Origin of the sequence: Gracilimonas tropica DSM 19535, assembly GCF_000375425.1 — a bacterium.
Lineage (GTDB): Bacteria > Bacteroidota > Rhodothermia > Balneolales > Balneolaceae > Gracilimonas > Gracilimonas tropica.
The window spans coordinates 173,014-230,684 of the sequence record NZ_AQXG01000004.1 but is presented as its reverse complement, the minus strand read 5'-3'; the positions used below and the strand labels follow the sequence as shown (position 1 = coordinate 230,684).

48 protein-coding genes (2 of these 48 only partly in view) are annotated in these 57,671 nt (G+C 43.3%); 21 read left to right on the top strand and 27 right to left on the bottom strand.

The genetic code is table 11. The features are described from left to right. The 6 genes from ilvA to B151_RS0109235 all read right to left on the bottom strand — a co-directional run. Positions 1-245 carry the beginning of a threonine ammonia-lyase gene (ilvA, locus tag B151_RS0109260; RefSeq protein WP_020403344.1) on the bottom strand. 1,021 nt of this gene lie to the left of the window's left edge, so 245 of the gene's 1,266 nt are visible here — the first part of the coding sequence; the start codon lies at positions 243-245; its stop codon lies beyond the left edge, outside the window. A gap of 421 nt (positions 246-666) precedes the next feature. Next, a complete protein-coding gene (gene ilvC, locus B151_RS0109255; protein WP_020403343.1) occupies positions 667-1,737 on the bottom strand; it encodes a ketol-acid reductoisomerase in 1,071 nt (356 codons plus the stop codon). A gap of 93 nt (positions 1,738-1,830) precedes the next feature. After that, positions 1,831-2,373, bottom strand: coding sequence for an acetolactate synthase small subunit (gene ilvN / locus B151_RS0109250; RefSeq protein WP_020403342.1), 543 nt, complete (start codon positions 2,371-2,373; stop codon positions 1,831-1,833). A 4-nt stretch (positions 2,374-2,377) separates the two neighbouring features. Then, positions 2,378-4,117 carry a biosynthetic-type acetolactate synthase large subunit gene (gene ilvB / locus B151_RS0109245; protein WP_020403341.1) on the bottom strand — a complete coding sequence of 580 codons (1,740 nt, stop codon included), beginning with the start codon at positions 4,115-4,117 and terminating at the stop codon, positions 2,378-2,380. Positions 4,118-4,141: 24 nt separating this feature from the next. Beyond that, a complete protein-coding gene (ilvD, locus tag B151_RS0109240; RefSeq protein ID WP_026166592.1) occupies positions 4,142-5,821 on the bottom strand; it encodes a dihydroxy-acid dehydratase in 1,680 nt (559 codons plus the stop codon). A 324-nt stretch (positions 5,822-6,145) separates the two neighbouring features. Next, positions 6,146-7,687: a hypothetical protein gene (locus B151_RS0109235; RefSeq protein WP_026166591.1), complete on the bottom strand. Its 1,542-nt coding sequence runs from the start codon at positions 7,685-7,687 to the stop codon at positions 6,146-6,148. A 199-nt stretch (positions 7,688-7,886) separates the two neighbouring features. Here B151_RS0109235 and B151_RS18370 point away from each other — a divergent pair, with 199 nt between their 5' ends. The 4 genes from B151_RS18370 (at position 7,887) to leuB (ending at position 12,278) form a co-directional block, all read left to right on the top strand. Beyond that, entirely contained in the window at positions 7,887-9,044 is a 1,158-nt protein-coding gene (locus B151_RS18370) for a 2-isopropylmalate synthase (protein WP_020403338.1), read from the top strand. A 116-nt stretch (positions 9,045-9,160) separates the two neighbouring features. Continuing rightward, positions 9,161-10,570: a 3-isopropylmalate dehydratase large subunit gene (leuC, locus tag B151_RS0109225; protein WP_020403337.1), complete on the top strand. Its 1,410-nt coding sequence runs from the start codon at positions 9,161-9,163 to the stop codon at positions 10,568-10,570. 2 nt (positions 10,571-10,572) lie between these two features. Next, positions 10,573-11,163 (top strand): 3-isopropylmalate dehydratase small subunit, encoded by a 591-nt coding sequence (leuD, locus tag B151_RS0109220; protein ID WP_020403336.1) that lies wholly within the window; start codon positions 10,573-10,575, stop codon positions 11,161-11,163. Between the two features lie 2 nt (positions 11,164-11,165). Next, on the top strand, positions 11,166-12,278 hold the full coding sequence (gene leuB, locus B151_RS0109215; protein ID WP_020403335.1) for a 3-isopropylmalate dehydrogenase: 1,113 nt from the start codon (positions 11,166-11,168) through the stop codon (positions 12,276-12,278). Positions 12,279-12,443: 165 nt separating this feature from the next. On the opposite strand, the gene B151_RS0109210 is transcribed toward leuB, so the two are convergent. After that, positions 12,444-13,406, bottom strand: a complete 963-nt coding sequence (locus tag B151_RS0109210) for an endo alpha-1,4 polygalactosaminidase (RefSeq protein WP_020403334.1) — start codon at positions 13,404-13,406, stop codon at positions 12,444-12,446. Positions 13,407-13,453: 47 nt separating this feature from the next. On the opposite strand from B151_RS0109210, the gene B151_RS0109205 reads away from it, so the two are divergent. Beyond that, on the top strand, positions 13,454-15,382 hold the full coding sequence (locus B151_RS0109205) for a RecQ family ATP-dependent DNA helicase (protein ID WP_020403333.1): 1,929 nt from the start codon (positions 13,454-13,456) through the stop codon (positions 15,380-15,382). A gap of 34 nt (positions 15,383-15,416) precedes the next feature. On the opposite strand, the gene B151_RS0109200 is transcribed toward B151_RS0109205, so the two are convergent. The 9 genes from B151_RS0109200 to B151_RS0109160 form a co-directional block, all read right to left on the bottom strand. Continuing rightward, complete coding sequence (locus B151_RS0109200) at positions 15,417-17,873, bottom strand: SLBB domain-containing protein (RefSeq protein ID WP_020403332.1); 2,457 nt, start codon at positions 17,871-17,873, stop codon at positions 15,417-15,419. A gap of 130 nt (positions 17,874-18,003) precedes the next feature. Beyond that, positions 18,004-19,278 carry an adenylosuccinate synthase gene (locus tag B151_RS0109195; RefSeq protein WP_020403331.1) on the bottom strand — a complete coding sequence of 425 codons (1,275 nt, stop codon included), beginning with the start codon at positions 19,276-19,278 and terminating at the stop codon, positions 18,004-18,006. A 65-nt stretch (positions 19,279-19,343) separates the two neighbouring features. Next, complete coding sequence (locus B151_RS0109190) at positions 19,344-19,685, bottom strand: STAS domain-containing protein (protein ID WP_020403330.1); 342 nt, start codon at positions 19,683-19,685, stop codon at positions 19,344-19,346. A gap of 18 nt (positions 19,686-19,703) precedes the next feature. Then, a complete protein-coding gene (secF, locus tag B151_RS0109185; RefSeq protein WP_020403329.1) occupies positions 19,704-20,618 on the bottom strand; it encodes a protein translocase subunit SecF in 915 nt (304 codons plus the stop codon). Between the two features lie 44 nt (positions 20,619-20,662). Then, positions 20,663-22,468, bottom strand: a complete 1,806-nt coding sequence (gene secD, locus B151_RS0109180) for a protein translocase subunit SecD (RefSeq protein ID WP_020403328.1) — start codon at positions 22,466-22,468, stop codon at positions 20,663-20,665. 125 nt (positions 22,469-22,593) lie between these two features. After that, a complete protein-coding gene (locus B151_RS0109175) occupies positions 22,594-23,151 on the bottom strand; it encodes a hypothetical protein (protein WP_211207843.1) in 558 nt (185 codons plus the stop codon). A 67-nt stretch (positions 23,152-23,218) separates the two neighbouring features. Further along, positions 23,219-24,811, bottom strand: a complete 1,593-nt coding sequence (locus B151_RS0109170) for a tetratricopeptide repeat-containing sensor histidine kinase (protein ID WP_211207842.1) — start codon at positions 24,809-24,811, stop codon at positions 23,219-23,221. 380 nt (positions 24,812-25,191) lie between these two features. Next, on the bottom strand, positions 25,192-28,032 hold the full coding sequence (gene uvrA, locus B151_RS0109165; protein WP_020403325.1) for an excinuclease ABC subunit UvrA: 2,841 nt from the start codon (positions 28,030-28,032) through the stop codon (positions 25,192-25,194). A 97-nt stretch (positions 28,033-28,129) separates the two neighbouring features. After that, positions 28,130-29,431, bottom strand: a complete 1,302-nt coding sequence (locus B151_RS0109160) for an adenylate/guanylate cyclase domain-containing response regulator (RefSeq protein WP_020403324.1) — start codon at positions 29,429-29,431, stop codon at positions 28,130-28,132. A 117-nt stretch (positions 29,432-29,548) separates the two neighbouring features. On the opposite strand from B151_RS0109160, the gene B151_RS0109155 reads away from it, so the two are divergent. After that, positions 29,549-30,907 carry a class II 3-deoxy-7-phosphoheptulonate synthase gene (locus tag B151_RS0109155; RefSeq protein ID WP_020403323.1) on the top strand — a complete coding sequence of 453 codons (1,359 nt, stop codon included), beginning with the start codon at positions 29,549-29,551 and terminating at the stop codon, positions 30,905-30,907. Positions 30,908-30,976: 69 nt separating this feature from the next. Here B151_RS0109155 and B151_RS20095 read toward each other — a convergent pair whose 3' ends face one another. Further along, the gene (locus B151_RS20095; RefSeq protein ID WP_157470852.1) at positions 30,977-31,147 is read right to left on the bottom strand and encodes a hypothetical protein; all 171 of its coding nucleotides are present in this window, start codon (positions 31,145-31,147) and stop codon (positions 30,977-30,979) included. Between the two features lie 61 nt (positions 31,148-31,208). Here B151_RS20095 and B151_RS0109150 point away from each other — a divergent pair, with 61 nt between their 5' ends. Both B151_RS0109150 and B151_RS0109145 read left to right on the top strand, forming a co-directional pair. After that, positions 31,209-31,637 carry an Hsp20/alpha crystallin family protein gene (locus B151_RS0109150; protein WP_020403322.1) on the top strand — a complete coding sequence of 143 codons (429 nt, stop codon included), beginning with the start codon at positions 31,209-31,211 and terminating at the stop codon, positions 31,635-31,637. Between the two features lie 146 nt (positions 31,638-31,783). Beyond that, positions 31,784-33,244: a Do family serine endopeptidase gene (locus B151_RS0109145; RefSeq protein WP_020403321.1), complete on the top strand. Its 1,461-nt coding sequence runs from the start codon at positions 31,784-31,786 to the stop codon at positions 33,242-33,244. Between the two features lie 233 nt (positions 33,245-33,477). Here the strand turns inward: B151_RS0109145 and B151_RS0109140 are convergent, their stop codons facing one another. Further along, complete coding sequence (locus B151_RS0109140; RefSeq protein WP_157470849.1) at positions 33,478-33,927, bottom strand: hypothetical protein; 450 nt, start codon at positions 33,925-33,927, stop codon at positions 33,478-33,480. A 169-nt stretch (positions 33,928-34,096) separates the two neighbouring features. Between B151_RS0109140 and clpB the strand changes: the two genes are divergently transcribed. Continuing rightward, positions 34,097-36,736 (top strand): ATP-dependent chaperone ClpB, encoded by a 2,640-nt coding sequence (gene clpB, locus B151_RS0109135; RefSeq protein ID WP_020403319.1) that lies wholly within the window; start codon positions 34,097-34,099, stop codon positions 36,734-36,736. 96 nt (positions 36,737-36,832) lie between these two features. Here the strand turns inward: clpB and B151_RS0109125 are convergent, their stop codons facing one another. Further along, a complete protein-coding gene (locus B151_RS0109125) occupies positions 36,833-37,255 on the bottom strand; it encodes a VOC family protein (protein ID WP_020403318.1) in 423 nt (140 codons plus the stop codon). 314 nt (positions 37,256-37,569) lie between these two features. On the opposite strand from B151_RS0109125, the gene pckA reads away from it, so the two are divergent. After that, positions 37,570-39,174 carry a phosphoenolpyruvate carboxykinase (ATP) gene (gene pckA, locus B151_RS0109120; protein WP_020403317.1) on the top strand — a complete coding sequence of 535 codons (1,605 nt, stop codon included), beginning with the start codon at positions 37,570-37,572 and terminating at the stop codon, positions 39,172-39,174. 250 nt (positions 39,175-39,424) lie between these two features. Here the strand turns inward: pckA and B151_RS0109115 are convergent, their stop codons facing one another. Then, positions 39,425-40,525, bottom strand: coding sequence for an aminopeptidase (locus tag B151_RS0109115; protein ID WP_020403316.1), 1,101 nt, complete (start codon positions 40,523-40,525; stop codon positions 39,425-39,427). A 145-nt stretch (positions 40,526-40,670) separates the two neighbouring features. Next, the gene (locus B151_RS0109110) at positions 40,671-41,288 is read right to left on the bottom strand and encodes an ABC transporter ATP-binding protein (RefSeq protein WP_026166589.1); all 618 of its coding nucleotides are present in this window, start codon (positions 41,286-41,288) and stop codon (positions 40,671-40,673) included. Positions 41,289-41,471: 183 nt separating this feature from the next. Between B151_RS0109110 and B151_RS0109105 the strand changes: the two genes are divergently transcribed. Both B151_RS0109105 and B151_RS0109100 read left to right on the top strand, forming a co-directional pair. Beyond that, positions 41,472-43,124: a hypothetical protein gene (locus B151_RS0109105; protein ID WP_157470846.1), complete on the top strand. Its 1,653-nt coding sequence runs from the start codon at positions 41,472-41,474 to the stop codon at positions 43,122-43,124. Between the two features lie 14 nt (positions 43,125-43,138). Further along, entirely contained in the window at positions 43,139-44,689 is a 1,551-nt protein-coding gene (locus B151_RS0109100; protein ID WP_020403313.1) for an acyl-CoA carboxylase subunit beta, read from the top strand. A 124-nt stretch (positions 44,690-44,813) separates the two neighbouring features. On the opposite strand, the gene cyoE is transcribed toward B151_RS0109100, so the two are convergent. Further along, complete coding sequence (gene cyoE / locus B151_RS0109095; RefSeq protein ID WP_245550387.1) at positions 44,814-45,722, bottom strand: heme o synthase; 909 nt, start codon at positions 45,720-45,722, stop codon at positions 44,814-44,816. Between the two features lie 79 nt (positions 45,723-45,801). On the opposite strand from cyoE, the gene B151_RS0109090 reads away from it, so the two are divergent. Then, entirely contained in the window at positions 45,802-46,737 is a 936-nt protein-coding gene (locus B151_RS0109090) for a COX15/CtaA family protein (RefSeq protein ID WP_020403311.1), read from the top strand. 12 nt (positions 46,738-46,749) lie between these two features. Here B151_RS0109090 and B151_RS0109085 read toward each other — a convergent pair whose 3' ends face one another. Further along, positions 46,750-47,070 (bottom strand): MerR family transcriptional regulator, encoded by a 321-nt coding sequence (locus tag B151_RS0109085; RefSeq protein ID WP_020403310.1) that lies wholly within the window; start codon positions 47,068-47,070, stop codon positions 46,750-46,752. 99 nt (positions 47,071-47,169) lie between these two features. Here B151_RS0109085 and B151_RS0109080 point away from each other — a divergent pair, with 99 nt between their 5' ends. From B151_RS0109080 to B151_RS0109070, 3 genes are all read left to right on the top strand, one after another. Further along, positions 47,170-48,099 (top strand): glycosyltransferase family 2 protein, encoded by a 930-nt coding sequence (locus B151_RS0109080; protein ID WP_026166588.1) that lies wholly within the window; start codon positions 47,170-47,172, stop codon positions 48,097-48,099. A 124-nt stretch (positions 48,100-48,223) separates the two neighbouring features. Continuing rightward, entirely contained in the window at positions 48,224-48,775 is a 552-nt protein-coding gene (locus B151_RS0109075) for a DUF2267 domain-containing protein (RefSeq protein ID WP_020403308.1), read from the top strand. 3 nt (positions 48,776-48,778) lie between these two features. Then, complete coding sequence (locus B151_RS0109070) at positions 48,779-49,120, top strand: sll1863 family stress response protein (RefSeq protein WP_020403307.1); 342 nt, start codon at positions 48,779-48,781, stop codon at positions 49,118-49,120. A 157-nt stretch (positions 49,121-49,277) separates the two neighbouring features. On the opposite strand, the gene B151_RS0109065 is transcribed toward B151_RS0109070, so the two are convergent. The 4 genes from B151_RS0109065 to B151_RS18360 form a co-directional block, all read right to left on the bottom strand. Beyond that, positions 49,278-49,538 (bottom strand): hypothetical protein, encoded by a 261-nt coding sequence (locus B151_RS0109065; RefSeq protein ID WP_157470843.1) that lies wholly within the window; start codon positions 49,536-49,538, stop codon positions 49,278-49,280. Positions 49,539-49,557: 19 nt separating this feature from the next. Further along, positions 49,558-50,424 (bottom strand): universal stress protein, encoded by an 867-nt coding sequence (locus B151_RS0109060; RefSeq protein WP_020403305.1) that lies wholly within the window; start codon positions 50,422-50,424, stop codon positions 49,558-49,560. Positions 50,425-50,518: 94 nt separating this feature from the next. Further along, entirely contained in the window at positions 50,519-51,016 is a 498-nt protein-coding gene (locus tag B151_RS18365) for a BCAM0308 family protein (RefSeq protein WP_020403304.1), read from the bottom strand. Positions 51,017-51,308: 292 nt separating this feature from the next. Next, positions 51,309-51,848 carry a YciE/YciF ferroxidase family protein gene (locus B151_RS18360; RefSeq protein ID WP_020403303.1) on the bottom strand — a complete coding sequence of 180 codons (540 nt, stop codon included), beginning with the start codon at positions 51,846-51,848 and terminating at the stop codon, positions 51,309-51,311. 231 nt (positions 51,849-52,079) lie between these two features. Here B151_RS18360 and B151_RS18355 point away from each other — a divergent pair, with 231 nt between their 5' ends. The 5 genes from B151_RS18355 to atpD all read left to right on the top strand — a co-directional run. Beyond that, complete coding sequence (locus B151_RS18355; RefSeq protein ID WP_020403302.1) at positions 52,080-53,501, top strand: PAS domain-containing sensor histidine kinase; 1,422 nt, start codon at positions 52,080-52,082, stop codon at positions 53,499-53,501. An 11-nt stretch (positions 53,502-53,512) separates the two neighbouring features. Beyond that, the gene (locus B151_RS0109040; protein WP_020403301.1) at positions 53,513-54,181 is read left to right on the top strand and encodes a response regulator transcription factor; all 669 of its coding nucleotides are present in this window, start codon (positions 53,513-53,515) and stop codon (positions 54,179-54,181) included. 185 nt (positions 54,182-54,366) lie between these two features. Beyond that, complete coding sequence (locus tag B151_RS18350) at positions 54,367-54,822, top strand: Hsp20/alpha crystallin family protein (protein ID WP_169332203.1); 456 nt, start codon at positions 54,367-54,369, stop codon at positions 54,820-54,822. Positions 54,823-54,989: 167 nt separating this feature from the next. Next, entirely contained in the window at positions 54,990-57,404 is a 2,415-nt protein-coding gene (gene ppsA, locus B151_RS0109030; protein WP_020403299.1) for a phosphoenolpyruvate synthase, read from the top strand. 10 nt (positions 57,405-57,414) lie between these two features. Further along, positions 57,415-57,671: the 5' portion of a F0F1 ATP synthase subunit beta gene (gene atpD / locus B151_RS0109025; protein ID WP_020403298.1), read on the top strand. The gene runs 1,183 nt beyond the window's last position; the window shows 257 of its 1,440 coding nt (coding positions 1-257); it begins with the start codon at positions 57,415-57,417; the stop codon falls past the right edge of the window.

Genomic DNA, 57,671 nt, shown 5'->3' with positions numbered 1-57,671 from the left:
GCACACACAATTCCATTTTCCAGTTCCTCATCCGAAAGACTTTCAATCTTGTGATATGCTCCGCGAATCTTATACGAGCGAACCACTTGCAGGTCTTCCCGCTTTAGCCAGATCTTCGCTCCCGTCTGTTCCGAGAGTTGATGATTGAACATCAGGGGCGTTCGCACGGCAATGTCTTTAAGCACGTGCGCAGCTTCCTGTATGTTTTGAACCGAGACGGTAGATGAAATTTGAGCTTCAGGCATAAAGGAATTAAAAATGAAAAATTATGAATGAAAAATTACTCTCGTTTTAAAGCAGAGCGTAGTATCGATTTGAAATAGTTTGTATAACAAAGAAATTCTCCCCTTGAGGGGAGTACGGCTTTAGCCGGGAGGGGTGTTGGTGCTAAGGCGCTGATGTTGCTAATATCAGACAGTATTGCCCATAGCTTGCACCCTCCGCATCCCATTTGGTCGGCACCTCCCTCAAGGGAGGACTTTCTTTAAATTCGTTCTCATGGAATGAAGTTAGAGCCTTTGGCTAAATAGTCGGACAAGCTGTCCGATCTACGCTTAATATTTTAAAAGAACTAGTTCAAGCGTCCGCTTGGACGGGTTTTAACTGTTCAAATATTTATCTCGCTCTTACGCTCTGCGTTGGAGCGGAATAATCGCACGGATTTTGTTACTCAGCTACTTCTTCCTCAACCGGCGTATTCTCGGGGCGAAGCTGACGTACGGTTTTGCCTGCTTTCCACATTTCGGATTCGCGGAGTTCAGCCAGTTCACCTTCCAGTTTTTCCCGGTAATCGTCTTTGGAATTCGAGTCGATAGAGCGTTGGGCTTCGTTGCCAGCCGCTACTTCCTCATACAGGTTTTCAAAAACCGGCTTAGTGGCATCGCGGAATTTCTTCCACCAGTCCAGCGCACCACGTTGAGCGGTAGTAGAACAGTTGGCATACATCCAATCCATACCGTTTTCGGCTACGAGGGGCATCAGCGATTGGGTGAGTTCTTCCACCGTTTCGTTGAATGCTTCGGAAGGAGAGTGTCCATTGGCTCGCAGGACTTCATACTGCGCTGCAAAAATTCCCTGAATCGCGCCCATCAGGGTTCCACGCTCGCCAGTCAGATCACTATATACTTCATCCTTGAAGGTGGTTTCAAAAAGATATCCGGAACCGACTCCGATACCTAAAGCGGTGACTCGATCTTTAGCATTTCCGGTCGCATCCTGGAAAATTGCATAACTAGAATTCAGACCTCTTCCCTCCAGGAACATACGTCGGAGGGAAGTGCCTGAACCTTTAGGAGCTACTAAGATTACATCCACATTTTCAGGAGGGATGATGCCTGTACGATCTTTGTATGTAATTCCAAATCCGTGAGAAAAGTAAAGGGCATCACCGGGATTGAGGGCCGCTTTAACCGTTGGCCAAACCGCGATCTGTCCGGCATCTGAAAGCAGATACTGTACGATAGTTCCACGCTGAGCGGCTTCTTCAATTTCAAAAAGGGTTTCGCCGGGTACCCAGCCATCTTCCACGGCTTTGTCCCAGGTGCTGGAATTTTTACGCTGACCAACGATCACATTGAATCCATTGTCTTTCAGGTTCAATGCCTGCCCGGGTCCCTGAACGCCATATCCAAGAACAGCGATCGTTTCGTCTTTTAATGTTTCTCGTGCTTTATCGAGTGGGAATTCTTCCCGCGTTACTACTTCTTCTTCGACTCCGCCAAAATTTAATGTTGCCATGATTTGTATCTGTGTTTTATGAGTGATTTATATTCTTCGTTCGCTCGGACGCAGAGCGTCAGGAGCGAGGTGCTATTTTGTTGATCTGTTTACTTAAACAGCTGCTTCAGCTAGTATCTTTTCTACGTCTTTTCCGATGCCATCTCGTTCTCTGGAGACGGCAATGCGTCCGGATCGGACGAATTCGCTGATTCCGTAGGGTTTGAGTTCTTCAAAAAGTGCTACGGTTTCTCTTCTGAATCCGGATTTTTCGATGACCACAAAATGTTCTTCGATGGTCAGGAAACGAGCATTATGTTCTCGGACAATCCGCTCCACATCCAAACCCCGAGTCAACGATTCGGTCGAAATTTTGTACAGCGCCAGTTCTTGCTGCACCACTTCTTTCTTTTTGTAATAATCCGCTTTCAGCACTTCCACCTGCTTCTCGATTTGCTTCACTACTTTGATCACCTGCTCTTCCGTTTCCGTGACAGCAATGGTGAACCGGTGAATGCCTTCTACTTCGCTTTCGGAAGTCGTCAGGCTTTCAATGTTGATCTTCCGCTTGGTGAAAATGATGGTAATTCGGTGCAAAAGTCCGACATGATTTTCAGTGTAAGCCGTTATCGTATATTCTTGTTTTTCTGATTCCATTTGATTACTCCAATCTTATTTCTGCGACTCCCGAGCCACTAGGCACCATCGGGAATACGTTATTTTCTTTTCCAACCATCACTTCCAGAAAGTAAGATCCGTCATAATTGATGAATTCCTCAATTGCACTTTCCAGATTATCCCGCTCCGTAACTTTGGCGGTGGGGATATAGAATCCTTTAGCTACCTGTTGGAAATCCGGGTTGATGAGTTCGGTTGATGAATATCTTTTTTCAAAAAACAGCTGCTGCCACTGGCGGACCATCCCCAAAAATTCATTATTAAGGAGCAGCACTTTTACTTTGGCTTTGGTTTGATAGATGGTGGCCAATTCCTGCAGGGTCATTTGAAATCCGCCATCCCCAACAACGGCAATAACGGTTCGGTCTGGAGCACCAAGAGCGGCTCCGATTCCTGCGGGAAGGCCAAAACCCATGGTTCCAAGTCCGCCTGAAGTAATATTGCTTTTCGATCTTGTAAATTTGGTGTATCGGCAGGCTACCATTTGATGTTGACCCACATCGGTCACCAAAATATGATCGCCGCCGGTAACGTCGTTGATGATGCGAATCACTTCGCCCATACTTAATACATCCGATTTTGGGTGAAGTTCTTCTTCGATCACTTTGTCCCATTCCTGCTTGTCGCATTCCCGGAAACGCTGCAGCCATTCTTCGTGACTGTTGGGTTTTACCAGTTTATTCAGTTCGGTGAGTGATTCTTTGGCATCTCCTAAAACAGGAACATCCGCAGGTACATTTTTGTCAATTTCAGCAGGATCAATTTCAAGATGAATGACCTTAGCCTGCTTGGCATATTTATCCAGATTTCCGGTCACGCGATCATCAAACCGCATGCCTACGGCGATCAATACATCGCACTCGTTGGTGAGTAAATTTGGTCCGTAGTTACCGTGCATCCCTAGCATTCCCACATTTAAGGGGTGATCCGTGTCCAAAGCCGAAAGTCCCATGATGGTCCACGCAGCCGGAATGCCGGTCTTCTCGATGAATTGCTTAAACTCTTTTTCAGCGTTCCCCAAAATCACACCCTGGCCAAAAAGCACGTAAGGTCGCTCCGCATTGTTGATCAACTCAGCCGCCTCGGCCACTTTGGAATGATCCAATTTTGGTTTGGGTGTATAACTTCGGAGAGAAGTACATTTTTCGTAACTGAAATCGAATTCTTCAAACTGTGCATCCTTAGTGATATCGATCACAACAGGACCGGGACGACCGGATCGAGCCAAATAAAAAGCCTTGGCTAGTGCTACTGGAATTTCTTCCGCTTTGGTGATCTGAAAATTCCATTTGGTCACCGGCATGGAAACCCCGAGCACATCACATTCCTGAAAGGCATCACTCCCCAAAAGAGCCGATGGAACCTGTCCGGTGATGCAAACAAGGGGCGTAGAATCAATTTGCGCATCGGCAATTCCGGTAATCAAATTGGTAGCACCCGGGCCCGATGTAGCCAGGCAAACGCCCACTTTTCCATTCGCCCGCGCATAACCCTGAGCCATGTGGATTGCGCCCTGTTCGTGTCTGGCAAGCACGTGATTGATGCTATCCTGATGATCATACAGCGCATCATACACCGGCATGATAGCTCCGCCCGGATATCCAAAAGCCATGTCCACATTTTCTTCGAGCAGAATCTGGACCAGGGCTTCCGCACCGGTCATGCGTTTAGTGGGTTTCGGTTTTGTTTTGGTTGATTGTTGAATTGCTTCTGCAGTTGCCATAGTGAGTGTGAGTGAGATTGAATATTAAAACTGATCCGTAACGCAACCTTCGGAGGCCGATGAGACCGTTTTGGCATATTTATAAAGAGTTCCGCGAGATTCTTTGAGTGGCGGTTGTTTCCAGGATTTTCTCCGTTCCGCTAATTTTTCATCAGAGATCAAAACATCGATGGTTCGTTCCACCGCATCTATTTTGATGGTATCTCCATTTTGGACCAGCCCGATCGCGCCGCCATTTTGTGCTTCCGGAGTGATGTGTCCGACTACAAATCCATGTGTTCCACCGGAAAATCTTCCATCCGTAATTAGGGCAACTTCTTTTCCTAATCCCGCCCCCATGATGGCTGAAGTCGGCTTCAGCATTTCCGGCATTCCGGGACCGCCTTTAGGGCCACAGTAGCGAATGACCACGACATCGCCGGACTTTACTTCTCCATTTTTGATGCCTTCATTGGCTTCCACTTCGCTGTCGAAAACGCGCGCGGTTCCTTCAAAAACTTCGCCTTCCTTGCCTGTGATCTTAGCCACTGAACCTTCTTCGGCTAAATTTCCATAGAGTATCTGAATGTGTCCGTTTTTCTTGATGGGCTTTTCAACGGGGAACACGATATCCTGGGTTTCATCCAATGCTTTTACTTCCGCTAAATTTTCAGCCAGTGTCTTTCCGGTTACGGTCATGCAATCGCCATGCAGCATGTCGTTTTCCAGCATGAATTTGAGTACGGCCGGAACGCCACCAGCTTTGTGAAGATCTTCCATCACGTACTTGCCACTGGGTTTCAAGTCAGCCAGAAAAGGAGTGGAGTCACTAAGCCGCTGAAAATCATCCAGCCCAATGTCAATTTCCGCAGTTTTGGCAATAGCGATTAGATGAAGAACCGCATTGGTCGATCCACCCAAAACCATCACCAAGCGGATAGCATTTTCAAACGATTTTTTGGTGAGGATATCCATCGGCTTGATGTCGTTCTCAAGCAAATACCGGAGGTGTTTTCCAACCTCCTCACATTCCAATACCTTGGAACTGTCATTGGCAGGATTGGAAGAATTGTAGGGAAGAGCTAATCCCAAAGCTTCAATAGAAGAGGACATGGTGTTAGCAGTATACATTCCACCACAGGCTCCGGGGCCGGGACAGGCATTATGAATTACATCTTTAAATTCCTCTTCGGAGATCTTCCCGCTCACCTTTTCACCCCAGGCTTCAAAGGCGGAAACCACATCTAATTTCTTTCCATTGTGACGTCCCGGCGCGATGGTTCCTCCATACACCAAAATTGCAGGCCGGTTCACGCGTATCATTGCCATGAGAGCGCCCGGCATATTTTTATCGCATCCTACAATGGCAGCAAACCCATCATACGCCATGCCTTTTACCACCGATTCCATGGAATCCGCAATGATATCCCGGGAGGGCAGGGAATATCGCATGCCCGGCGTCCCCATCGAAATACCATCACTAATACCGATGGTGTTGAAGATTAGCCCATTCATCCCGGCATGTTCAATTCCTTTCTTTACATGAACCGCCAGATCGTTGAGGTGCATATTGCAAGGGTTTCCTTCATATCCTGTACTTGCAACGCCTATGAATGGCTTTTGCAGATCGTTATCATCCAACCCAATAGCGTGAAGCATAGCCTGGGCTGCCGGTTGGGAGTCATCTTGGGTTACTTGTTTACTGTATTTATTTAATTCCGCCATGTAGTGAGTGAGTGTGATATTTTGTTCAAAAAACCTTACCTCAAGAAGCTTTGAAAAAGCCCGATTTCGCAAAGTCTTATTCAAAAAAAAAGCCTTCCGGGATGGGGAAGGCTTTTTCGGTAATCATAATTGTGATGTCGTCACAAAGCTTTCCCCGGCCGGTATGGAGTACCGATAATGGGAATAATGACCAGAGAAATAATAATGACAGACAGCATAATTGAACGTTTAATTCGCTTCAAAGAAAAGCGGCACAGCTTTTAATAGCAACTTCTCAGCCGTTCGTTCTTTTGCATTGATGGGATATCCAAAAAGATCTTAAGCTCAGTTTCTTGGGGTAAATTTTTCCTGAATCACCTGCTGAACGGGTTTATCGTGGATTTTTGCTTCCAGCCATGATACGATGTCCAAATATAAAAACGGCCGTTTTTGGTAGGGCATTTCATTGATCTTCAGCAGACGTTCCCTCAGTTTTTTGAACTTTTCTTTCAGGGTTGAGCCGTTAGCTTTCCCAAGATCTTGCAGGAATTTGAGGATTTCCTGCTGAACCAAATTCAGATCATTCATCTTACTCAAAAACCGATAGACCGATCGAATCTGATACTCCACCAACACCTGATTTCCCAGTTCATAATGGGCAATCAAATTCAAAATACGCGCAAAACAGTGCAGGTCTTCCCGTAATTTTTGATCATGATAGTTGATGATCTTATTCAGGTATTCGATGGCTTTCTCGTTATCCCCGGCGCCAAAATAGAGACAGGCGATCTTATAATAGAAGACCAGAATGCGATGTGGATCAACCTGCTGGGAGTACTTGTCCAACTTGTCATTCAGCTCAGGAACCATCTTGATTCCTTCCGAAAAAGTCCCGGCAATGAAATGACTGTTTATCTTAGAGGTGTACAAATACATAAAGCCCAGCGTTTCCATGTTCTCATTACTTCGGGTAGGTGGACTTTGAAGGAATTTAGCCAGGTTTTTCTTCACCTCTTCATGCTTTGAGTGATGCCCGAGAATAAACAAAGCCTCCAGTAGCACATGCTGTCCCTTCAGATACCAAATTGGTTCGAGTTCCAGCATATCGGGATTCTCATGAAACAGGTCCACCCATTTTTGCGCGTAACGATACTGCAGCAAGAAGTCCTGAACGATGAGGCTGTACCACGCATAAGAAACATAGAGATAGAGCTGCTCAAAAAATCCGAGTCCTTCCTGATCGATGTCTTTTAATTCCTTCTTAAAATACCGGCTGATGTTCTCGTAATCTTGCTCATCCCGCACGTGACCTGCTTTAATATAAATTCCATACAATCGCAGTGAGAGATTGGACAGCTTATTGTAATTACTAAGTGTTTGGACCTTTTCTTCAGCTTGGGCTATCAGTTCATCTGCACGATTTTTAAGACTTCGGGTGATGTATTGTGACTCAATGATCCGTTCAAAAGTCAGGATCTCATATTCCAGCGAATGCCGGTGATTTTGGTGAGCCAGCGTCTTTGCCTTATCGAGTAGCCGCAGGCTTTGTTTGTACAATCCCTTGTTGTACAAAATTCGGGCATGGTCGATCTGCTCCCGCAAATAAATATCCACATTGTGATTGATATTGGTGAGCCGGAGGCTGGTGAGAACCTGCTTATACAGGTGAGCTTTCAGGTTCGAAAATTGCCGCTTTTTCACCCCTTTGATGCTGCTGATGATCTGCTCTTCATCGTAATCAGAAACTTTATCCATTGCATCGAAAAGCTTGATGAACTTGGCATCGGGACTGCTGTTTCGGGTCGCGTAAATTTTAAAAGCACGTTTTTCAGCCTTCGTCAACGATTTTATCAACTGATAAACGTGATCGTTTGGTTGGTTGGCCATTGTAAAGTATGAGTGAGTATGAGTGTGCTAAATGACTGATTTTAATCAGATAATCAAATTGACCGAAAGTTTGGATATCGTAAAACCCTCATAATATGGTTTTATGGTCTGAGGTCACGAGCCTACATTCGGAGCAATTACTGAATTTTGACCAGACAAAGTAATTGACACGGCAGTTAAGTTAGAAAACCTCAGACTAATGCCAAATACACAAATCCAGATTTTCGATACAACGCTTCGTGATGGCGAACAAGTGCCGGGTTGCCGGCTGAATACAGAAGAAAAAATTGAGATCGCGAAGGAATTAGAACGACTCGGTGTGGACGTAATGGAAGTGGGATTTCCCGTTTCCAGTCCGGGAGACTTCAAGTCTGTAAAACAAATTTCAGAAATTATTACCGAATCCACGGTTTGCGCCCTCACTCGCGCCGTGCCTAACGACATCGAAGTAGCAGCTGACGCAGTTGCCAAAGCAAAAAGGCCCCGAATCCATACCGGAATCGGAACGTCTGACAGCCATGTTTTCAACAAGTTGCAAACGACACGTGAAAAAGTGATAGAGCGTGGAGTAGCCGCTGTAAAAATGGCGAAAAAGTATGTAGAAGATGTAGAATTTTATGCTGAAGACGCCGGCCGAACTGACAACGAGTATCTTGCTCAGGTCATTGAAGAAGTGATCAAAGCAGGAGCAACGGTCGTCAATATTCCGGACACCACCGGTTACTGCCTTCCATCTGAATACGGCGAGAAGATCAAATTCCTGCAGGAAAATGTGAAAGGAATTCACAAGGCAATCATATCTACGCATTGCCATAATGATTTGGGACTGGCAACAGCGAATTCCATTTCAGGTGTGCAGAACGGAGCCCGACAAATTGAATGTACCATCAATGGAATTGGTGAGCGGGCCGGAAATGCATCGCTGGAAGAAGTAGTGATGATCATGCGTAAACACCATGATCTGAATTTTGATACGAACATCAACACAAAGTTTCTGTGCGAGATCAGTGCATTGGTTTCGGCGAAAATGAATATGCCGGTTCAAGCCAACAAAGCGATTGTTGGGTCGAATGCATTTGCGCATTCCTCCGGTATTCATCAGGATGGAGTGATCAAATCCCGAGAAACCTATGAGATCATAGATCCGGAAGAAGTGGGAGCGCTGGAATCTTCCATCGTACTTACAGCCAGAAGTGGACGTGCTGCCTTGAATTACCGTGCACAGAAACTGGGATATGATTTCTGCAAAGAAGAACTGGATCACTATTACCAGCAGTTCCTAAACCTGGCCGATGAGAAAAAGATCATTCAGGATCAGGACTTGAAGCAATTATTTGCTGTAGCTGCCACTGGGTGATGCGTCTTGCCCATTTTTCAAACACCGTAGGGGCAATTCATGAATTGCCCCTACGGTGTTTCATTTGATACAATTACAAATTGGAGTTACTAATATTATTGAATTGAAGTTTATTCATGCCAAAAACGTTATTTGAGAAAATTTGGGATCAACATGTGGTAGATGAGGTCGAGGGAGGACAAGAGATCCTGTACATCGATCGGCATTTTATTCATGAAGTAACCAGCCCACAGGCTTTTAGCGGAATCCGAGATCGTGGAATTGATATTTTCCGGAAAGAGAAGATCGTAGCCACAGCCGATCATAATGTACCCACCAAGAACCAGCACCTTCCTATTAAAGATGCACTGTCGAAATTGCAGGTAGATGCGCTCAAACAAAATTGCGAAGATTTTGGGATTGAGTTGTACGGATTGGGACATCCATATCAGGGAATTGTGCACGTAATCGGCCCCGAATTGGGCGTTACCAAACCCGGAATGACCATTGTTTGTGGAGACAGTCACACTTCAACCCATGGAGCATTTGGAGCGATTGCATTTGGGATCGGGACTTCGCAGGTGGAGCAAGTGATGGCCACGCAATGTCTGCTGTTGGAGCGACCTAAAACCATGCGAATTACCATTGACGGAGAGCTGGGCGAAGGTATTTACGCCAAAGACATCATTCTCTACATCATCTCCAAATTAGGAACCGGAGGAGGAACAGGGCATTTCGTAGAATATGCCGGAACTGCGATCTGGGGATTATCGATGGAAGCCCGGATGACCATCTGCAACATGAGCATCGAGATGGGAGCGCGTGGGGGAATGATCGCTCCGGATGAAACGACTTTTGAATACGTGAAAGGCAGAGAGTTTGCTCCGCAAGGCAAGGAATTTGAAGAAGCCGTAGGATATTGGAAAACCCTCTATACAGATGACGAAGCCATTTTTGATACGGAATATAATTTTCGGGCAGAAGATATCGAGCCGATGATCACCTACGGAACTAATCCGGGAGCCGGAATCAAAGTTACCGGGAATGTTCCAACCTCAGAGGAAGTCGAAAACCCCGAAGGGCTCAAAAAATCCCTGGAATACATGGGACTTCAGGAAGGCGAAAAACTGGAAGGCAAAAAGATCGATCATGTTTTTATCGGGAGCTGTACCAACAGCCGGATCGAAGATCTCCGAATCGTAGCGAATTATGTGAAAGGAAAGAAGAAAGCCGGTCATGTAAACGCGATGATCGTACCAGGTTCAAAACAGGTTCAACAGCAAGCTCAAAAAGAAGGCATCGATAAGATCTTGGCTGATGCAGGATTCGAATTACGACAATCTGGTTGTTCGGCTTGTTTAGGGATGAATGAAGATAAAATTCCAAAGGGTGAATATTGCGTTTCGACCTCTAATCGAAATTTTGAAGGGCGACAAGGTCCCGGTGCGCGAACTATGCTGGTGAGTCCGCTTACGGCTGCTGCTATTGCCATTGAAGGCAAAATCGTAGATCCCCGGAAATTTGAACTCAAAAAAGTAGCGGTGTGATCATGGAGAAGTTCAAAGTATTGAAATCAACTGCCATACCACTTCCTGAAGAAGATGTGGATACCGATCAGATCATCCCAGCGCGTTTCCTAAAGGCTACGACCAAAGAAGGTTTTGGAGAAAATCTATTTCGCGACTGGCGGTATGATTCAGAAGGAAATCCCAATGCGAATTTTGTACTGAATAATGAGAAATACTCGGGACAAATATTGGTAGCCGGACGGAATTTTGGTTGCGGCTCAAGCCGTGAACATGCGGCCTGGGCGCTGGCCGACTATGGTTTCCGTGCCGTTATTTCAAGCTATTTTGCCGATATCTTTAAAGGAAATGCCCTGAACAACGGACTGCTTCCGGTTCAGGTAAGTGACGAGTTTTTGAAGAAAATTCTGGCTGAAGTACAGAAGAAACCTTCAACCCCGATCATCATAGATCTGCCTGAGCAAACAGTTTCGCTCGAAGATGGAAGCAGCGAAAGTTTTGAGATCAACGATTACAAAAAAATGTGCATGCTGAACGGGTATGATGACATCGACTTTCTGCTCAGCCAAAAAGACAAGATTAAAGCATTTGAACAACAACACGTGGAGTTTTAGGAATGAAAAAGAAGATCGCAGTATTACCGGGAGACGGTATTGGTCCGGAAGTAACCAAACAAGCCGTTAAGGTTTTGGATGCCATTGCTCATCGTTTTGGGCACGAATTTGAATACAAAAAAGGATTAGTGGGGGCCGTAGCTATCGAAGAAACCGGTGATCCACTTCCTGAAGAAACGCTTGATCTTTGTGAAAAATCAGATGCCATTTTGTTCGGCGCAATAGGTGATCCTAAATATGATAACGACCCGAGCGCAAAGGTTCGTCCTGAGGAAGGATTGCTTCGGCTTCGGAAGTCACTGGGATTGTTTGCAAACATTCGCCCGGTTAAAACCTATCAGTCACTGATCGATCGTTCTCCGCTAAAAAAAGAACGAATCGAAGGAACGGATCTGGTGGTTTATCGAGAACTTACGGGCGGAATTTATTTTGGTGAAAAAGGCCGGAGTGAAGATGGCGAAACGGCTTATGATCATTGCACCTATTCTGTGGAAGAAATTGAACGTGTGGCAGAGCTGGCTTTTGAGGCTGCACAAAACCGGCGCAAAAAATTGACGCTGGTAGATAAAGCTAATGTGCTTGAAACCTCACGTCTGTGGCGACAAACGGTTCAAGCCAAAGCAGCAAATTATCCGGATGTAGAAGTGGAATATTTATTCGTGGATAATGCGGCTATGCAGATCATTTTGCGCCCCAATCAGTTTGATGTGATCCTGACTGAGAACATGTTTGGGGATATCATTTCCGATGAGAGCAGTGTGATCACCGGTTCCATCGGGTTGTTGCCATCGGCTTCCATCGGAGAGAAAACGTCGCTGTTTGAACCGATCCATGGAAGCTTTCCGCAGGCAGCGGGCAAGGATATCGCTAATCCCATTGCGGCTATTTTATCGGCTGCTATGATGTTGGATCACTTCGGGCTAAAGGAAGAAGCCGATCTCATCAATTCCAATATAGACTTTATGGTGAAAAAAGGATTGGTTACCCAGGATTTAGATTCCCACAATTTCGTAACCTGCTCCAAAGTGGGAGACGCACTTAGTTTACTGCTCGACCAAACCATCGCAGAAGTTCGGTTCGAAAATATGTTTGAGGGGAAATTGCCGGTAATTTAGTCCAGAGCGGGTCTTTTTGTGGGATTCGACAGGCTTAATGCGGATGTGATCGTTGGGCCGAACGCTGCGAGGACCTTCGGACGCTCGCAGGTTTCTACATAGATGATAGTGCCAAGGCCTCTCTGTTTGGATCAACAGAAAGTTGTCCAGACCTCGGGACGAATATCAAAGATTCTCAAAAAACCGAAACCCGTCAATAATATCCAGATAAACACCATCAAAACCAGCATCTAAAATCTGCTGGAGGTACGAATCCTCTGAGTCGTAAATGATTTCTTTCCATTCCGGCGACCAATATTTCACTTTATAATTTCCTTCCCAATTGGGGTTTTCACGCACAATCCACTCAGGATTTCCGGGCCTCCAGCTATCTTGCCAGTAATAACGATAATCTTCGGCTTCACCGATACTCAGGTAGCTGATAACTAACCTTGTGCCACCATTTTCCTTTTGCTTCAATTGTTGGACTTCCTGAGGGGTAAACATTTCATCCCGGAAAAAAGCATCGGTGATCAAAAGGTCATAATTGGTGTTTTGGATGGCAGAGATAAAATCATTGCGAGAATCAAATTCAGATTTATTCAACAGATACAGGAAATTTTTTGCCTCGGAAAGTTGGGTGATATTTTTATCATTCAATCCGGGTAACGGCCGGGGATAATCGGGAATCACGCGCAAATCACGATCGGGTGCTGCAAAAGAGATATAACCGAGGGTCTGATTTTGTGAATACGAGTTATTCACTTTAAAGGAAGTCGACACGTAATCTGTAACCAGGATCGTTTTCCCGGCTTCTTTACCGATGTTCAGTAATTCGAGCAATCGGTTTGTTTCGCTTGAAGATGTAGGCTGATCATCATACGGCGAACCATAAAACAAGCTTTCCTGCGCAAGTCCATTTATCGCATTCAGGTAATCGGAGGCGGGACGGCTATTTCGTACTAATAAGGAATGGCCGTTTTGAGGAATCACAAAAAAATTCGGGCGTTGGGATTTGGCATATTCCGAGATCTCCTGAACAAACATTCTCATTTCCTCGCGATAATCTATATCATCGGTAGTGATGATGTTTCCACAAGAGAAAAGGGTGATGAATAATAATGAGAGCAATAAGAATTTTGTTCGCATAGGTTTGTATTTTGGGGTGAACCGGATTGAAAATCAGCAGGTATAAATTGCAGGATTTATTTCAAAAAGCAGAATCTAATTTACAGAAATTTTGGGGATTTGAGTCGTTCAGGCCGGGGCAGGATGAAGTAGTCCGTTCTGTGTTTGAAGGCAATGATACCCTTGTTTTGTTTCCAACCGGTGGTGGTAAATCGCTTTGCTACCAGGTGCCTGCTACGGTTTTTGAGGGATTGACGCTGGTGATCTCCCCGCTTGTTGCGCTGATGCAAGATCAGGTTCAAGCTCTGAAAGCTAAAGGAATTTCAGCTACTTTCATTAATTCTACCATTCCGCCTTTTGAGGTAGAGCAACGGTTGGTTAATGCCCGGAATGGCATGTATAAATTGCTCTATTGTGCTCCCGAAAGACTTAAGACCACGCTTTGGGAGGCTGAACTTCCAAACCTAAATATTGATCTGGTAGCCATTGATGAAGCTCATTGTATAAGCGAATGGGGACATGATTTTCGCCCCAGCTACAGGGATATCCGGCCCTCGCTGGAGAGAATAGCAGATGAGGTAAGGTGGATTGCGCTGACTGCCACTGCAACTCCTGAGGTTCAAAAAGATATAAAAAGTGCATTGGGTTTTGAGGAACCTAAGGTAATATCACAGGGATTTTCCCGGCCAAATTTGAAATGGTGGGTTGTGAATTCACCCAAGAAAAAGCAAAAACTAACGGAAGCGGTACAAAAAGGAGCTTCACAGGGCGATGGCCTTATCTATGGAGGCACCCGGAAAAATTGCGAAAATTTAGCTGATCGTTTTTCAAGTCTGGGTATTAAAACAGAGGCTTATCACGCCGGCATTGAACCTGAGAAACGGAAAGCAATTCAACAACGGTGGATATCCGGAAAAACACCATTGGTTGCGGCTACCAATGCTTTTGGGATGGGGATCGATAAGCCGGATTGCCGGTATGTGATCCACGAGGAAATGCCTTATTCGTTGGAAGCGTACTATCAGGAAGCGGGCAGGGCGGGGCGAGACGGAAAGGAAAGTTTTCCCATCTTGCTTTACCGTGAGTCTGATTACCAAAAAGCGTACGACCGGTTGGAAGAAAGTTATCCTACGCTGGATGAGCTTAACTATGTATATCAAATTTTATGTGACAGTTTCAACCTGGCGTTAGGGTCGGAGATGGAAAGAGCTCAGAATTTTGAAGTCAAACAGATCATGAAAAGGGGAAAACTTTCGTATGGGAAAGTCCGCTCTGCGATGCGGTTGTTAGATCAGTTTGATGTAATATCTATGCAGCAAGATATGAAGGCTTCGGTAGAGCTGCAGTTTACGATTGGCTCAAAAAGCCTTAAGTCTTTTCGTGAGGATATCAGTAATGCAGAAAAAGCTGAATTCATTGACAAACTTGAGCGGATATTCGGGCCATCTGCTTTTTATGAGAGAACTCAGGCTGAAGTAGATTACGTTTTAGAGAAGCTTGGGATCAGGCGTAATGCACTTATAAAGGCGTTGAATGTGTTAATGCAAAACGACCAGATCTTATTATTTGAGATACATGAACAACGGGATCTGGTAAGAGTACTGGAAGCGCGATCAAAAAAATTACCATTCACTAAAAATGAGATCGAATCTCACCGTAAGAACCTGTTTAGGAAGCTTGAGCGAATGCATGGATTTGTGCTTACAGAAACATGCCGCGAAGTGTATTTAAGAAATTATTTTGGAGACTCAAATGCAGAACCCTGTGGACATTGTGACAATTGTCTGAGATCAAAAAAAAGCCATTCTGCTGATTTTACATCCGAAGATGCTTCCAGGGTTTTAGCTAATTTGAAGACATCGGCATATACGGCAGGGGAGTTATCGCAGGTAACAGGACTTAAAAAGGATACCGTAATCCAGGCAATTCAGTTCTTAATCAAAGAAGAAAAAGTGAAGTCTGTGCCCTCCGATCCCGGAAAGTATTCAGCTTCCTGAATGGGGAAGGTAAATACTTTGCCAACTAAGCCTTTTAGTTTCTCCTGATCTGGAAGATGGTATTGGTTACAATGGCTGCCATTGATACGACGGTGGACAAGATACTGATAAGTTCTCCTCTTGAAAGAGGTTCTCTTTGCTCTTTGGGAGGTATGATGAGCACGGAACCGGGCCTTACTTCAGGATACGATTTAAAGAACAAAAATTTCTTGGTTCGGTCCACTTCTCCATTGGCATAAACAATATAGGCACTTTTAGTATTGGCCTGTTCTGTGAAGCCTCCCGCAGCACTTACATAGCTTCTGAAGTTTCTACCCCGCTCAAACCTGACATTTACAGGGTAGAGAACCTCTCCACGTATTTGCACTGTTTGCAGTCTTTTGGGAATTACTATTTCATCACCGGCGTTAAGCAACAGGTCATATTCTGAATTATTATTATTTAAAGCCTCATTCAATTGGATGCCAACCTGAGAAAGGGATTCCTGGCTTTCCTTGGCAACAGAATCTTCAATATTGATCTCAATGTCCTTCATGTTGCGGTCAAACCTGCGGGTCAGTGAGGCACCTTCAGGGAAAGCATATTCAGTTAAGCCTCCACTTTTTTGGATGAGATCACTTAAGCGGAAATCCCGGGTAGTCAATGCATACTCACCGGGGTAAAGTACTTCCCCGGTAATTCTTACGGTTTGTTGTTTCTCGTAGGTGGGAGATTGGCGTATAAAAACCTGATCAAACGGCTTGAGCTTGGTTTCTTCAAGCTCTGGATTATATTCTAAACCATTCTCAATATTAACAGAGATGATCGAAGCGATTTCGTTTTTGATCTCACCCGATTTATCATCGGTAATACGGCGGGCGATCTCAATGTTGTAAGGAGCCGCTTCTTCTTTGAACCCATCCGCTTCATAAATAAGGTCTTTCAATGAACTGTTCTCAACAAATTGATACGTTCCCGGGTTCTGTACCGAGCCACTTATTTTGACGGTACGAAGTTCTCTCAGGTCGAAGATAGATGAGATCAGGACGCGGTCATCTTTCTTAAGTTTAATATCAAACTGACCGGAATCTGCCATCACCTGGTTTAAGTTGACCGGTATGGCTTCAATATCATAATTGGGTTTTGTTCGGTAGATGATTGCTCTTTCCAAATAGGCATCACCCATCAGGCCTTCGGCATTTTGGATCAGAGAATATAAAGTGGGGCTCTCTTCAAGCTGATATTCGCCGGGTCGAAAAACGGCACCTTCAAGTGTGATCTTGTTTTCATAGCGGTCGAGCACTTTTTGTATGGAGATGATGTCACCGGACTTCATCAACATATTAGCCTGATCCGGATAATAGACATCAATGATCTTTCGCTCAGAATTGGTCTTTCGGTCAACCTTCACCCTCTTCTGATAGGCATACTGATTGAACCCTCCGGCGAATTCCAATACATCTGCGAAGGTTTCCCCCTCAAGTGTCTCAAAAAGGCCGATGTGTTTAGTTTCTCCTAAAACCGTGACTCGGTTCACATAAGGATCAACCTTGATAATATCCTGATCTTTCAAGGTAATATTATCTGACAGATCTCCGGAAACCAGGAAATCATAAAGATCAACTTCCTGAAAAACCTTACCATCCCGCAAAACCTTTACAGAGCGATAAGTGCCTTTGTCGGTAGGGCCACCTGCTGCATATAACGCATTAAAAACAGAGGCAAAGGAAGACAGGGTGTATGTTCCGGGCCATTTTACTTCTCCTACCAAACTGACTTTTATACTTCTGATGTTACCTAAAGTAACCTGAATATACGTGTTTTTGTCAGCTCCTTTTAACCCTGAATAAATCTGAGAAAGTTTATCTGTGAGACGGTCCGTTGCCTCTTCTACGGTCAAACCATTCAAAAAAACAGGGCCAATATTGTCAATTTGAACAGAGCCTTCCGGGCTTACGGTGAGTTGATAAGTGGTTTCTGAAGCCCCCCAAATATCAATGATAACCTCATCTCCGGGGCCAAGTATGTAATTTGTTGGTGTAGGAATGTTCAGTGAAGGTTCAAAAGAAAGAGATTGATTAGAGAATACCTCTGACCCAAAAACTTTGTTGGGGGCACGTTTCTCCTCCCCTAATAATTGACCAAGAGTATCGGCCTTCATTTTATTATAGGCTCCTATTGCTGTACCTTCCGTTTCATTTTGCCGGTTTCGCAAGCGGCTTTGGGTGGATGATGTTCCCTGTCCGTCCATTCTTGAAGAGCGGATTTGATTGATCCGGCTTCTAAGTTTAGAGATCTCGGAAGGATCGACACCTCTTGCGAGTGCCAAAGTTTCAACTTCTGAGATGGATAAGCCCCTTTCCTGCATGCGTTCATAAAGCTGAACTATTTGCTCGTCTGAAAGCTCACTGACTTTTAGGTTTCTGAAATCAAACCCAACATCCTGTGCTAAAGCCGGGAGGCTGAAAATGAAAAAGGCCAAAAGAAAAAGGGGGTATTTTATGAATCGCATCAAAACGGTACCGTTGAAAAAGTATTTAAGTTGTACTGCTGCAAATGGGTTCTGCTTGAACAGAATCTACCAAGTTAAGAAACAAATAAATAAAGGACTAAATGAAGTTGGCTAAAGCAGTTTTAACTATTTAGAGTAAAATTGTTTCGCTTCGCTTAGGTCCGGTAGAAATGATCGTGAACTTGACGCCAAGATATTCCTCTATAAACCTGATATACGATTTTGCAGTAGCCGGCAGGTCGTCCCAATTGGTTAAACCTTCTATGGAGTTTTTCCAGCCGGGGAGGGAAGTATATACGGGTTCAACTTTCTCTACATCATCGAGGCTTAAAGGAAATACATCGGTTTCTTTACCGTCAATAATGTATTTGGTGCACACTTTGATTTCCTCAAAGCCATCCATGACATCCATCTTGGTGAGTGTAAGTTCGTTCATTCCATTTAGTTGAACGACATATTTAAGGGCAACCAGATCCAGCCATCCGCAACGACGGGGCCGGCCTGTAGTAGCTCCAAATTCATGGCCCTTCTTACGCAGTTCATCACCGACCTTTCCATGGAGCTCGGTTGGGAATGGACCGTTTCCAACTCTTGTACAATAGGCTTTAGTAATTCCCATCACCTTATCCAGGGCAGTAGGTGGAATTCCTGAGCCGGTACAAGCGCCACCTGAGGTAGGTGAGGATGATGTTACATACGGATAGGTGCCGTGGTCAACATCCAACATGGTGCCTTGTGCGCCTTCTAAAAGGATGTTTTTATGATTATTGATGCCTTCGTGCAGCAGGTTAGTGGTATTGCAAATGAAAGGTTCAAGGGCTGCAATTGACTCTTCCAGCTCCGCCATCAAATCCTCTGTTTTCAGGGTAGGTTCTTTGTAAAGGTTTTCCAGTGCAAAATTAATGTCCTGGAGGTTCTGATCGATCTTATTTTTGAGAATTTCGCGATCCAGCAGGTCGATCATACGGATACCCACTCTTGATACCTTACTCACATAGGCCGGCCCAATCCCTCTTCCGGTAGTGCCGATGGCATCTCCACCCCGACGTTTTTCTTTGAGCTGATCAAGAAGTTTATGGTATGGCAGAATAACATGGGCTGTCTGGCTTATGAAAAACCGCCCTTCAAGGCTGAATCCCATTTCTTGCACACCTTTGATCTCCTCGACCAAAGCCACAGGATCTATTACAACTCCGTTTCCAATAACGCAGTCTGCATTTCCATTGAAAATTCCTGATGGGATAAGATGAAGAACTACTTTTTTGTCATCAAATTTCAAGGTATGTCCGGCATTAGCCCCACCTTGAAAACGTACAACATAGTCGGCTTGATCACTGAGCAGGTCAACGATCTTGCCTTTGCCTTCATCACCCCATTGTGCTCCAATTACAACTCTTGTACTCATAATAAAAAGGTCAATAAAAAAGGGGTGTAAAACACCCCTTTGATTTCATATTAATCGTTGGCGAATTATTCTTCGAATGATTTTGCGGCTTCATCCACTGATTTGAAGTGTTTGAAAACGGTGATCAATTTGGTCACAATCAACAGACTTTCAATTTTATCGGTAGCGTTAGCGATACGAAGATCTCCACCGGCTTTTCTCATAGTGGTAAGAGCTCCGATAAGCATCCCAAGTCCGGAAGAATTCATGAACTTCACTTTTCCAAGATCTACCACAATATTGGTTTTTTCTTCATCAATAAGTTCATGGAGTTTCTCATTCAGGCTAACCGCATCAGGGCCGCCCATAACGTTGCCTTTAAATTCAATAACCACGCTGTTGTAGCGTTCTGATGTATTAAAGCTCATAAGTTTCCTGTTGTTTGATTATTTAGATTTTGTTGTACGCTTTTCGAGTTCTACAACCAACGCGCTGGCTACGAATAGTGAACTGTACGTACCTAACACGATACCGATCAGAAGTGCGAAAGAAAACCCTTTCAAAACTTCACCGCCGAAAATAAACAGCACAGCTACCACAAACAAGGTAGTTAGCGAAGTAATAACGGTTCGGCTTAGAGTATCATTTAAGCTTTTGTTTACCATAGGCATAAAATCCATTCCTTTATGGACATTGGAATTTTCACGGATACGGTCGAAAACAACTACCGTATCGTTGAGTGAATAACCTACGATCGTCAGAAAAGCTGCAATGATCGCCTGATCAATTTGCAAGCTGAAGGGAACATGGTTGGATAGAATGGTAAACAAGCCAAGTACAATGACCACGTCATGTACAAGGGCTGCCACTGCACCTGCCGAGAAAGTCCAGTTTCGGAACCGGATCAAGATGTAAATAAAGATGATCACAATGGCATAGATCACCGCTTGCAAGGCTCCCCATTTAAGATCCTCGGCAAAACGGGCGCTTATCACATCGGTCTTTTCTACAGAAAAAGGATTGTCCGGATAAAGGGATTGAATATTGGAGGTGATAATGTCCTGTACTTCGCTGATGGGGCTTTCATTATCCGTACGAATAAGTACTTCACTTTCGGAACCGAACAGTTTTATTTCAGGTGCATTGCCCAATGGCTCAGCTAATTCAGATCTGAGATCGACCACGCTGACAGGCTGTTCAAAATCTAATACGATTTCTTTACCGCCTTTAAAGTCGATACCATACTGCAGTCCTTGCACAAAAATTGCAACAAGGCTGGCTACAAAAAGGATGCCGGAAATAGCGTAGGCTATTTTTCGGCTTCCGTTGAAGTCAAAATTTGGAGTTTCAAACCATCTCATAATTAAATTCTTTTAGTCGTTTTAAATTCTTTTTAAATGCTGGATTAACCGAAACTAACGGCTTTATGCTTCGCTTGGATAAGGTAATCTACCACCACACGGGTAATCACGATAGCACTGAACAAGGAAGCTGCAATACCGGCCATCAGCGTAACAGCAAATCCTTTAATAGGACCCACTCCAAAACTGAAGAGGATGATACCTACAAAGAACGTTGTTACGTTAGCATCAATAATGGCGCTCATGGCATTTGCATAACCGGCCTCAATAGCTGCTTTGATGGTTTTTCCGGTTCGTTGCTCTTCACGTATCCGGTCAAAGATGAGTACGTTGGCATCTACTGCCATACCAATGGTTAATACAATACCTGCAATACCGGGAAGCGTAAGTGTTGCTTTGAAAGCAGCCAGAATACCCAGTATAAAGATGATATTTAAGATCAGTGCCAGGTCAGCAATTCCACCACCTGTGCGGTAGTAGACAATCATAAAGATGGTTACGATACCAAGTCCAACCAGGATCGAGTTTAATCCGGCCTGAATAGATTCGGCTCCGAGTGTAGCTCCAACGGTTCTTTCTTCAAGAATATCGAGTGGAGCGGGAAGTGCACCTGAAAGCAAAATATTAACCAAGTCTTCTGCCTCTTCAACTCCATCCAAACCGGTGATGGAAGAACGCCCGTTGGAGATCTTGGTTTGAACATTTGGATAAGAGAATACATAACCGTCGAGCACAATAGCTACCGGCTTCCCAATGTTAGCCCCGGTAATTCGTCCCCATGTACGCGCACCGTCGCTGTTCATGGTCATTGATACTTCAGGGATGTTTGTGGCAGGATCGAACTGTACACTGGCAGCTTCAATTACATCTCCGGTAAGTTCAACCTGGGTTCGAACACCAATCAGTTGGTAAAGATCTTGGCCACCTTGTCCCGGAAGGGGGTTGGCACTCCACATCATGGTTGTATTACGGGGCACCATACGCTGAATATCTTCAGTATTAAGCAATTCCATCACCCGGGCGGTATCATCTGCAGTTGCATATCCCACTAAATAGGGGTTTTGAGCTGGGATCAGCACTTCCGTAAGTGGGTTAAATTGAGCCTGACCGGTAGTGTCAGTGGCTTGCTGGGTATTGTCATAGTATTGATACACTTGATCCACGAAAGAACGGAAGGCGTCTGCATCGGCTGCAAGACGGAATTCAAGCCGTGCGGTTCCTTTCAACAGGTTACGAACACGTTCTTTGTCTTCAACTCCCGGAAGCTCTACAACTATTCTGTTGTTTCCTTGTTTGAGGATAGAAGGCTCAGTCACCCCATAACGGTCAACCCGGGTTCGGATGATCTCTACTGCACGGTCAAGAGCCGATTGACGTTGTGTTTTCAGGAAGGTGGCGATTTCCTCATTTGTAGATCGGCGGGTGATGTCCATGGCATCGTTCCGGTAATAACGGCTTAGGCGTGCGTTTGGATCACGTGATTCAAATTCAGCTACCATCTCATCAATGAAATCGGTGTCATTTTCAAAAGCACGTGTGCTGGCTACGCTGATTACATCATTCAGAAGCTCATCCGCGTTATCGCCTGCAAGTTCACGCACTAACTGTGGTACGCCAACTTCAAGTGTTACGTGCATACCTCCCTGGAGGTCAAGCCCCAGTGAAAGGGTATTCTCACGAAGACTTTGAAGTTTTTCCCTGTTTTCTTCCCGATACTGAGCCGTTTCTGAAGGGCTCAATTCGTCCATATAATTTTGTTCAAGACTCCACTGAATGGTGGGGTATAAGTAATAGATCGTCAGTGCTAAAAAAGCTACGATCGAACCAATTTTAAATCCGTTTCCTTGCATGGTAAGTATTAATTGTGTGTTTGAAATTATTGATCATGGATTGAAGAACTAAGCGATTGATGGCGTATGTTAAAGCCCGTTAGTTGTCTTCAAAAATTAGATTGGATAAGAAGGAAAAATTTGATCTAAGGGGCTCCTATGGCCGTTCCTCCTGTCAAAGGCGAGATATGGTAACTTACAGCTGGCGGTCTTATAAAAAAGATCTCACTAATCTCCGGAGAAGCTAATTCAGAGAATTGTTTTTTAAAAGCTTTGGAAGCAAATGCAATTCCATCGATAGGTAAAACCGTGTAAGGCTGGGCCTGTTTTATGATGACCGCCTTACCCATTCCCGAAGCTGAATTTTGAAAATCATTCCATTCCTTCAGAAGAACCTGAAAAACTTCATTCTCGTCCTGATCGTCCTGAGCTACAGGAAGCGTAAAATCATCAGCGTGATTTTTTACAAGTGAAGAGGCTTTTCGGATAACCGATTCGATCTCACTGCCGGAATGGGAAAGTTGCTGAATTTGATCTATAACTTCCGCATTGTTGCCGGTTTTGAGGTTTGTTTTTAACCAACTGGCAAAAGCATCGTCATCAGTATTGGAAGATGCTGGCTTTAGAAAATAGAAAAACATCCCTGCCAATAACAGGCAAGCACTTAGATTCTGAATGATATGTGTGCGAAAGATTTTCATCAAGGTTGAAAAGATAACCAACTGAAGCTTAATTGTGAACTAAAAATTTATTCAACAATTCCTGTTTTTTTTAAGCCGTTAATGGAAATTGTACAAGAATAGAAAAACCATTTTTGCCATGTTGATCAATATGAAGCTTCCCTTCCAGCTCTTCTGCTCTCCGTTTCATGTTCAAAAGCCCGTTTCCATTCAATAACGATTCGTTGGAACTCGGTTTGTTAAGTCCCAGGCCATCATCACATAACTTAAGTAAAAGTGTTCCATTTTCTTCAATGAAATTGACGGTAAATAATGAGGCTTCTGCATATTTCACACAGTTTGCTATAGCTTCCTGAATAATCCGTAGCATGTTGAGAGATTGCTGAGCATTTAACGTTTTTTCCTCATGCACAGAATTAGTAATGTCGATCTTGAGGCCTCCATAAGAAGCCTCATGTTTCTTGAAGTAATTTCTAAGATGACCGATAAAATCTCCCATTGGTATTTCGTTTTTATTGAGCAACCAAATGGTTTCCCGCAATTCACCCATGGCATCTCTTGCGTTGGCATCCAGGGTTTCGATGAGGTTCAGGGCGTCTTCCGTCTTATTTTTTTTAACGTACAAATTGCTAATCTCAAGACCTGAGATCAGGCTGGTGATCTGAGCCCCTACATTATCATGAAGATCTCGTGAGATCCTTTCTCTTTCCTGGTGAATACGATTCTGTGTTTCAGCTTCCGCCAGTTTGAGCTTTAGTTCGTTCTCCCGCTGTTTGATCTTTTGCTGCCGAACCACCATGGTTGTAATAATGCCTCCAAATACCAACAAACCACCCAAAGCCGATAATATCCAGTTTCTGTTTCTGATCTGTAACTGGGTTGATGCAAGTTCGGCACGCTGCACTGCCAGTTCTTTTTCTTTTTGCTCCGTCTCAAACTGGACTTCCAACTCTGCAAGACGCTGACCGGTACTTTCATCAATACGTTCCTCTTTGACCTGGTTATATAGTTTGAAGTAGTGCAAGGCCGAATCATATTGAGCCTGGTTTTGGAACAGATCCGCAAGGGAATTGTAATTGTGTTCTTCCAGATGACTGTAGTTGATGGAATTAGCCATTTGGGCAGATCTTCGAAAATAACCGGCAGCAAGGTCAACAGCTCCCTGAAAGTTATAATTTGCGGCAATGTTGGTCAGGTCTATAGCCATGCCGGAACTGTCTTTCATAACTTTTTTTAATTCATAAGAATCTCTGAGGTAGGCAATAGCTTGGTCGTAATCTTCCATTTCCTGGAATGCCGAGCCCAAATAGCCATACGAGTAAGCAATGCCCAGGGTGTCTCTATTGGCTTCTTTGATCTCCAACGACTTTTCAATAAAATAAATCGCACTGTCAGTTTGAGCCTGCTCTAGTTTAATGATCCCATAATTATTGAAGGCATTGGCAAGTTCAGTAGATCGCGGAAATTCCTTAAGAATAGCAAATCCTTGTTTCATGAAATATTCGGCTCTCTCATGGCTTCTTCGCCGAACGGCCCAGGCCAATTCTGCATATCCGTATCCTGCATTTAGCATTAAATTCAACTCTTCATACAATCGTATTGAGCGGATACGTTGTTCTACACTTTCATCCCATTCCCCCAGGTAACTCGAAGCCCATGAAAGTTGCTCAAGGGATCGTGCCATACCTTGTTTATAATCCAGGGAATCTGACAAAGCCAGAGCTTTATTAAGGCTTAGCCTTGCTTCATTTGGATTGGTTGTCACATATTGAAAAGAAAAGCCGTTGACCGAATCGATGAATGAAATATGTTGGTGGCTGCCGGATTGAGCAAAAGTAATATTAGAACTTAAGCCAATAAAAAAACAAAAGAATGATAAACAATATCCTTTAAAAGCTAACTTCCCCATAGAATGTGCCTGAATGATTTACTCAAAGAATATAATTTGAAGGGGCTAATAAACAAAAAAGCTTAGCAACTCTTAATGATGATAAGAAGGACTTCAGGTGCTATTTTCTTCTTATTATCATCAACTAAGGGCCATTAGTTTTACAAGGTATATGATCACGAAACAGGCACTTTCTTCAGTCGATCGAATTCTTCTTTTAAGAATTTTCCGGTTTCAGAATCATCGGTGTCTGCAACCTCTTCAGGTGTTCCTTGTGCTATGATCTCGCCACCCCCGCGGCCGCCTTCAGGCCCCATATCTATGATCCAGTCAGCGGCTTTAATGAGATCAAGGTTGTGTTCGATCACAATAACCGTGTTCCCTTTTTCAACCAGTCGCTGAATTACGGTAACCAGCATTCTTACATCTTGAAAATGAAGGCCGGTGGTTGGTTCATCCATTACATAAAGCGTATCTCCGGTGCCAACTTTAGATAATTCGCGGGCCAGTTTTATCCGTTGAGCTTCCCCGCCGGAAAGTGTGGTTGATGACTGCCCCAGTGTGAGATAACCAAGTCCGACATCGACGAGTGTGTCTAATTTTCTGCTTATAGCCGGTTGGGCATCAAAAAATTCAGCAGCTTCTTTGATCGGCATTTGAAGCACATCTGAAATATTTTTTCCTTTATAATAGATCTCTAAAGTTTCGCGATTGTAACGCTTGCCGTTACAGGTTTCGCAGGTCACATATACATCCGGCAGGAAATTCATTTCGATCTTTCTAACCCCGTCCCCGTTACATTCTTCGCAGCGTCCGCCCTTTACATTGAATGAAAAACGTCCCTGATCGTATCCCCTGATCTTGGATTCTGGAAGTTCGGCAAAAAGTCTGCGAATATGATCGAAAACCTTGGTATATGTACCGGGATTGGAACGGGGTGTTCGGCCAATAGGGGATTGGTCAATAGAAATAATCTTATCCACATTGTCGAGGCCTTCAACGGAATCGTAGGGCAGGGGAACAGTTTTGGATTTGTAAAAATGGTTGGATAAGATCGGTACCAGTGTCTGGTTGACAAGTGAACTTTTCCCGCTGCCGCTAACACCGGTTACGCAAATAAACCTGCCAAGCGGTACATCGAGATCTTGATTCTTGAGATTATGTCCGCGGGCATTGGTTATAGAAATAGACTTCTTGTTGCCATTTCGGCGCTTTTCTGGAATAGCAATAACTTCTTCATCATTCAGGAATTTAGCCGTATCAGATTTGGGATCCAGTTCATTCGGCTTTCCGGCAGTAACAATATGACCTCCATTTACTCCAGCTCCGGGTCCGAGATCTACAACAAAATCAGCATGTTCTATGGTTTCACGATCATGTTCCACCACAAGTACTGAATTACCCAGATCGCGGAGTGTTTCAAGTGATTTAATGAGTTTTATATTATCCCGTTGATGAAGCCCGATACTCGGCTCATCTAAAATGTAAAGAACGCCCACCAGCTGCGTTCCAATTTGAGTGGCTAAACGAATACGCTGTGCTTCACCTCCACTCAAAGTCTGAGCTTCACGGTCTAAAGACAAATAATTCAACCCGACATTTAGCAGGAAATCAAGGCGGTCACGAATTTCTTTGAGCACCTGATTTCCGATGGTTTGTTGCCTTTCGGTAAGATTAATTCCGTACAGTGTATCCCGAAGTTCTTTGATATCCATTTGCACGAGATCGTGAATGTTGTACTCATCGATCTTGTAGGAGAGAGCTTCTTTATTGAGTCGGCCACCTTCGCACTCAGGACAGGTTATCCGGTCCATAAATGCTTTTGCTTTATCGCGCTGCTTGTTGGATTTACTGTTGTGATATTGATCTATGATGGTATTCCGAAGTCCTTCAAACTTGTGTTTGTAGGTAACGGAATTATCTTTGAAGTCGTAGCTGACAGAATATTTCTTATCCCCGCTGCCATTCATAAGTACATCGGTGAGTTCTTCAGGGAAATCTTTGATTGGGGTATCAAAATCTACATCAAACGTATCGAGGATCGCTTTGAGTTGCTTGAAGACAAAAATATCCCGAGGTGCACCTAAAAATCGGATTCCGCCTTCCGAAATGCTTTGTTCTTTGTTGGGTACCAACAGATCCCAGCTCACATCATAGGTGTATCCCAGCCCCTCGCATTTTTTGCAGCTTCCATATGGTGAATTGAATGAGAAAAGATTTGGTGCGGGATCTTCATAGGCTAAACCACTTTCCGGATCGAACAGATTCTGGGAATAGAGTTTGTCTTTTACCTCTTCACCATCTTTAACGGCCAGGATCACATTGCCATCGGCCATTTCCAAAGCCAGACGGATGCTGTCGGCGATCCGTTTTTCACTTTTTGGGGAGATCACAAAACGGTCAACTACAATTTCAATATTATGCGTTTTATAGCGATCCAGCTTCATGTCGTCTTCCAGATCCTGAAATTCGCCATCAATGCGAGCCTGAACAAAGCCTTGTTTGATTGTTTGCTCGAATAATTCCCGATAGTGGCCTTTTCGTCCTCTTACTACCGGCGCCAGGCAATACGCTTTGGTTCCTTCCGGCATATCCATTACTGATGCAACGACCTGATCAGCCGACTGTTTAGCCATTTTGTTACCGGTTTTGTAGGAATAAGGAATACCGACTCTGGCATATAACAGTCGAAGGAAATCGTATATCTCCGTTACAGTTCCCACCGTAGAACGTGGATTTCGGTTGGTGGTTTTTTGATCGATGGATATGACAGGAGATAGTCCGTCTATAAAATCAACAGCAGGGCGCTCCATCATTCCGAGGAACTGGCGGGCGTAAGCAGACAAAGATTCTAAAAACCGGCGTTGTCCTTCGGCGTAGATGGTATCAAAAGCCAGGGAAGACTTTCCTGAACCGGAAAGTCCGGTGATGACCACCAGTTCGTTTCGGGGGATATCAATGTCAATATTTTTGAGGTTGTGTTCGCGGGCACCGCGTACTACAATGTTGTGCTGCAAAGCTGCTTGTATTTTAAGATTTCAGAACTACGAAAAATACAAAACAGAAGCGGGAAAAGCTTCATTCCTTCCGGTCAATTTATTGACCTCAAAAATCTTAGTCAGACGATTCTTCCGAACGCCGAATCAGGTCATTGAATTCTTTTATGAAGAATCGGTTAGGGATGATACCGGCGTCATCATCTGAAAATTCAGTTTTTATGCGTTCTACAAAATACATGGGGATCTCCCCGATGTTCTTGGTTTTCACTTTACCCCGGTCTTTAAATTCAAAGAAGTCTTTTACACGGTTGTATGTAGTTTCAGAGATGTTAATACCATTATCTTCAGAATGGAATTCGAGGCGGGCTGCAAGGTTCACGGTTTCGCCCCAAATGTCATATGCAAAACGACTTTTCCCGATCACTCCAACTACGGCTTTTCCGGTGTGAATACCAATTCGAATAGGTAAGTAAGGAATGTCTGTATTCTTATTTTCAGCTGCCGATTTGACAAAATTTCTGATCTTAAGTGCGGCCAGAATAGCATCTACGGGATGTGAGGCGTTGCGTTCGGGGAGGCCACCCGCGGCCATGTAGCTGTCGCCGATGGTTTTTATTTTGATCAAATTGTGCCGGGCAGTGATCTCATCGAACTCATCAAAATAGTAACTGAGGCTTTTAATAAGTTTTTCAGGACTAAGCTCCGGCACCACTTTAGTGAAACCGGCAAAGTCAGTGAACATGACTGTGGAATCCTGATATCGCTCGGGGTTGACATTACCATATGCAAGCAGGTTTTCTGCTACCTTTTCCGGAAAGATGTTATGGATCAATTCCTCATGTTCTTTTTTAGTGATCTCCAGTTCCTTGTTTACTGCATTCAATCCCGATTGCATTTTACTAAGCTGATGATTCTGCTCCAGGGTATTTTTATAGGTAGAAATAAGCAGGTTGATCAGGTGAGTATAATCAGCTTGTACCTGATACTCTTTTCCTTCAATAACAACCTCTACACTTTCAGCATCCTTCTTCGGTAGCGGTGGATTTTGAAGCAGCTCTTCAATTTTTGAAAACAACGTTTCATCATCAAAGGGCTTGGTGAGGTAGTTGTTGGCTCCCGATTCAATTCCTTTCATGATATGCTCGGTGGTGGCCATAGAAGTGATCAGGATGAACGGGATCTTATACAGCCGCTCATGATCTTTGACGGCCGCACAAAATTCGAATCCGTCCATAAGTGGCATGTCAACATCGCTTAGGATCAGGTCTGGATATTCTTTTTTGGCGAGTTCTAATCCGTCTTCGCCATTCTGAGCGGTCAGTACCTCATACCCCTTTTGAATTAATTTATGCCTTGTAAGTGTTACCAGAGCAGGATGATCATCCACAACTAAAATGCGCGGCTTCGTTTCTAACATATCATTAACTTTAAGTTTGAGACTAAATATATTTTATAAATGTTAACAATGTCCAAGAAATTTCAGCATAAGCTGTGAAAAACCGATAGTTTTAGACCTCACTCAGAAAATATTTTTATGCAAGAAGTAGCAAACAAAAACTGGAATCCCACTTCCTGGAAACAAAAACCTGTAAAACAGCTTCCCGAATATCCGGATCAGCAAAAACTTGAAGAGGCTTTTGAAACGCTCAAAGGCTTGCCTCCACTGGTGACCTCATGGGAAATTGACGCACTTAAAAATAAGCTGGCAGATGTGGCTGCCGGAAAATCATTTCTGTTGCAAGGCGGCGATTGTGCCGAAAGCTTTGATGCTACTAAAGCACCCAAGATCGTAAACATGGTGAAGGTGTTACTGCAAACCAGTTTCATTCTTATTCACGAGATGGGAGTGCCGGTGGTGCGTGTTGGAAGAATCGCGGGGCAATATGCCAAACCTCGATCCAGCGACTTCGAAACCGTGAACGGTAAGGAAATTCATAATTACCGGGGAGACCTCATTAACGGTTATGAATCAGAATCGGGAGTACGTACGCCCGACCCGGAACGCCTTTTGGAAGGATATCACAAAGCCGGATTGACACTCAATTTTTTGCGTGCTTTAGCAGATGAGGGCTTTGCCGATTTGCATCACCCGGAACAGTGGGAGCTCGATTTCATGCAAAATAATGAGTATTACGCTGAGTATGAAGATATGGTTAAGTCTATTACCAAAGCCGTTAGGTTTGTAGAATCCATCGCTCCGGATACTTTTTCAACCCTTCAAAAAGTGGATTTTTACACCTCCCACGAGGCTTTGAACTTGTATTACGATTCGGCACAAACCAGGCCGGTTCCCCGAAAACCCGGACATTTTAATTTAAGTGCACATATGGTTTGGCTTGGAAACAGAACTCGTGAACTTGATGGAGCCCATGTTGAGTATTTTCGTGGAATCAATAATCCTGTTGGCATAAAGGTTGGGCCTCCATTCAATATTGATGAGACTCTGAAGCTGATCGAAACGCTGAATCCAAATCATGAGGCTGGCAAGATCGTTTTAATCACCCGTTTTGGTAAAAATGTGATCGAAGATGATCTGCCGGAGTTGATTCGGGCTGTTCGCCGGGAAGGCTTTCCGGTAGTTTGGAGCTCAGATCCAATGCACGGCAATACCTTTAACACGGATGGAGGTATTAAAACAAGAAATTTTGACGATATTCTCAGTGAAGTAAGGTCAGCTTTTGCTATCCACCGTGCCGAGGGGAGTTACCTTGGCGGAGTTCATCTTGAATTGACCGGCGATAATGTCACAGAATGTGTAGGCGGGGCCAACGGTTTGGATGAAAAAGGCTTGAACCGAAATTATGAGACCTTTTGCGATCCCCGTTTGAATTATGAGCAAAGTCTTGAAATGGCTTTTCTGGTTGCCCGGGAGTGGAAAAAGAGCTATTTGTAAAAATAAGACCAATAATTAAAAATCAGGAATTAGTTGCTTCAAACCATTGAACAACAATAATTCCTGATTTCACCTCCGGCATTCTTCATAACCCGAACCGATTCCTGCCATCATGGTTGTGCTTCTGACAGTCCTGCCTTTTGGAGCTGTCAACATTGCTACAACCTCAAGCCCATCTGAAATTTCAGCAGTTTCATTTTGTCCCTCTGTCAGAAAAAGACCGACTAACAGAGTTGGCATATACCTTGCAACTAATGAACTAAATTAATGATAAAAACTCTAACAAATAACGAAGTTCATTATGGCACTTATCAACTATACACGACCAAATGTAGATCTTCACAGCAAAAGATTCAGTGACATCCTTGATGAATTTTTTAATGATTCAATCAGGTATAAAAAAGATTCTTTTGTGCCCAGCGTTGATATATCAGAGACTGAAAACAGTTTCGAGATATCAGTTGCTTTACCGGGCATGAAGAAAGAAGACATCAGCGTTGATCTGGATGATGGTCGCTTGACCATTAGCGGTGAGCGTAAGTTTGAGAAAGAAGATGAAGGAAAAAACTATCATCGTTTAGAATCAGGTTTTGGCACATTCAGCCGTTCTTTCCAACTGCCAGACAATATCGACGAAAGCAGTATTGAAGCAAAATATGAAAATGGTGTGTTGGATATCACCATTAATAAAAGCGAAGAAAAGGTTAAGAAGCAGATCAAGATTGCATAGCTTGATCCATTAGGTTAAGGGAACCGGGGTTGCTTGATCGCAGCCCCGGCTTTTTACTGTTTGTAAAGAAATATTTAGCCTGCACAATTTTGGAAAGTTGATGCGTTGTTAATTCGAATTAGAAATAAGAATTAAAAGGAACTCAAATGAATACCTTCGTGAAAAACACTTTTGGGGTGGCTGCAGCTTTGTTGGTACTGCTTGGTTTAAATTTTGCCACAACCAATAAAGAAAATGTTTCACTCCCTAATTATGATACGGAAGTTACTTCGGCGGAAGCCCGGCCCGTTTCTTCTCTAAAAGATTTTAATGATGCAATCGTAGATATAGCCGAGAAAACGAACCCCTCGGTTGTAACCATTACAACAAAACGCACGCAGGAAGTCAGGGTGATTGACCCTTTTGCCCGTTTTTTTGGAAACCCACGGGGAGAAGGTGAAACCCGCGAGCGTGTGCAGCGCGGACTTGGGTCCGGAGTGATCGTTTCTGATGAAGGATATATTCTTACTAACAATCACGTGATCGAGGAAGCTGATGAAATTCAGGTTCGGTTGATGAGCGGAGATGAGGTAAGCGCTGAGGTCATTGGAAGTGACCCACAAACAGACATTGCTGTGTTACAGATCGATGTGGATGACCTTCCGGTTGTTGAAATGGGCAACAGTGATGAACTGAAAGTCGGTTCCTTGGTATTGGCTATTGGAAGCCCGCTTTCCGAAGACCTGGCTCACACGGTCTCTTTTGGGATTGTGAGCGCGAGGGGCCGGTCTTTAAATAATTTGACTTTTTATGGAGATTATATCCAAACCGATGCAGCCATCAACCCCGGGAATTCCGGAGGAGCACTTATTGATGTAAATGGGCAATTAGTAGGCATTAATTCTGCCATAGCATCCCGCTCCGGAGGAAATGACGGCATTGGATTTGCCATTCCTATCAATCTCGCTAAGAGAATTATGGACGACCTGATTGACGACGGTGAAGTTTCACGTGGCTATTTAGGCATTACTTACAAAGGGGAAGTTGATCAAACACTGGCTCGTGCATTAGGTTTAGATAATGTACGCGGTATCATAGTTGGAAACGTTGAAGAAGATAGTCCAGCAGATAAAGCCGGACTCAAAGAAGATGATATCATCATTTCTTTAAATGATGAGAAGATCAGAAATTGGGATAGCTTCAGGACACAAATAGCGGCTTTCAAACCCGATGATAACGTAACATTAGGTATTATCAGAGATGATGAAAATATGGAAGTTGAAGTAACATTAGGGAAAAGAGCAGAATCAATTGCACAGGCAGTTCCTCAGAACAGTCAGGAATTAAAAGAGCGGTTAGGTTTTGACTTACAAGAACTTAATTCAGATATACGAAGACAGTTAAACGCTCCGAATGATTTGGAAGGAATTGTGGTTACAGAAGTTCAACAAAGTAGCAATGCTTACGAAAGAGGTTTAAGAAGAGGTGATGTCATAACCTCTGTGCAAAGAAAAAAAATCTCTACAGTTAATGAATTTTATTCAGCCATTGAAGAAAATGATAATGAAGTTGTATTGCTAACCGTTTATAGAAATAATGTGGAACAATACATCGCATTTGAACTCTAATAAGGTGTAAAGATTTTTGTACCCCGAAAACCCAAACCCAGGTTCCTGATACGGACCTGGGTTTTTTATAAAAGTTGTGGTTAAAAAACTCTAAAACAAATGTCTCCCATTTACCAAAAATTACAGTGAATCTTGCAAAACATTTTGTATCTTTGTGTTATAAGAATTTTTAAGATTTTTGTACCCCGAAAAACCCAAACCCTGAGCTCTGATACAGTTCAGGGTTTTTTTATTTACATATCTTGTTGATTTTTAGGGATCAGTTTCAGGCGCTCTTCCAATCCCTTGAATACATCTCTTGCCAAATGTTCCCGGTATTCATCTCGGGTTAAGGCCCGGTCATATTCTTCTTTAATCTCAACACTGGTAATGCGGTCTTCAACTTTTCGAATATTAATTTCTGCAGTATGGCCGGTTTCGAAATTTCGTTCATCAATTCGGCCACTTTTCTTAAAAAAATAGATCTTATATAAATCGCCTCCCTCAAGCTTTTCGGCATTCATGATAACCATCTGTTCGTCCTGCAAAACTTTCTCGATGGTTGTCAGTACCTGATCAAATGAGTTATTGTAAAGGTGGGGTTCTTGCAATCCATAACTTGTTGAAGCACAAGCGTGAATAAAGAAAGTGGCTATTAAGCCAAATAGAATTAAGGAAATCGAATAGTATCGTTTTGAGGACATAGGTAGAAGTTTGATGTTATAATTATGTGTTAAACATTAATAAATACAGTCAATAATTAAAAATTACATGATCATGTTAATTATGATACTGTAAAAATGTCAATAGTAAACGACAGGCACGGTTTTGGAAGATATATAAGCAGAACAAGAGAAAATCGGAGATTCTATTATGAACATGAATAAATTTACACTGAAAGCACAAGAAGCTGTTCAGCGATCTATTGAATTTGCACAAACTGCCAATAATCAGGCGGTAGAGCCTGCCCATATTTTAAAAGCTTTTTTAAGTGATCAGGAGAGTATTGTAAATACCCTATTGAGTAAACTTGGAGCCAATTCAGGGGCAATCACTAAAGTAGTGGACTCTGTTATTGAGCGGCTTCCAAAAGTTCAGGGTTCTTCTGTAACCGGGCAATATTTATCGAATACAAGTAAACAGTTATTTGATATTGCCCAAAAAGAAAGTTCAAAGCTTGGGGATGAATATATAAGTTCTGAGCATATTCTGATTGGTATGACGGAGGTGAAGGGAGAAGTCGCAAATCTGCTCAAAGATCAAAATGTTACCAAAGAAAATATTCTTAAAGTATTAAAAGATGTCCGCGGAAATCAGACAGTGGATGACCCAAATGCTGAAAGTCGCTATGGTGCACTTAAGAAATATGCCCGAGACCTGAACGAACTGGCAGAGAAAAACAAACTGGATCCTGTTATTGGCCGTGACCAGGAAATACGTCGTGTGATGCAGATCCTTAGTCGCCGAACCAAGAATAACCCCGTTCTTATTGGAGAACCTGGCGTTGGTAAAACCGCGATTGCTGAAGGAATGGCACTTAGAATTGTGCGGGGTGATGTTCCTGAAGGACTCAAATCCAAACGAATTGTAGCGTTGGATATGGGGGCTTTGGTTGCAGGAACTAAGTTTCGGGGTGAGTTTGAGGAAAGACTCAAAGCTGTAGTCAAAGATGTGTCAGAGTCGGACGGTCAGATCATTCTGTTTATAGATGAAATTCATACGCTGGTAGGGGCCGGCGCCACCGAGGGAGCCATGGATGCGGCTAACATCCTGAAACCTGCATTGGCTCGTGGGGAATTGCACGCAATCGGTGCTACTACGCTGGACGAATACCGTAAATACATTGAAAAAGACAAAGCACTGGAACGACGTTTACAAACGGTGATGGTGAATGAGCCATCCATTGAAGATACCGTGTCTATTTTACGTGGATTGCAGGAGCGGTATGAAGTGCATCACGGAGTTCGCATCAAAGACTCTGCTGTAGTTGCTGCCGCTGAACTTTCTCATCGTTACATTGGCGATCGATTCTTGCCGGATAAAGCCATTGACCTTATTGATGAAGCCGCCTCAAGATTGCGCTTGCAAATCGATTCTCTCCCCGAAGAACTGGATGCTATAGAACGACAAATCCGTCAGCTTGAAATTGAACGGGAGGCATTAAAGCGAGAGCAAGATCAGTCCAAAATAAAGAGTATTGAAAAGGAATTAGCTGATCTTGAGGAACAGCGTAAATCAATGCGAGTGCAGTGGGAGCAGGAGCGGGATCTAATCCAGAAAGTACGCGAGCTGAAGCAGGCCATCGAAACGTCACGAAATGAAGCCGATAAAGCCGAACGTCAGGGTAATTATGAGAAAGTGGCTGAGCTTCGATATGGAACCATCACGCAGCTCGAAAATGACCTCAAAAAATCCCAGGAAAAACTGGATGAGATGCAGGAGAACCATTCCCTGCTGAAGGAGGAAGTGGATGCCGAAGATATCGCTGATATTGTAGCTCGGTGGACCGGAATTCCGGTTCGGAAAATGCTACAAAGCGAACGCCAAAAATTGATGCATCTCGAAGAAGAGTTGCATAAACGCGTGATCGGTCAGGATAAGGCTATTGAAGCCGTTTCAAATGCCGTTCGTAGATCGAGAGCCGGTTTGCAGGATGAACAGCGGCCTATAGGCTCATTCTTCTTTCTTGGCTCAACCGGGGTAGGTAAGACAGAACTCGCTCGCTCATTGGCTGATTTTTTGTTCAATGATGAAAATGCTATGATTCGCATCGATATGAGTGAATACATGGAGAAACACAGCGTCAGTCGTTTGGTTGGTGCACCTCCTGGTTATGTTGGGTATGATGAGGGGGGGCAGCTCACCGAAGCGGCTCGTCGACATCCGTATTCGGTAATCCTGCTGGATGAGATCGAAAAAGCCCATCCCGATGTATTCAATATCTTACTGCAGGTTTTGGATGAAGGTCGCCTTACCGATAACAAAGGCGTGACGGTTGATTTCAAGAACACCATCATCATCATGACGTCAAACATCGGTTCACACCTGATCTCCAACGAGATCGAGAAATCAGGTGGTGATATGAGTGATGAGAAGTACGAAGAGCTGCAGAATAAACTGATCGATCAGCTCAAGAAAACCATCCGGCCTGAATTCCTGAACCGTGTGGATGACACCATTGTATTCCATCCGCTTGATCAAAGTCATATTCGCGCCATCGTGGATATTCAGCTCAAGCGTGTGCATCAAATGCTGGCCAAAAATCAGGTTACGCTGGATGTGCCGGATACCGTGAAAGACTGGCTGGCTTCACGCGGATACGATCCGGTGTATGGAGCACGTCCGTTGAAGCGGGTGATCCAACAAAATATCACCAACAAATTAGCCTCATTGCTGCTTAGCAGAGAAGAAGAAGGCCCGGTTCATTATGAGGCAACTCTTGATACTTCCGGTGATGTCATTCAGTTCGCTGAAGTGCTTGATGATGTAGAAGCCTGGGCGGAAGCTGATTAGGTAATTAAAAATTCAAAATTAAGGATCAAAAAATTGGGCTCGGGAATAAAAACCGGCCCAATTTTTAATTTTAAATCTTCCATTTTGAATTCCAGCTTAGCTGGATAGATTCGTCTCACCCTTGATCTTATCATACTCAGTATCAACCGGCTCCCAAAGTTCAATTTTGATGCCGTTGGGATCCATGATCCATCCAAATTTTCCATATTCAAATACTTCCATTTCGCCGACTACTTCCACGCCTTCTTCCTTTAGTGCTTTCAGCAGTTCTTCAAGATTTTCAACCCGGTAGTTGATCATGAAATCTTTCTCGCTGGGATTGGTGTACTCCGTATTTTGATCAAACACACTCCAGGCGGTGAAGCCTTTTTTATCAGGTGCCTGGGCATGTCGCCATTCAAACGTTCCGCCATATTTCCCACTGTTTATACCAAGATGCTTTTTATACCATTCTTTTGAAGCCTGAGGGTCTTTACTCTTAAAAAAGATTCCGCCAATTCCTGTTACTCTTTTTTTCATAGTTAAGTTTTTTCTGAATTTATGATAAGGGTATGGGCAATTCGATCTGTCTTAGTATATAAAACTAAATGGTGATAGTTAGTTAGGTTTTAACTCTGATACAGAACGTGATGAGTAAGCAAATAATACCCTTTGGTGGTGTTTACAATCTCAGCTTGATTCCGGTGCTCAGTGCAAAACAAATATTTTCCAATAGCATCAAATCAAAGTAAAACTGAATTTTTCTTACCGATTTTAGTTTTTATTCATACAACATTCATCATAAATGAATTTTTTAAAAATGTCACTCAAGACTAACACTCAACCATAAAATCATGGCTGCTCAAACACTCGACTTATCGAAACAAGGGATAACAGTAAAGAAAGTACTTCGTAACTCATCACCAGCTGCATTTTACGAGGAGGCAATTAAATATGATCAGGGATCGGCGATCACCAAAGAAGGCGCATTGGTGGTGCGATCCGGAAAGCGGACGGGGAGAAGTCCGGCCGACAAACGTGTAGTAGATACTCCGGACATTCACGATGATGTTTGGTGGGGAAATGTAAATATCTCCCTGGATGAACATACTTTCGATATTAATTGGCAACGGGCTACCGATTATTTGAATACGCGCGAACGGCTATATGTGATTGATGGTTTTGCCGGCTGGGATCCCAAATACCGGCTCAAAGTGAGAATCATTGCAGAACGCCCTTATCACGGATTATTCATGCACAACATGCTGATCCGCCCAACTAAAAAAGAACTTGAGCATTTCGGTGAACCGGATTTTGTGGTGTACAATGCCGGTAAATTTCCTGCCAATAAATATACCGAGGGAATGACTTCGGAAGCCAGTGTGGACGTTAATTTCAAACGCAAAGAAATGGTCATTCTGGGAACCGAATATGCAGGCGAGATGAAGAAAGGCATCTTCACGGTAATGCATTACCTGATGCCGAAAAGGAATGTCCTTTCCATGCATTGTTCTGCCAATGAAGGAAAACATCCCAATGATGTGGCTCTCTTTTTTGGGCTGTCCGGAACCGGTAAGACTACTCTTTCCGCAGATAAAAACCGCAAGCTGATCGGAGATGATGAACACTGTTGGAGTGATGATGGTGTATTTAATATCGAGGGTGGTTGTTATGCTAAAACGATCAATCTTTCAGAAGAAAAGGAACCTGAGATCTATGGGGCTATTAAATTCGGAACCGTTCTTGAAAACGTAGGTTATGATGAGGAAACCCGCGAGGTTGATTATGATGATATTTCCATCACCCAAAACACAAGGGCCTCCTATCCGATCGATTATATCTCAAATGCAAAAATTCCGTGTGTTGCCGGTCATCCAAATAACATCATATTTCTGACTTATGATGCTTTTGGGGTGTTACCCCCCGTCAGTAAACTTTCTCCGGAACAAGCCATGTACCATTTCATCAGTGGATATACCGCAAAAGTAGCGGGAACGGAAGTGGGTGTTACCGAGCCTGAAGCTACATTTTCTGCCTGCTTTGGTGCCGCTTTTCTTGTGTGGCATCCTTCCAAGTATGCGGAATTATTAGCTAAGAAAATGAGAGAGCATGGGTCAAATGCATGGTTGGTGAATACCGGCTTGACAGGCGGGCCTTATGGAAAAGGCAGTCGAATGGATCTGAAAAGTACAAGAGCCATCATAGACGCAATTCATGAAGGGGAACTGGATGGAGTTCCTACCGTTGAGGATGAAGTATTTGGATTTCAAATACCAACAGAATGCCCAAATGTTGATCCCGAGATCCTGCTTCCACGAAATACCTGGGAAGATCATGAAGCTTACGATAAACAAGCTGAGAAACTTGGTAAACTATTTGCCAAGAACTTTAGTAAGTATAAAGACGGAAGCAGTGAAGCTATTATCCAAGCCGGGCCTAAAGTTAGTGCTGAAGGATAAAAACTAATCTTGCCTTACAATATGAAAGCCTGAGTTGAGAAGAGAATAGCGTAGGGCGGACAGTTTGTCCGCCCTTTTTATGAAAGATATGGGTTTCTGACTCTCCTCCCTGTAAAATCAGTAAACTGATTTGCCGGCCCTTCAGGAGGGATACAGGTTATCTTCTTTAGTGACGACTTACTTTAGGATAATAGTCTATACCTCGTTCCTACGCTCTGCGTTGGAGCGAAGTATAGTTTGTATTTACATGTTATAAGAGTTCTTCAGGATTCAACCCTTTCAAATCATCCACTACAAACTTACGTCCTTCGCGAATGAGTTCGCCATCGAGGTACACATCCGGGCCGATGCACACCAGATCCCAATGGATGTTACTTGAGTTGCCATTTGGCGCAACTTCGTAATCTTTGCCAAGGGTAAGGTGATTGGAGCCGTAGATCTTCTCATCAAACAGAATATCATACATCGGGCTTTCAATGACCGGGTTCAAACCAAAACTGAATTCTCCAAAACGTCGTGCGCCTTCATCGGTATCGAGGATATCTTTGAGGGCTTCATTGTTGGAAGAATCGAAATCAACTACCACACCGTTCTCCACTTCCAGCTTCACAAACTCAAAAGGCTTACCTTGGTAGACAGAGGGAGCATAGGAGATCACTCCATTCACAGAATCCAGAACGGGGGAAGTAAAAAGCTCGCCATCTGGGACATTTCGTTTGCCAAAACAAGGCACCCAATTTTGTCCTTTTACCGAGAATTTGATATCGGTTCCGTCTCCTTTTAAATGAATTTCATCCGTTGCCCGCAGTCGTTTTTCGAGAGGCTTCATGGCTTCTTCAAGCTGTGCGTAATCAACAAGACAAGCGTTGTAATAAAATTCAGCAAACGCGCGGGTGGGCATCTTGGCATTCATGGCAAAAGCCGAAGAGGGATAGCGCATAATGCACCAGTTGGTATTATTCACACGCTCATCAAAATGAACCGGTTTCAGAAAATGTTCAGAATAGGCTTTATTCGCTTCTTTGCTTGCTTGGGAGTTTTCATAAATATTTTCTGAAGCACGAATGCCAATAAATGCATCCATTTGCTTCATTTTTGGAAGCTGATCGACCGAGGCCTGGTTCTTCCAGAATTCCTCATTGCCGCTTTCGATGAGAATGCGTTGGGTATCTGCATCTTCGATCTGCACAAAAGGATGCGCATTTTTCGCCCGAATCTGCTCAACCAAAGCACGCAATAAGTCGATACCGTTCAGTCCAATGAGCTGAACCATTACATTTTGTCCGGCTTGCACTTCGGTGCTGTGTTCAAGTATTAAAGTCGCCAGTTTTTGATCGTTTTCTGAAATCATGTTCGGTTCTTTTTTTAAATAATTTTGATGAATTCTTTTGACGGGAAGTTAAAGCAAATGTAGCGGAAGTTTGCAGTGTTTTAGTGTTACGGTGTTATGGTTTTGAGTTGGAACCATAACACCGTAACACCATCGCACTATAACACTAAACTGCCAAATCAACTTCCCCATCACAAAGTGAAATTTCTTTGGGATCGTTGGAGGCCAGAAAAATCAGTGTGCCTTTTTTGGCTTCGGTTTGTACGATGGATTTCACCAATTCGTGGCCTTTTTCGTCAAGATTGGAACCGGGTTCATCCAGCATCAGAATTTCAGGTTCCCGAACCAAAGCAGCCGCAAGTTTAGCACGTTGCTGCTGTCCGGTAGAAAGGCTCCCAAAAAGCTGATCTCTTAAATGTGGAATTTGAACCCTTTCCAGTAAAGCCTCAATTTTTTCGGGTTGAGCCGAATGACCTCCGGCTTCCAGCAAAAAGGTTAAATTCTCGGCCACAGAAAGTTCTGCATATAAATTGATGTAGGGAGCAGCAAAACCGATATGGCTTTTCACTTCCTTTTGATTCATCAAATGTTCATCATTTTTCCAGATAATATTTCCAGAAGTTGGGCGAAGTAGGTAAGCGAGACATTTCAATAGGGTAGATTTCCCACTTCCGTTGGAGCCGGCAATTCCCAAAATTCCAGATCGGTGCTCAAAGGAGAAATCTTCGAACACAGACTTGGTATTAAACTTTTTGCTGAGGTTTTCGACTGTAAGAGAGATCATGCCCTAAGGTAGCAAGAATAGATAAATAAGGTGAATGTCAGTTTAAAAAGTTTATAAAGAGACGAAGACACCGGTTCCTGGGCCACATAGAACAAAAATTTGAAAACAATAATAGAAATACTAAATCCTTAATTGTATTGGGAGCCGGGAGGTTTTATTTTCAATGAAATTTCAAATATCGATATGCATCAGGCAGTAGAAGAAATTATAGATAAGCTCATAGGCGCGGTTAAATCCGATAAGCCATTCTATACCCTTAAGGATCTGCTTTCGGCCGGAATTCCATCTTTTATTGTAGAACGTATCCGTATTGAGATCAATGACAAGCTGCGCCAGGAATTTGAGCTAAAGGAAAGTTCCTGGGCCGATACCTCTAAACCGGCTGTTCAGAATGCGTGGAAAGATTTTCAGGAAACACTATATGCACACTCTCGCATCCCAAAAGATAAATTCTATGTAGTAACCGGCCGGGTTATGAACGAAATCGTGAAGGTATATCTGGAACCCAGGCAGCACATGGCCGAGTATATCTATAAAGGGGAAGAGGAGCTGAATTATGATGAACTGGTTCGCCGAACCGATAAGCTGACGATCTATAAGCACTTTGGAAAAGCTATTCCTCTTTATATGAAAAAGAGGAAGCTTTCTTCCCTGGAAAAGAAACGCTGTAAACTGTTAATTCATAACCTGGATGCAAACCTGGTAGCTTCCTATTCTGCCAAAGACTGGGCCCAGGTGCTGGAGTTGCTTTTTACTCTTTTCGCAGGAAAAATTGATGCGAAACTCATCCAGCTGTTTTTTGAGGATAAAGGATTATACCTGACGGCAAAAGCTTTCAACGCACTGGATGAAGAGATCACCAAAGAGCGCTTTATTGAGATCCTTTCCTATCCTGACCTTCTGGATGTGAAGCTACAAGAGAAGTTTCGTGATCAATTCCGGGAAGAGCTTATCGCCCAGAAGAACCGGTTTGATCATCCCGATGAAGATGAAGTGGAAGTAGTGGATGAAAAAGAACAACGTTTACTGGATAGTTTTTTTGGGGATTATAAAGCCAGCGATCCACAGATGACGGATCAGGAATCTTTCAATGCCTTGTTCAAGTCGGAACAAAACGAAAAATCTATTTTTGAGGAATTTGAAGAGACCCCGGATGCTGAAGAGATATCACGGTCCCTTAAATCAGGGGAACAAACGGATGAGATCAAGAAATTTCGCCAGAACCTGGTAACGGTATTGGATCAGGCGGCTCACTCGTTTAAAAACCTGGATGAGGATGAAGAAGAGGATGCGGAAGATGAGGAACAGGTTCAGAAGAAACCTCAGCCTAAAAAGGACAAACCCAAAGTAGAGCCGGATGATGAAGAGGAAATTATTGCACCGGATGAAACCGATGATCTGGAACCGCTGATTGCTGAAGAACCGGAAGAAGATGGTGAGGAAGAAGATCAACCCATGTGGCAGCAGTTTTTACGTCCCGATCAAATGGATGTGCTGATGGGAAGCTCCGATACCGATGAAGACGAATTAATAGATGAAGACAGTTTATTTGAGAATGCAGAAAATCAAGCTGAAGACAATAAAATAAATGAAAAACCGGATCTTGAAGACTTTATAGTGGGTCAGGAAGGGGTTTTTGTGAAGCAGATCTTTGGCGGTAAGAAAAAGAAATACAAAACCGCGCTTAAAAAAATTCAAGATTTTGGTGATTGGGACACTGCATCAGAGTTTATACATGAACATATTTTCTCACCCAACGAAGTAGACATGTTCTCCGATATTGCAGTAGAATTCACAGATCGGCTGCAATCTTATTTTGAAGAATATAAATCCTAAACAAAAAAGTATTTATGGCTACGAACCCGAAAGTAGAACGACTTCAGGAATTACGCAAAGAAGCACTAAAAGGCGGGGGAAAAGCCCGCATCGAAAAACAGCATGACAAGGGCAAATTAACGGCCCGCGAGCGCATAGACCTGTTGTTAGACAAAGGAAGCTTTGAAGAAATTGATAAGTTCGTAACACACAGAAGCTCAAATTTCGGGCTCGATAAAAAGCAATATCTGGGAGATGGAGTGATCACCGGATTTGGCAAGATCCACGGGCGTCCGGTATATGTTTTCAGTCAGGATTTTACCGTTTTTGGAGGCTCCCTATCTGAAACACATGCCGAAAAAATCTGCAAGATCATGGACCTGGCAATGAAAAACGGGGTTCCAATCATCGGCCTGAATGACTCCGGTGGAGCCCGAATTCAGGAAGGCGTTTCTTCCTTAGGCGGATATGCTGAAGTATTTTGGAGAAACAGCATGGCCTCGGGGGTTGTACCTCAGATATCGGCTGTGATGGGTCCTTGTGCCGGTGGAGCAGTTTACAGTCCAGCCCTTACCGATTTTATTTTTATGGTTGAGAATACCAGCTATATGTTTGTGACCGGGCCGAATGTCGTAAAAACGGTTACGCATGAAGAAGTGACATCCGAAGAGTTGGGAGGAGCTTCGGCTCATACCACCAAGTCGGGAGTTTCGCATTTTTCCAGTCCTAATGATGCCGTTTGCCTGAACGACATTCGCGAGCTGATGAAATACATTCCGCAAAATTGTGAAGAAAAAGTGCCTGTGATCGAATCCAAAGAACCGGATTCGACTAAAGCCAAAGCGCTGGAAGATCTCGTGCCGCTCAACCCAAATAAACCATACGATATTCACGATGTGATCGGGGGTATTATGGATAAAGATTCGTTCTATGAGGTGCACAAAGACTATGCGGATAATATTGTAGTTGGTTTTGCCCGTTTAGGTGGACGGAGTGTTGGAATTGTAGCCAATCAGCCGCTTTCTTTAGCCGGTGTTTTGGATATAGATGCTTCACTCAAAGGCGCTCGGTTTGTGCGTTTTTGTGATGCTTTTAATATTCCTTTGGTTGTGTTTGAGGACGTGCCGGGTTTCCTTCCGGGAACCGATCAAGAATGGAATGGCATCATCAAACACGGAGCGAAATTACTGTATGCGTTCTGTGAAGCGACTGTGCCCAAGATGACGGTTATTACCCGGAAAGCATATGGCGGCGCTTATGATGTGATGAACTCCAAGCACATTCGTGCCGATTATAATGTAGCATGGCCCACCGCTGAGATCGCTGTAATGGGCACCAAGGGAGCCGTTGAAATTATCTTCCGAAAAGAGATCGCTAATGCGGATGACCCTGAAGCAAAACAGAAAGAACTGGAAGATGAATACAGTGAAAACTTTGCACACCCTTATCTTGCCGCCGGAAGGGGATTTATTGATGATGTGATCCTCCCATCCGAAACCCGTGAGAAGCTGATCAAACAACTGGAAGTGGCTCAAAATAAAGTAGATTCTGTACCTAAGAAAAAGCACGATAATTTACCGTTGTAAAATGTGCGGTGTGCTTTGTGCTGTGAGATTGGAGCCGTCTGTTGACGGCTCTTTTTTTATAATCTGCTTTGGAAAAATACAACCATACCCTAATACGAAGAGATATTTATAGGAGAGATCAGCTTTAGAACGAAATAAAGCGATCAAGGAATACGGCTATCCATACAAGCGGGAGGTAGGCGATGGAAGCAAACATCATTTGCTTGGCATTTTGTTTGGATCGGTCCAGTCCAAATTTGATAGTGTACCCCATAAATCCAAGGGCGAAAATTATACCAAGCACTAAAAAGATCATTCCTGAAATTCCAAGTTGATACAGGGCAAAAGTGACTGGAAATAAACCGAAGACACAAATCATTGACCAAAACAGCGTTTTAAATCCGGTTTTATCTTTCTTGGGAAGCATTTTTAGCCCGGCGCTGGAATAATCATCTTTGCATAGCCAGGCAATGGATAGTACATGAGGCACTTGCCAAAAGAACATGATTCCGAATAACAGCCACATGCCCGGTTCAGCAATATTTCCGGTTGCTGCCGCCCACCCTCCAACAGGAGGAAGTGCTCCCGGGATGGCCCCGATCGCAATATTAATAGGGGAAACTTTTTTCATTGGGGTATAGACACCCAAATAGATGAGCGCGGTTAAAAATGAAACGGCTCCGGCTACCGGATTTACCATCAAAATCAGATAAAATAGTCCTGAAAAGATCAGACTGAGCGAAAAGATCATTCCACTTTTGGAATCGATACGGCGGTCGGGCAAGGGGCGTTTAGAAGTGCGCTTCATCAAACCATCGGATGCGCGTTCGATAAATTGGTTGTGTGCACCGGTTCCAGCAGCTATTAAATATGTTCCAACCAAAGCGTGAATGAGCGTGACAAAATTGATGTTAGTGCCACTGCCAAGAATAAACCCGACCAACATACTTACCAACACAGACATGGTAATGCCGGGCTTGGTCAGCTGGTAGTAGTCGGAAATAACATCCGTAAAAGATCTCTTGATGAGAATGTTTTCTTCGGCTGAATTCATGTAACTTTGATAGGTCGTATAATTGCTTTGTGCAGCCTTAAATTTAAATATTATTCCTCTTACTTGACAGTCTTTTAACATGAAATTAAATGCTTTTCAAAAAACTGCGATCACAACCGTTGCAGCCACAATTTTTTTGATCCTGATTGGGTCATTGGTGAGGGCGGCTGGTGCCGGGCTGGGATGTCCCGATTGGCCAAAATGTTTTGGTATGTGGATACCGCCTACAAGTTTAGCAGAATTACCTTCTCAGTTTGATGCCAGTCAGTTTAATGTGTACAACACCTGGATCGAGTATGTGAACCGTTTGGTGGGCGTACTTATAGGGCTATTGATCACAATTACATTTGTTCTTTCTTTTAAATATCGGAAAACAAAACCCGGTGTTTTCTACAGTTCTGCTGCGGCTCTTGTGCTCGTTTTATTTCAAGGATGGTTGGGAGGAGTTGTGGTAAAGACGGGCTTGCATGCAGGCATGATCACGGCTCACATGGTAGTAGCTATGATCATCATGATCACTTTACTATATGGTGTATTTGAAGCCACCAGTGATCATTTGAAGATCAAAGTTGGCGAAGAGTTTAGAAGCAGGCTTTTAACGGCCGGTTGGGTGTTATTAGTGATATCCATGATACAGCTGGTACTGGGGACTCAAGTACGGGAAGGTATTGATGCCATCAAGAATGCAGCAGAAGTTGCTCCCCGAGGTAATTGGCTGGAGATGGTTGGCACGATATTTCCGGTTCACCGAAGCTTTTCCTGGGTGGTTATGGGAGTCGGTGCATGGGTATATTTCTTAGTTCGAAAATATGAGGCAACAGGGCCGGTACGCTCACTTGGATTGATCAATGTGGCGTTGGTTTTGATGCAAGTGTTGATTGGGATAGGCTTATATTATTTGGATATGCCCCGGGTACTTCAGGTGTTGCATTTAGTGGGAATGGCTTTCATGATCTGCGCACAATTTCTGCTGATCATGGTTTTAAGAAAGGATCAAAAGGTGATATCAGAATGAATTCTTGTTGCCTCAGAGTCTTTCGAGCAGGTCGTTTAAGAACACTTTGACTTCATTCAGATCCTTTCGGGCTTTGGCACTTAACTCAGGTACCGTTTCTTCTTTATCACCGTTAAGGATCTCATTTACGCCTTCTGCACTGTATTTTTTTTCGTGAAGCAGCTCTTTGATCCTGAAAATAAGTGCCAGTTCCTGCTCTTTGAATACACGATTTCCTGCACTGTTCTTTTTGGGATTTAGTTTGGTATAGGTTTTTTCCCAGTTCCGAAGCACATGGGGTTCCAAGCCGGTTAGCTTACTGACTTCACCCATGGAGTAATACAATTTTTTCATAGTAAGCAGAAAGTGTATTTTGTCGTTTTTAGTGGCTTTAAAGTAAACCATTTCTGAATATTAGTAAAAGTATACATTTTGGAAGAAAATCAATCAAACATGCAATTAGACGTTAGTATCGTCATTCCGGTGTACAATGAAGAAGAATCATTGCCGGAGTTAGAGAATGAAATAGCAAAAGCTATTGGGGATATATTCAGTTATGAGATCATTTTTGTTGATGATGGTTCGTCAGATACTTCCTGGGCCGTCATCCAGGCATTGAGTAAGGAAAAAAAGCATATTTACGGGGTCTCATTTTCGCACAATTACGGAAAAAGTATGGCGCTTCAGGCCGGCTTTGAAAGAGTATCAGGCCGGTATGTAGTTACCATGGATTCTGACCTTCAGGATGATCCGAATGAGATCCCGGAAATGATCCAATTATTGAAAGACGGATATGACCTCGTAAGCGGATGGAAGAAAGAACGCCACGACCCCATTTCAAAGACCATACCTTCCAAATTCTTCAATTTCGTAACCCGAAAAGTGGCCGGTATCGATTTGCACGATTTTAACTGCGGTTTAAAGGCGTATCGTGCGGAAGTGATCGAAAATATTTATGTATATGGTGAACTTCATCGTTATATACCCATGCTTGCCAAAAAAGAAGGGTTTACCCGAATTACTGAAAAAGTGGTGAAGCATCATCCCAGAAAATACGGGAAGACCAAATTTGGGCTTTCACGTTTTATGAATGGTTTTTTGGATCTGGTGACAATATCCTTTGTTCAGAAATACCTGCAGCGCCCGATGCACTTTTTTGGTACCATTGGAGTACTGTTCATTTTAATCGGGTCTGGAATCAATTTATACATTGCTTACATAAAATTGGTTTTAGGCCAAGGTATTGGCGACCGGCCTCTCTTATTCCTGGGTATTTTGTTGCTGGTTCTTGGTGTGCAGCTTTTCTCTACGGGTTTGCTGGGCGAAATGATCAATAAGAATAATATTGAGACTCAGAAACCGCGCATAAGGGAAGAGGTTTAGGTTTTTACCTTCCGAGGCATCATTGTAATGAATAATCCTTCAATGGGATAAGGGGTAATACTGCCTTAAAGTGATCCGTGAATTCCTTTTTTTGAATTAGAAAATCAATCAGAGGGATTTCATCATGGATAAGAGACATAAAGAAGTAAAATGGTATGAAAAGCTTGATGAGACAGCCGATGTACAGGAAAAATCAAGTGCAGTAAAAACCGTTAAAAAGTCTGCCATCAAGAAAGATCTTTTTGACCAAAACATAAAAGATACTTACGAGTGGATAGATCTTATCGCATCAAAACTTGGTCTTGAAGAGCGGCCCGATACCGCCTGGAATATTTTAAGGGAAGTGATGCATATCATTCGAGACCGAATCACCATTAATGAAGTATTACACTTATCGGCTCAGCTGCCGGTGCTAATCAGAGGTATGTACTTTGAAGGCTACAGCATAAGTGCCAAACCCCGAAAGTTTCATGTTGATGAAGTTGAAGAGCGCATCAGAAAAGCATTGATGGGAACCACCGGAATTGAAGCGCAAAAGGCGTTTGGGGCAGTTCTTACTACTTTATATAACCGGGTAAGTGAAGGAGAATTAAATGATATCAGGGGCACACTTCCCAAAGACATCAGGGAATACTGGGATGAGAGCGTAGAAAACAGCGAACCAATTATGGAGTGAATTATGAGTGATAATGTATTACCAAAACCGACTAAAAAACGGGTTTCAAAGTCTGGGTCAAAGCGAAAAGATTATATTAACAAGTTGACCAAAAACCTCAGGAAATGGGATGAAGAGCTTGAAGGCCTGGAGAAAAAAAGAGATCAAAAAGTAACCGCTCTTCGAAAAAACCTGACGCGAAGGATCAACATCTTGCGTGAGAAAAGGGCCGATATGCAGGGAAAAATTGAACAGCTTGAAGAAGCCGGAGGAGATACTTTTGAAACCCTTGGAAAGGACATAGAGCTGATTTGGAAAGATCTGAGAGATGGATTTCGATCGATTCAAAAAGCCTTGAAAAAATAAAGAATAGCTTATAGTGCGACAACAAGAGAGGCCGATGCTTGAGGCAAGTAAAAGCCACTGTATGGAGTTATCTTATCCTGATCCAAGTTTTCGAGCACTTGGACTTCTAAAATTAAAAACTCTTACAGTGGCTTTTTTTATTTAGAATTGAAAAGGGCTATGGTTCCACTAATTGAATTTCGGCCAGGTAAAAAACCCGATCATCTTCTTCAAGCAAGCTTCCGTTCAAAACCTTGAAAACAGTACCGGGCCTAAGGGGTAGCGAACTTTCGTCGATGATACCCGCAGAAATCGGGATATTACCCCCGTCATTCTCCCATCTTATCTCTTCAAAAATATCGGGTACGGAGATTTCTTTCGGAAAGATCTCAAATTTAATTTTATGGATGCTTTTTTGAGGTTGTTTAGCTGACATCATCTCTCCATAGATTCAAAATTCAGATTACAACATTGGATCCCGAGGATTCTTTTTTGCCGGGGTATACCAGGACAGGGACTTTTGAGCTTTGGCTCATTTCTTTAGAGTGTTTTTTCCCGATGATGGAAAACAAATGGTGATATCTCACCATAAAAATACCGTTTATCTTATGCTTGTTTACTTGCTCGGTCACGGCTTTTAAAAGGTCATCAGAATACAATAATTCAAAGGTCAGTTTTTTGTACTTAATGTGCTCGTGCACCATGTCTTTAAAGCCACGAAAAAGGAGTTCTGCTTTTTCATCGGAAGCTTTTGCAACATGAATGAGTTTCACAGAACTGTTGTATAGTCCCGCAAAGTACATGGTGAATTCCAAAGCAGGCAGATCCGTTGGTCCATAATCGGAGGTAAAAAGCAAATGCTTGAAGTCAGGGGAGTCTGCTTCCATAGGTATTGCCAATACCGGTACGGTAGATTGTTGGACTACTTCTGACGTTGTGCTCCCAAAGAAAAGCTGTTCTAAAGCACTGCGCCCCTGGGTTCCCATTACTACCAGATCAATTTCATAATCGCGAGTAGCGCTTAAGAGTGAATAAACTGTTCGGCCGTTAAAAATATGGGTTCTTATTTTTATCCCATCTTCGGCATATTCCTTTTTCTTGTTAATATCCTCGATCATATCCTCATAAAGTTTCTTCACTTTACGGGTCACATCTTTCTTAATGTCTTCTACCATAGGAGCAAAGTCGTAGGGTTCTTCTATGGAGTGCATGATATGTAAGGTGGCTCCCGTTTTTTTAGCCAGTGAAAGAGCATACGGTAACGCATGTTTTGCGTTCTCAGAGAAATCAGTTGGATAGAGAATATTTTTTATCTGAATGTCCATAAAGCCCCCTATAAATATTGGTTTTATGGATTATACTCAGTTTAATAGCCGTGGTGTGTAATGGATTGGTACTGTGCGGGTGTAAGGATTTAAATTACGAGGTTTGATCGTCCCTGTGCCACACAATGTCAATGTGATCCTCTCCATTGGAAGTAGATGTCAAGTTTCCCTGGAAGGCCAAATTAAGGGCATAACCGATCCTGCGCGCCAGGTTTACACCGGTGGTTGTAATAATGATAGCATTCTCGTTACGAGTGATATCCATCAGTCGCTCCAATGGCTGCTCGGATAGTTCTGAGGTGGCGATGCTTTGAATAAATGTGATCAAATGATCTTTGTTCTTTTCCAGATAATTACCGGTAAGCGTTACAAAACCGGCAGGTTGGTTCTTCTGAATACGCTCACAGGCAGGACATATTCCTTCTTTAATTTTGATTGGAAGTTGTTCCCAACTCCAGGTACCGTTTTTGTGTAAAGCTCCACACTTTGAGCATACCAACTCGTCTTCAAAATGTGTAGACTCGGGATCGGAAACGTAGTCTGTTCCAACTCCTTTATGTTCATAGGTTAGGTTCTTATTTGGCTGCTTCATAGATGCCTCTGTAGTTAAGTATATGGTAAATTTTCACAAAACTACCCTACGAAAATGTAGGTGTTTTGGATAACGTGTTGTAAGGTTATTCCTGAATAGGAGGTTGAGCTTAAAGGCCTTACAAAGTTTTGGAACCTACAAAAGGAAGGTGATCAAGCATGCAAACTTTTATGCAAGAAAAATATAATCTTTAAATAGTCATAATACGCTTCATGTCCAAGTTAGAAAATCAGGGTCGGCTGATAGCTCTATGATTTGAACTTGATGTTTTAAAATTTTTAGGTAATACATATTAAAAAGCCCTTGTTTTTTCAACGGCTACCACCAAGGCATCCCAGGTGGCATTTTTGTTAATATCTTTTTCGGCCAGGTCGCTCAGCCATGAATCGGTGTCTTTATTTTCCTGTAAATTTCTAAGTAAAACCTCCGCTATGTCGTGGCGTTCCAATACTTTTGCATATGCCACTGAGGTTCCGTAACCGGCCAACTCATAATGATTAATATGTTGAATGGAAGTGATCAAGCTGGCATCCCGTACTTCCGGTATCTTGCATCTTCTTGCAAGCTCAAGCGAACTTTTGATGAGAGCTTTAATGCCTTTACAACTTTCGCCGGCCGGATCTTCATCCAATGATTGAAAAATATGCTCCAACCGCTCTTTTTGAAGTTTAGCCTGCTTTCGGTGAGTCAGTATCAATTCGTCCAGGTCTTCGGAGCCTGTCATTTTATCTGCTTGTTTTAGGAAATGATGTTTTTGCAAGACTCCGTCATAAAGATCCCGAAGCTGTTCCATCATCAAATCGTAAAGGTCAATAATATCTTTTTCTTTCATAGTCTTGAACCCGGTTTGTTGAAGAAGAATGATAGTTAAGGTTTGCTAACAGGTAAGTAGGAAATCCACACCAGATTCGTAAAAGGGAGATAGCCGTTCGGCTTGTAGGGAAATAGCTTACAAAAGGGTAAGGAAATTTATTATCTACACATATTCTTTATTTTTCTATGATATGATTCCATAAGGAATAGTGTGATAATTCCTTTTTGCCCAATTTAAAGGGGAGAGTTTATGAAATTTGCGGAGAGTTCTGTACATGAAATTATCAAGTTGGAAACTGATCTTGGGGGGGTACTGAATCAACTTCCGGTCAAAGTTTTAATCAGTGACTTTGAGGGAAAGATCTTGTATGCTAATGATTACTTAAAAGAGCAATTAGGCCTGTTAGAGAAAGACTTGGTTGGGGAATCGGTGTGGGAGCTCAATAAAGACCCCGAATATGGAAAGAAAATATTTTTTGAAAGGGTTGAAGGACTCCATGACAAAGACGTTTATTCATATCAAACGGAAGCAAATTGGGTTAATAACACCACAAAGTGGCTTGACATAAAAGTAAAAAGGTTGAACCTGCCTGATTATGAAAATGTGCTGCTTTGGTCTGCTACTGATATCAACATCGTGAAGATGATGGAGAAGGATTTGGTTAAAAGTAAAGCGAGAACTCAGGCCATTTTTGAGTCTGCAACGGAGGGTATTTTTACGGCAGATAAAAACCTGATGATCATAAATGTAAATCCGGCTTTGCAAGAAATGTTTGGGTATCAGGATTCAGAGCTAATTGGCGAACATGCGTTCCTGCTCATTCCATCACTGGCTGATTTCAAGAATGAAGTTCACTCTCAAGATGAGCTGGAGATAGCTATTTACGAATCATTCCTCGGTAAAAACCGTCAGTTTCAGGGTGTGAAAAAAGATGGAACCACCTTTCCGTTGGAACTGAATTTGAACGAAGTAACCCTATCCGATGAAAGTTTCTTTACCGGCTTAATCCGGGATATTAGTGAAAGCAGGGAGCTTGAAAATCAGATCCTGAAAGTGGCCGAAAGTGAACGGTTCAAGATCGGACAGGAACTCCATGATGGGGTCGGGCAAATGCTGTCAGCAATCGGGTTAATGACCCGCAATTTATCCCGAAAGCTTAGATCAAATAGTTTGCCGGGAGTTCAGGAGCTGGATGAGATCACAGAGATGGTGCAAGAGGCGGATCAGGAAGTCAGGCAGCTTGCCCATGGCTTAGCCCACATTGAGCTGCAAAATGAAGGCTTGCAAGTCGCTTTGAAAAGGCTTTGTGAACGGTTTCAGTCACTGCTAAAAACAAATTGTGCATTCATATGCAGTCCGGGCTTGGATATCGAAGACCGAATGATGGCCCTTCATTTATACAGGATTGTTCAAGAGGCTGTGAAGAATGCTATCAAGCATGGAAATGCGAACAAGATCCGGGTAAAACTTCAGAAAGAATCCAATTATATACTGCTGACTGTTGAAGACAACGGGATCGGATTATTTGAAGATCCTAACGAACAAAAGTTTAAAGGAATGGGTTTAAGCACCATGCGATATCGGGCAGAATTGTTGGGCGGTAATTTTGATATCGGGAATACATCTAATGGGTGGACCATGGTGAAATGCCTGATACCATATAACACATAAGAGCACATAAAATGGCACCAAATTTTAAAAAAAGAATCATGGTTGTAGACGATCACCCAATGATGTTGAAAGGGCTGGTCACAACGTTGAATGCTGAGCATGGATTTGAAGTGGTTGGGCAGTTTAACCGGGCAGAGGAAGCCCTTCAGCGGTCAACGGAGTTGAAACCGGATCTCGCGGTTGTGGATATTTCCTTGCCGGGAATGAGTGGACTTGAGCTGATCAAGCATTTGGTGGGACTTGACCAAAACCTGAAGATCCTGGTGGTTTCTCGCCACGAAGAGATCTTATACGCCGAACGGGTTCTGAGGGCGGGGGCCAAAGGATACGTGATGAAACAAGAAGCCGGAGACGAAATGGTGAAAGCCGTTAAGAAGATCCTGAACGGGGGCATTTACGTCAGTGAAGAAGTAAGTGAGAAACTACTGATGGGGATGGCCGTGGGGCAAAAAAATCTTTCACAATCTCCTATCGACTTGCTGAGTGATCGGGAATTGGAGGTCTTTGAAATGACAGGCCAGGGAAATAATACGAGAGAGATCGCCGAGCGACTGCATTTATCCGTAAAAACGGTGGAATCGTATCGGGCCCGCATTAAAACCAAGCTAAATCTCGAGAATGCAACTGAACTGATGATGCATGCCGTAAAATGGGTGGAAAGCGAAAGTTCAGAGATGTAAACAAGTTCTCAAAAACATATATCATCGTCCCGGGCGTAAGGAAAAACCCTAATCCCTAACCCTTTCTTTGCTTACAGCTCACCCAAGGAAGTTCCGTCATTTTTAAGGCGAAAGAATGTATTTCTTAGTTCAAAAGGCATAAGCCGAAATAGAAAAAATTGTAGAACTGAGAACCGGAGATGATTATGAAAACATTAGCTAAACACACAAACCCTTCCTCACCAATAGAATCCATCAAACGACAAATGGATCGGTTTTTTGATGATCTGACACCGTTCACTCTTAGAAATACCAATGATCAGTTACTGGGCATGGATATCATGACTCCCGATACTGACATGATGGAAACGGAAAAAGAATACGTAATTGCTGTAGACCTTCCCGGCTTCCAGAAAAAAGATATCGAGATCAATTACCAGGATAACCGGCTGATCATAAAAGGTACCCGAAAGGAAGAAACTAAAGAAGAGAAACCCGACTACCTGCATCGTGAGCGATACTTTGGGGAGTTCATTCGCACCGTAACCATGCCAACCAAAATTAAAGAAGACAAGATCAAAGCTTCATTCAAAGATGGCGTGCTTACCGTAAAAGCTCCGAAAGTGGAAGTTAGTCATCCGAAAGTGGTTGCTATCGAATAGAATAAAGAAAGTGTAAATACTTTTTCTGTGTAAAGGTGCAAGATAGCGAAGCCGTGTAGCCGTGCTCCGAAATCTTTTGAAATGAGAGAGAAAGGAGTGGTCTCTTATGCAGAGATCAAAAGGTAAAAACGGCTTTGTTTTTAAGATAGAATGAACAGATTGAAAAGATGGCAGAAATGAAGAAGAATGAGCTTTACGACAGGTATGTGTTATGGTTTAAAGAAATCGGGATCGAGCATTTACCTTTAGTAGGAGGTAAAAATGCCTCGCTTGGAGAAATGCAGCATCACCTCAGTGCTAAAGGCATCAACGTTCCGGACGGCTTTGCAACTACTGCCAAAGCTTATTGGACCTTCATTAAAGAAAATAAAATCCAGGAACCTATTGAAGCTTGTTTGAACGACTTCAAGTCCGGGGAAAAATCACTTGAGGAAACCGGGAAGAATATCCGTGAACTAATTCTTAAAAGTACCTTTCCGGTAGCCATTGCCGAAAGGATCAAAGAGTCGTACAGTGAACTTGCTGCAAAGTATGAAACCGATTCCCCTGATGTAGCGGTGAGAAGCAGCGCTACGGCGGAAGATCTTCCCCATGCCAGTTTTGCAGGTCTTCAGGAAACATTTTTGAATATAAGCGGACCAAACGAACTTATTGAGGCCTGTAAAAAATGCTATGCCTCTTTGTTTACTAATCGGGCTATCTCATATCGGGAAGAAAAGAAATTCGATCATATGAAAGTGGCACTTTCGATTGGGATCCAGAAAATGGTGAGAGCCGATAAAAGTTGCTCAGGCGTCATGTTCACCGTAGATACTGAAACCGGTTTCCCGGATGCAATCCTGATCAACGGCGCCTGGGGTTTGGGAGAAAATATTGTACAGGGAACGGTAAATCCTGATCAGTTCTATGTGTTCAAGCCGTTTCTGAATGACCACAGCAAGCTTCCGATTATTGAGAAAAACCTGGGCAGTAAAGAATTGAAATTGGTATATGCAGAAGACGGGACTTCAAAAACCAAAAATATACCTACCACAAAAGCAGAGCGACAAAAATTTGTATTGAATGATGAGGAGATCCTGCAACTGGCAAGATGGGGCATAGCTATAGAAGAGCACTATCAAACACCAATGGATATTGAGTGGGTGAAAGAGGACAAAACCGGATCTCTGTTCATTGTGCAGGCGCGACCGGAAACGGTTCAGTCTCAAGCCAGTAAAAAATTGTTCACAACGTACACCATCAGCGAGAAAAACGGGAAAGAGCTGGTAAAAGGGCTGAGCATCGGCAGCAGCATTGTTCATGGTATTGTGAAAGTGGTGAAAAATCCCAAAGACCTAAAAAACATCGAATCGAATCATATTCTGGTAACAAAAATGACCGAGCCTGATTGGGTTCCTTTTCTTAAAAATGCGGCCGGTATAGTCACTGATTTTGGAGGCCGAACGTGTCATGCTGCCATTGTGAGCCGTGAACTTGGCATCTCAGCGGTAGTGGGGACTATGAAAGCCACACAGGTTTTAAAAGATGGAGACAAGATCACCCTGTCCTGTGGAGAAGGTGATGAAGGTAAAGTGTATCAGGGCTTTGTGGATTTCAACATTCAGGAAGTAGATCTCGAGAAATTGCCTTCCACTAAAGTGGACATCATGCTCAATCTCGCAACACCTGAATCTGCCTTCAAATGGTGGAAATTGCCGGCTAAAGGTATTGGGTTGGCGAGGATGGAATTCATTATCAGTCATCATATTCAAGTGCACCCCATGGCGCTTGCACATCCCGAAAAGATAGAAAACGAGTATGATTATGAAACTGTCAGGAAATTAACCAAAGGCTATAAAGACCATGAATCCTACTTTGTGGATAAACTTTCCATGGGAATAGCCAAGATCGCAGCTTCACAATATCCGCATCCTGTAATTGTGCGAACCAGTGATTTCAAGACCAATGAATATGCACGTCTTGTTGGCGGATCAGCATTTGAACCTCATGAAGAGAATCCAATGATAGGATGGCGCGGAGCAGCCCGCTACTACAGTGAGGGCTACAGGGAAGGATTCAAACTTGAATGCCGAGCCATTAAAAAAGTAAGGGAAGAGATCGGCTTTGATAACGTCGTGGTCATGATCCCTTTCTGCCGAACGCTGAAAGAAGCCGAGCTTGTACAAGAAGAAATGGCCGGGAATGGACTAAAACGTGGTGTGAATGGATTAGAGGTTTACGTGATGTGTGAAATTCCTTCCAATTACATTCTGGTGGAAGAATTTTCAGAGTACTTTGACGGATTCTCAATTGGATCAAATGACTTAACACAACTTATTTTGGGCGTTGACCGTGATTCAGCTGAACTTGCTTATTTGTTTGATGAGAACGACCCTGCAGTAAAGAAAGCCATTCGCAGTGTTATAAAGAGGGCACACCGGCAAAAGAGGAAAGTCGGTTTCTGTGGACAAGCCCCAAGTGATGACCCGGAATTCGCTGCCTTTTTGGTGGAATGCGGCATCGATTCCATGTCACTAAACCCGGATAGTGTCATTTCCACCATAGAAAAAATTGTAACTGCCGAGAAAGAAGTACCCGCCTGATCATTATGTTATGTTTGAAGCCGATCATATATCGAAAAACGATGGAAAACCCATCGGAGCGGCTGGTGAAGAGAGAGCCATCGGGCGGGTACATTCGGTAAGAGGAAGTGTAATTGACATCAGGTTCAAAAAACAACTTCCCGAGTTACAGACCTTGTTGGTATCAGAAACAGAACCTTCCATTTTAGCAGAGGTCACCGCACATTTAGATGGACAGACCGTGAGGGCTTTGGGACTTAATTCCATAAGCGGCTTACAGCGGGACAC

What these genes read in the sequence shown, in the direction of transcription:
- B151_RS0109100 (WP_020403313.1), top strand. Translation starts at nt 43,139, where the DNA reads ATGGCTACGAACCCGAAAGTAGAACGACTTCAGGAATTACGCAAAGAA.
- B151_RS0109170 (WP_211207842.1), bottom strand. Translation starts at nt 24,811, where the DNA reads ATGGCACGATCCCTTGAGCAACTTTCATGGGCTTCGAGTTACCTGGGG.
- B151_RS0109200 (WP_020403332.1), bottom strand. Translation starts at nt 17,873, where the DNA reads ATGCGATTCATAAAATACCCCCTTTTTCTTTTGGCCTTTTTCATTTTC.
- pckA (WP_020403317.1), top strand. Translation starts at nt 37,570, where the DNA reads ATGGCTGCTCAAACACTCGACTTATCGAAACAAGGGATAACAGTAAAG.
- B151_RS0109115 (WP_020403316.1), bottom strand. Translation starts at nt 40,525, where the DNA reads ATGATTTCAGAAAACGATCAAAAACTGGCGACTTTAATACTTGAACAC.
- B151_RS18360 (WP_020403303.1), bottom strand. Translation starts at nt 51,848, where the DNA reads ATGAAAGAAAAAGATATTATTGACCTTTACGATTTGATGATGGAACAG.
- B151_RS0109145 (WP_020403321.1), top strand. Translation starts at nt 31,784, where the DNA reads ATGAATACCTTCGTGAAAAACACTTTTGGGGTGGCTGCAGCTTTGTTG.
- B151_RS0109105 (WP_157470846.1), top strand. Translation starts at nt 41,472, where the DNA reads ATGCATCAGGCAGTAGAAGAAATTATAGATAAGCTCATAGGCGCGGTT.
- B151_RS0109085 (WP_020403310.1), bottom strand. Translation starts at nt 47,070, where the DNA reads ATGAAAAAATTGTATTACTCCATGGGTGAAGTCAGTAAGCTAACCGGC.
- B151_RS0109235 (WP_026166591.1), bottom strand. Translation starts at nt 7,687, where the DNA reads ATGGCCAACCAACCAAACGATCACGTTTATCAGTTGATAAAATCGTTG.
- ilvC (WP_020403343.1), bottom strand. Translation starts at nt 1,737, where the DNA reads ATGGCAACATTAAATTTTGGCGGAGTCGAAGAAGAAGTAGTAACGCGG.
- leuC (WP_020403337.1), top strand. Translation starts at nt 9,161, where the DNA reads ATGCCAAAAACGTTATTTGAGAAAATTTGGGATCAACATGTGGTAGAT.
- B151_RS0109090 (WP_020403311.1), top strand. Translation starts at nt 45,802, where the DNA reads ATGAAATTAAATGCTTTTCAAAAAACTGCGATCACAACCGTTGCAGCC.
- B151_RS20095 (WP_157470852.1), bottom strand. Translation starts at nt 31,147, where the DNA reads ATGCCAACTCTGTTAGTCGGTCTTTTTCTGACAGAGGGACAAAATGAA.
- leuB (WP_020403335.1), top strand. Translation starts at nt 11,166, where the DNA reads ATGAAAAAGAAGATCGCAGTATTACCGGGAGACGGTATTGGTCCGGAA.
- B151_RS18370 (WP_020403338.1), top strand. Translation starts at nt 7,887, where the DNA reads ATGCCAAATACACAAATCCAGATTTTCGATACAACGCTTCGTGATGGC.
- ilvD (WP_026166592.1), bottom strand. Translation starts at nt 5,821, where the DNA reads ATGGCGGAATTAAATAAATACAGTAAACAAGTAACCCAAGATGACTCC.
- B151_RS0109070 (WP_020403307.1), top strand. Translation starts at nt 48,779, where the DNA reads ATGAGTGATAATGTATTACCAAAACCGACTAAAAAACGGGTTTCAAAG.
- B151_RS0109150 (WP_020403322.1), top strand. Translation starts at nt 31,209, where the DNA reads ATGGCACTTATCAACTATACACGACCAAATGTAGATCTTCACAGCAAA.
- secF (WP_020403329.1), bottom strand. Translation starts at nt 20,618, where the DNA reads ATGAGATGGTTTGAAACTCCAAATTTTGACTTCAACGGAAGCCGAAAA.
- ilvB (WP_020403341.1), bottom strand. Translation starts at nt 4,117, where the DNA reads ATGGCAACTGCAGAAGCAATTCAACAATCAACCAAAACAAAACCGAAA.
- cyoE (WP_245550387.1), bottom strand. Translation starts at nt 45,722, where the DNA reads ATGAATTCAGCCGAAGAAAACATTCTCATCAAGAGATCTTTTACGGAT.
- ppsA (WP_020403299.1), top strand. Translation starts at nt 54,990, where the DNA reads ATGGCAGAAATGAAGAAGAATGAGCTTTACGACAGGTATGTGTTATGG.
- clpB (WP_020403319.1), top strand. Translation starts at nt 34,097, where the DNA reads ATGAACATGAATAAATTTACACTGAAAGCACAAGAAGCTGTTCAGCGA.
- B151_RS0109110 (WP_026166589.1), bottom strand. Translation starts at nt 41,288, where the DNA reads ATGATCTCTCTTACAGTCGAAAACCTCAGCAAAAAGTTTAATACCAAG.
- B151_RS18365 (WP_020403304.1), bottom strand. Translation starts at nt 51,016, where the DNA reads ATGAAGCAGCCAAATAAGAACCTAACCTATGAACATAAAGGAGTTGGA.
- leuD (WP_020403336.1), top strand. Translation starts at nt 10,573, where the DNA reads ATGGAGAAGTTCAAAGTATTGAAATCAACTGCCATACCACTTCCTGAA.
- B151_RS0109075 (WP_020403308.1), top strand. Translation starts at nt 48,224, where the DNA reads ATGGATAAGAGACATAAAGAAGTAAAATGGTATGAAAAGCTTGATGAG.
- B151_RS0109140 (WP_157470849.1), bottom strand. Translation starts at nt 33,927, where the DNA reads ATGTCCTCAAAACGATACTATTCGATTTCCTTAATTCTATTTGGCTTA.
- B151_RS0109040 (WP_020403301.1), top strand. Translation starts at nt 53,513, where the DNA reads ATGGCACCAAATTTTAAAAAAAGAATCATGGTTGTAGACGATCACCCA.
- B151_RS0109060 (WP_020403305.1), bottom strand. Translation starts at nt 50,424, where the DNA reads ATGGACATTCAGATAAAAAATATTCTCTATCCAACTGATTTCTCTGAG.
- B151_RS0109160 (WP_020403324.1), bottom strand. Translation starts at nt 29,431, where the DNA reads ATGTTAGAAACGAAGCCGCGCATTTTAGTTGTGGATGATCATCCTGCT.
- secD (WP_020403328.1), bottom strand. Translation starts at nt 22,468, where the DNA reads ATGCAAGGAAACGGATTTAAAATTGGTTCGATCGTAGCTTTTTTAGCA.
- B151_RS0109080 (WP_026166588.1), top strand. Translation starts at nt 47,170, where the DNA reads ATGCAATTAGACGTTAGTATCGTCATTCCGGTGTACAATGAAGAAGAA.
- B151_RS18350 (WP_169332203.1), top strand. Translation starts at nt 54,367, where the DNA reads ATGAAAACATTAGCTAAACACACAAACCCTTCCTCACCAATAGAATCC.
- B151_RS0109195 (WP_020403331.1), bottom strand. Translation starts at nt 19,278, where the DNA reads ATGAGTACAAGAGTTGTAATTGGAGCACAATGGGGTGATGAAGGCAAA.
- B151_RS0109125 (WP_020403318.1), bottom strand. Translation starts at nt 37,255, where the DNA reads ATGAAAAAAAGAGTAACAGGAATTGGCGGAATCTTTTTTAAGAGTAAA.
- B151_RS18355 (WP_020403302.1), top strand. Translation starts at nt 52,080, where the DNA reads ATGAAATTTGCGGAGAGTTCTGTACATGAAATTATCAAGTTGGAAACT.
- ilvN (WP_020403342.1), bottom strand. Translation starts at nt 2,373, where the DNA reads ATGGAATCAGAAAAACAAGAATATACGATAACGGCTTACACTGAAAAT.
- B151_RS0109190 (WP_020403330.1), bottom strand. Translation starts at nt 19,685, where the DNA reads ATGAGCTTTAATACATCAGAACGCTACAACAGCGTGGTTATTGAATTT.
- B151_RS0109065 (WP_157470843.1), bottom strand. Translation starts at nt 49,538, where the DNA reads ATGATGTCAGCTAAACAACCTCAAAAAAGCATCCATAAAATTAAATTT.
- B151_RS0109210 (WP_020403334.1), bottom strand. Translation starts at nt 13,406, where the DNA reads ATGCGAACAAAATTCTTATTGCTCTCATTATTATTCATCACCCTTTTC.
- B151_RS0109155 (WP_020403323.1), top strand. Translation starts at nt 29,549, where the DNA reads ATGCAAGAAGTAGCAAACAAAAACTGGAATCCCACTTCCTGGAAACAA.